The sequence below is a fragment of the Candidatus Bathyarchaeia archaeon genome, assembly GCA_038873195.1.
Lineage (GTDB): Archaea > Thermoproteota > Bathyarchaeia > Bathyarchaeales > Bathycorpusculaceae > DSLH01.
The window spans coordinates 113495-171165 of sequence record JAVZEV010000001.1 but is presented as its reverse complement, the minus strand read 5'-3'; the positions used below and the strand labels follow the sequence as shown (position 1 = coordinate 171165).

Genomic DNA, 57671 nt, shown 5'->3' with positions numbered 1-57671 from the left:
ACTCGACCCTATAAGAGTGGTGTCAATCACTGTTTCATAGGCCCAACCTGCAAAATAGCCTAGAAGATACGTCCACGTAATCATTATCGAGTAATGCAACAGATTAGGAGCCGCTAAATACGCGACGAGCAAAGGATTGTTGAGCATTATTTCTCCTTCAAACGAGAACAACACGATTAAAGTTGTCAGGAGGGCGATTATAGATATTTTTCCAACAGAAGGAATGTAAGCGTTATTAAACCACTCTTCCCCTTTCTTCTCAATAATTACTTTACGAGAAACCGCTCCAGCCGCTACCGGCAAAGCAATAAAAACAAGAACGCTTATGGCGATCAAGTCCCATGGAACTGGAATGCTACTTACACCAAGGTAAAAGGCTGCCATTGGAGCATAAAGAATAAGCATCAAAAGCGCATTAACAGCAGTGTTTATCAGCCCTTGCGCCATGTCGCCTTTTGCAAGAAACATCCACCACATGACCATTGCCGTGCAAGGCGAAAGACCGAGCAGGATTATTCCAGCCTTATGTAACGGGTCAACTAACATTAAATTTGCAAGCAACGTCATCAACGGTGGAGCTATGAGCCAATTTGCAATGATTGTGACGAGTAAGGGTTTGGGTCTTGTCGCCGCCTTTTTTACGTCGCTGAAACGGATTCCCAAAACAGTCGGATACATCATAAAAAATAGAAGAACACCTATTGGAATTGATAACTGTCGGAACTTGAGAGAATCCATAAACTCTCCAAACTGCGGCAGAAACCTTCCTACGAGTAAACCAACAACTATGCATATAGCTATCCAAAGGGTGAGATACTTCTCGAAAATTCCAAGCTCGGCTTTTCTAGCTGATGTAGGCTCTTTTGCAGACTCCAATTTTTACCCCCTCCAATTAAAGGAAATTACTTCACGATAAGCACGCTAACAGGCGAGTCGTAGCATATCTTGTTACAGACGCTTCCTATTAACCACGCATGGACAGCGCCTATTCCTCGACTTCCAACCACCACTAAGTCAAATTTTTCGTCTCTAGCCATGTCTGTGATGACTTTAGGAGTGTTGGGGTTCAAAACTGAGACAAGATTAAACTTAACACCGCTATTTTCTAGAATGTCTTTAGCCTTATCTAAGATTTTTTGGCTCACTTCTTGACCAGTAGGAGCATGATAAACATTCACTACGGTTACCTTCGCAGAAAACTTCTGTGCAACCTGAATTGCTTGTTTCAGAGCTTTTTCCGCATACTCTGAACCGTCAACACCAACCAATATCTTTTTCAAGTGATGTTTCACCGTGAGCTAAAAAAGGAACATATTAAAGTATTTAAATCTATTGTTACAATTCTCTAGAAAATAAATAATCAAACATGTGCTTATTGCATAACATGGAATCTGCGCAGATTTTGAATTAATCTCGGGTCAGCTATCATATAGTAAACCCATTTGCCTTCTTTTCTACTCCTTACTAATCCCACATTTTCCAATATTCCTAAGTGGTGAGAAGTCGTAGGCTGTGTCAAGCCCAGCGCAATCATAATTTCGCAGACACACATTTCCCTAACCTCTAAAAGCTTCAAAATTCTTAGCCTAGTCGCATCACCTAACGCTTTGAAAAATTTGCTTTGCTTTCCAGCTTCTTCTGCATTTGCAATTTCGTTCGCAAGCTCTCTAAGCTCATCAGCGTATTTCAGTGGGTCATCATAGGGACATATTCCAGTGTTTACAAGCCGCTTAAGTCTTTTATCAATTTTTATTTTAGACATTTCCACCGTGATAATTTAACAAAACAAAATATTTAAATATGTTTTAAATTCGCGGTTTTACTTCAGTTTAATAGGGCTCATCATCTGTTCAATTTGAATTCTAGTTGCGGCATTTTCTTTCAAACTCAAGGGAGAACAGTCATGTAACGATTTCTCGCCGTTCAGGAGCTTTGCCGCAAAAGCGAAGCACCCTTGCTCTCCACATTCTTTGCAGTTGGTCTTTGGAAGTTTTTCGTAAATCTTCGTGGGGTTAAGCTCCTTCTTTGACTCTATCAACTTTGGTTCAGGTTTTCCGTGGATTTTCAGATAGACAAAGGCATGGTTTATGAGGTTTTTTGCTTCTTCTATCAATTGTTCCGCTTCACTTCTGTCTTTGACATAAGTCATTCCGATTCTTCCAGTCGAAAACATTGTTATCAAATGTTGCTTGTACCTATAGCTTAAAGCGCCAAGTTTTTCAGAATATTTCGCGTTTGGAATTGCAAGGTAAAGAATAGGAAGCACATCCTCAAGAGCCTTATCAGCTTGAGCCAAAAATTTAATCCTTTCAGGGTCAGCAGTGCAAGGCGTTATCTCTTTTATCTCAATTTTCTTAACTAAAACCTCAGGAAACAAAAGTTCCATGAAATCTTTACCGCTCATCTGTTTTCTCCAGAATTGATTTTATGATTAGTTTTTTGGCTTTGTTTATGTCTTCTTGACTGATGTATTTTTCAACTCCTAAGCCTTTGCCGATGTCGGTGTGCAAAGCCACTTTTTTCATGCCGATGTCTCTGACCAGCACGATACTTCTAGCAATTTTAAAGCCAGCATTTTCTACAGTTTTCTTTGCACACTCAAAAGGACAACCATCCACCGTTATGATTTTCTTCGCAGCTTTAGCCTTTCCCAAGACTGGTTTCACACCTAACGGCACAGAAGGCAAACAGCCAATAGCCACTTTCGCCAAGCCAAGCTCCTTTACAGCCTCCAAGCACGCTAAAGCGCTTGTTATTCCGGTGTTTGATAAACCGCCAAAACAAGAGAATAGTATGGTCTCATGTGTTGGCATTCCTTCTTGCCATTCTCCCTCTTTCGACATTTTCCATTTTCGCCTCTTACTAAACTATCTGTTCAATAACACGTTTCGAAAGCGCATCCACCAAGTCTGCGGTAATAGCGTCAATTATATGAAAAACTTCTGGGTCAGTAACTGAATAAAACCTTCGGTTTCCCTTCTTTCTATGCGTTACAAGTCCGCAATTTTTCAGGATTGCCAAATGTCGGGAAACAAGAGGTTGCGCAATTCCCAAGTGTGGAATAATTTCGCACACACATCTCTCGCCATTGCGTAAGCACTCCAGAATCTCAAGCCTAATTGGGTCAGCGAGTGCATTGAAAATTTTAGCCTTGAACTTGTTTGTGTTTTTTGTTTGGGGATGCATGTTTAAAGCAAAGTCCATAGCAATATTTAAATATTGTTATGTTTCTCAATAATCAAGCAAGGTGAGAACATGAAGGAAGTAAAAGTGGAAGTTATCGGACCTGAACCGCCGTGCATGCGGTGTCAAGCGGCAAAGAAGGTAGTGGAAAAAGCTGCTGAAAAACTAAAGCAGTCGGAAATTAAAGTGGAGATTAAAAAGGCTAACATAATGTCAAAAGAAATAGTGGGCAAATATGGCGTTCTGGTTTCTCCAGCCATAGCCATAAACAACACTGTAAAAATTATGGGAAGAATTCCAAAAGAAGATGAAATTGAAAAATTGATAAGAGAAACCGCAAAGTAGAGCCGGAAAGATTATGGACGAAAAAACAGTCAGAAGTATTCGAACAGCAATACTCTTGCTTTTTGTATTTACAGTCATCGGCTTACTAATCTACAGTCGTATAATGGCTTATTCGCTTGCGCCAACGATGAAGCCAGCTGATTTTCACGGTCTAGCCATATGGGAAATCCCGATTGCATATCTTATCGACTACTTCAGCCACGGATGGATATGTCTTCTGTTCGCGTTTGTTGCAGCTGGGCTGGTTTACGAGTTTGTGCCGAAAGAGGCAATAACAAAATATATGGGCAGCGGGAAGGTCGCGGGGTATGGGCTTGCTCTTGGAATGGCGCCTTTCTTGACCGTTTGTTCATGCACGATGGTTCCGTTGTTTGCGGGTGTGCTCTTCGCTGGAGCAGGAATCGGTCCGGCCATCACCTTTCTGCTTATGGCTCCAGCTGCTAACATATTGAGTATTCTATTAACTGGAGAGTTAATATCTTGGGAACTTGCTGGAGTGCGCATAATAGCGTCGGTTGTTGTTGCTTTAACTGCAGGCATAATAATGTCGAAGACTCCGTGGGGAAAGGCAATAGAAAAGGAACATCAACTAAACGCTCCGACTGGCAAAGCATCAGTCGAAGTAGTTAAGCTGCCATTAGATGAAAGACTTTGGGCATCATTAAAATTTGCGGCGTATTTGGCAAAGCAAATTTTGCCCTTCTTTATCGCGGGCTTAATTGTGGTTGGTTACGTGGAAGCTTACCTGCCCGAAGACATAGTTGGCACTTATCTGACAGGCGTAACGGGCGTGTTTCTTGCATCCGTTATTGGCGGACCATTATATACGCCAACATTGGTCGAAATTGTTCTTGGAAGAGGAATGTACGCTTTGGGCATGTCAAAAGGTGCGTTGCTTAGTTGGCTTATGGGACAGCCATATGATGTTGCAAATGCTTTGGCTGTTTCGCGAATAGCCAAGTGGAAAGTTGTTTTAACATACATACTTATTGCTTGGGCTGGCAGTGTAATATTCGGGTTGTTATATGGCTTTTTAAGTGGGTCGCTGTAGTCTATGAAGGGCGAAAAGACAGAAAAGAAATCCTCATGTGCGTGCACGCAAGCTGCAGTAGATGTTTTGAAATCGGTTTCGCCGATAAAAGAGGGAATGCTTAAAGAAGTAAAATGCAAAGAGTGTGGAAAAACTTTTTTGGCAAATTTTGAAACGGAATACTGCTTTGATTGCCGAAGAAAATCCGAGAAGGGTGAAAAGCCTTAATGGCAAAATCTTCAATGCCGTGGTATCCAACAGTTTTTACGGAAAAATGCGACGGTTGCGCCAGTTTCGGTAAGCCCAAATGCGTAGAATTTTGTCCTAATGGCGTTTTCATTTTTGAGAATGGGAAAGCTGTTGTTGCTTATCCGTTTAAGTGCGTAAACGGTTGCACGGCATGTGAGCCATTGTGCCATAAAAAAGCGATAAGTTTTCCAAAAAGAGAATTTGCCTTTGCTATGGTTAAGTCTGGAGATAAGGGGCTGTTGCGCAAAACTACTTGCGCCAAGTGTGGCAAAACTTTCTGGACTAACAGAGAAGCCAATATTTGCATGGACTGCGAAAGCAAAAGATAACAAACTTAAAAGACACGACATACAAAGGTAAAGTGCGAGTGAAGAAACGTGAAAAAAGTTCTTTTCGTTTGTGTTGAGAATGCCGGCAGAAGCCAAATGGCTGAAGCCTTTGCGCATCATTATGGAAAAGGCAAAATTGAGGCAGTAAGTGCGGGAACAATGCCTTCTAAAGAGGTTAACCAGGTTGTTGTTCAAGCCATGCGTGAAAAGGGAATTGACATATCACGAAACAAGCCGAAACTTCTTAGCACAAAAATGGTTCAAGAAGCAGATATGATAATTGTTATGGGATGCGGTGCCGAAGGTATATGTCCAGCGCCACTGCTGAACAAGGTAACTGATTGGGAGCTTGAAGACCCGAAAGGAAAGCCTATAGAGAAAGTTCGTGAAATCAGAGACGAGATTGAAAGAAGAGTTAAAAAGCTTGTCTTGAAGCTTTCTGAAGCTTAGACCTTTGAGAACGTTTTTCCCTATTTAATGAAGCGTAACATGTAATCGTTCACTGTTTGCAGAAAAGCTTCTTCCAGTTCGATGCCGTAATGCTCAGCAAGAACAAAAATAATGTATAACAAATCAGAAAGCTCCGTGGCAAGCATTTCTTTAGTCTTCGGCTTTTCCGGCGGCTTATAACCTTCTAAACCCTTAACTACAGCGGCTACTTCGCCTGCTTCTTCCAGTAAATCAGTGACCATTACAAAGGGTGTCCAGTTTTTGCCTCGTTCTGGGTCGAGTTTATCGTTAATTTTGCGGAAGTTTTTCCAACAAAGATGCTGGGCGTCGCGTAGGGTTACAGACAAGCCGTTCACCGATTCACAATTGGGGAATGGGCAAATTAAGATTTTGGCAAGTCGCTGTGTTTCTGTGAGTGCGGACTGCTTACATACAAAACCTTACCATGTTAGCAGGCGAGTTGCTTTTTGGAATGACTGATGCAGTCTAAGCTAGGCTATCGTTTCACAGCATTCGCAGTGGTTTCAATGTTTTTTCTATTGCTTATCAGTTATGCTGCGCCTACGGCAAACTATAACTCACACAGCGACGACAGCAAATCTACCTTTACGTTCTTCGAAGATTACGAAGGCTGGATACCTAAAGGTTATGAGCGATACAGTGAATTTTCGATAAACGCATCGTTAACTGCTGAAATTGTTGTGGGAGTTGGCGAAGAATATGAAAATATCCAAGAAGCTTTGGATGCTGGTTTTTCTTGTATTTATCTCAAAAAGCAAAAGTTCTACGTCACAGAGTCTATAATTCCGTTGAAAGAAGATTTTTACATAATAAGCGACGGTGCCGAAATAGTTGCTGTTGAACCGATGCTTGCGATTTTCGACATACGTAATGTAAGATATGCACATTTAGATGGGTTGTTCATTAATGGTAATGGTTTAGCTGAAAAATGCATAGATGCCATGCGCATGCCAAGTCAAGTGCCTGTTCATCAAATTAGGAATTGCAAAATTTGGGGTGCCAAATTCGCTAATATAGACTTAACAGGTTGCGAAGACACGTTGCTTTTTAACTGTTGGATTGATGGAAGAATAACCAACGACGCTTCAGACACAGTAACAGAGTACGGCGTCAAAATTGGCGACGCTGGTGAGGGTTATAGAACGGGTGGTCAAATAAACCTAATCCATTGCTTGTTCGGTTTTCATAGAAAAGCAGACGTATACGCGAAGAATGTGGCGGAGTTGAAATTGGCTAATTGTCTTTTGGCAAGCAAAAGCGTGTGGAGTGATGAGTTGGAAGCGCACATTGTTGTTGGAGGTGGAACTGGAGAAAACGCGCTTTTGCCAGTTTTGGAGTTGACGAATTGTTGGGTGGAGAATGGTTTAGGCGATGATGCTCCAAACATACTCGTAAGGAATCGGATGATTTCAAAGCTTACTGTGGTAGGCGGCATGTTTTACACGGATAACAGTCCAAACATTTACAGTCAATTGAATCCATGTGCGGAAACTATAACGTTAATTGGAGCATTATTCGAAAACAACTTCAACTATGATGGCTTTAATGTTGTGGCACCTACACAAAAGCTGGTTTCAATAGGAAACACGTATAATTGGCATGGGATAGATAAAACAAACGTTGTAACATACTTAATTTTCGATAAAGACGACGTGCAAATAGAAACAAACATTACAAATCAAACAAATGAATCATAGGACTATTTCATATCTTTTCGAAATCATACCTTGAATTTTGCTTGTTTTTAAGCTCTCTGCGGAAGTTATACCCCCTTATAAATACGTTGAAACTGTGGTAGACTTTACGCTAGAATTTTTCTATTTGCTTAATAAGAATTAAAATCAAATTCGCCATAAGTGGAGATGTCTCCCGCATAGCCCCTCTTTTTCAAAAAATGCCTAAAAATGTGTTTCAAGTCTACATAAAACGTGAATAATCCTCTTAAAAACGAGGTAACATTAGTTCAAATTCTCAGGATTTGCCCGTACTAAATTTCTATAAAAGGTACTGCGACATTTTTCTTTCCTGAAACTGTGCTAGGAATCTCTCTCTGACTTTTATGAAGATAAAAGGTTCTGATATTCTGTATTCACTTTCTTGTATTTCTCTTGAATGATGTCGCTGATTTTTCGCCAATCTTCAGCTATTTTTGGCCAAAATTGGCTTGTCATCACCTGTTTCGTTATATAGTCTTTCATAGGCTTTTCTCGTTTTATTGTCCTTTGACGCCAATTAATACTAATGAGCCCTGCACGTCTTAGATGTTGAATGTTATGGCCTACTTGGTCCATGTCGAAAGGATAGCTTACGCCTCGTGTTAGATCAGCTAATAAGGAATCGATGGAAATCTCGTCTTCAGCACGCAAGCAGATTATGGCCACCATATCCTGAACAAGTCTTGCGGTCTTGCTGAAGTAAAGTCCAGCTCGTCTTGCCGGAATCAAAACTTGCTCCAAGCGGTAAGCATATCGTTTATAGAACCACTTTTTGACGGTTTCAGTTAACACTAAGTAAGCGCCAATCAATGCCGCTAAGACTAGGAAAAACGTGAACGGTGGTTGCACAAAATGGAATAATTCGCCTAAAGGCGTGAATGGCAGTATCAATGCAAAGCCAACGATGCTTAGGCTGCTTAAAAGTAAAAGTCTGCTTGGTTTGCTCTTGTAGAAAGGCGTTCTTCTTGTTCTTATGACAAATATGACAAAGGTTTGTGTACATAAAGACTCGAGAAACCATGCTGTTTGAAACAGAGGCTCAGTTGCGTTGAAAACAAGTAGCATTATAAAGAATGTTAGGAAGTCAAAAATGGAGCTTACCGGTCCTAAGAATATCATAAATCTCCTTATGAAGGAAATGTCCCATCGTTTGGGTTTTTCAACATATTCTGGATCTACATTGTCGGTGGTTATGGTGGACTGGGAGAAATCGTAGAGTAGATTGTTTAAGAGTATTTGTATCGGAAGCATGGGCAAGAATGGCAGAAAAAGGGATGCTCCGGCGACGCTGAACATGTTGCCGAAGTTTGAACTAACTCCCATCATGACGTATTTCATAGTGTTGCCGAAAGTTTTTCGCCCTTCTAAAACGCCTTCATCAAGAATTCTCAGGTCATTCTGCAGCAGTATAATGTCAGCAGATTCCTTGGCTACGTCCACAGCGTTATTTACTGATATGCCAATGTCTGCGGTCTTCATTGAAGGCGCGTCGTTGATTCCGTCTCCTAAAAAGCCAACCACATGTCCGTTGTTTTTTAAAGCATTAATTATTCTGTCTTTTTGGGCTGGTGTCACTCTCGCAAAAACGTTTGCTTCTTCAACAACCCTAGAAAGTGCATCATCATGCATCTGAGCAATTTCACTTCCAAGGACAACTCCTTTGATTTCAAAATCTAAGTGCGCACATGCTTTCCTTGTAACTAATTCATTGTCGCCGGTGAGGATTTTTAGTTCTACTCCCGCCTTGCTTAATAACTGCAAGGATTCCCGCGCTGTTTCTTTAGGCGGGTCAAGAAACGCCACAAAACCTAAAAACACCATATCGCTCTCATCATTCACAGAGTATACGGGTTTCTCTTCCTTGAGTTTCTTGTAGGAAACTGCTAAGACTCTGAACCCTTCAACACTCAAATCATAGTATTTCTGATCAATTTTTCTGCGAAATTCGTCTGTTAAATCAGAAATCATGCCGCCATGTTCACAGTAAGAACATACTTTGATTATCTCCTCAGGGGCTCCTTTAGCAATAAAATATCGCTGTTTTTCATACTCAACAACGACAGAAACTCGCCTTCTTATGAAATCGAATGGAACTTCATCGATTTTCTGGTAATCTTTCACATCGATGTCTTTATATCCAAGTATAGCCTCATCGAGTGGACTTTTCAATCCTGTCTGGTGATAGCTGTTCAGAAATGAGTACAACAGCACCTTTTCATCATCATTTCCTTCCATATCCACATGCAATACAAGCTTTATCTTGTTCTCTGTGAGCGTACCTGTCTTATCGGTACATAAAACATTCATGCTTCCGAAATTCTCGATAGCCGCTAGGCGCTTTACGATAACGCCTTTCTTAGACATTGCAAGAGCTCCTTTGGAAAGGTTTACGGTGATAATCATCGGTAGAAGTTCAGGCGTCAAGCCAACAGCCAAGGCCACAGCAAAAAGGAGGGACTCCAAAACGTCACGCTTGTAAAGTGCGTTTATGAAAAAAACAAACATCACCAGAAGGAAGGTGACTTGCATTATTAGAAAACCAAAACCCTTGATTCCCCTTTCAAATTCTGTTTCAGGTTCTTTTTCGACAAGTCTTTTAGCGATTTTTCCATATTCTGTGTGACTCCCAGTTTTCAGCACAACAGTTGTTGCTGTCCCACTTACAACTGAAGTCCCCATAAAAAGGCAGTTATTCCATTCTGTGGGCGCTGTTCCCTTTGCCTTTATTGGTGTAGATGTTTTTTCTACTGGAAATGATTCTCCCGTTAACGCTGACTGATTCAAGAATAGGTCTTTTGCAGCGATGACTCGTGCATCTGCAGGCACAATGTCTCCAGCCGAAAGATATATGATATCGCCTGGAACAATCTCGGAAAGTCTCACTTCTTGTTTGGCGCCGTCTCTGAGAACCGTCGCAGTTGTGGTTACTTTTTCCTTCAGCGCTTCTGCAGCTTTTTCGGCTTTTGATTCTTGGTAAAAGTCAAGTATAACGCTCACGAAAACAATAGAAAATATAATTGCAACGTTTATAATCTCTCCAAGAAAACCCGCAATTAACCCTGCAATCAATAATATAATTATCAAAGGACTACGGAAGTGAGAAAGAAAATTGATAATAGCTGTTCTCTTCTTTCTTTTGGCAAGTTCGTTGTAACCATATGTTCTTAGGCGTTCTTCCACTTCTTCTGAAGAGAGTCCAGACATGGAAGTGTTTAAACGAGCAAGAAGCTCATCAATTGGTAGACTTAGAAGCTCTTCGGTGTTTGGCAGAGCCCAGCTCGAAACTTGGCTTACACTTAACCTCTCTACGTTTTGATTCTTCATCATCTCCGTCCATTCCTCTTAAATAACTCTCGAGCTGAGCGCCCATACCGCTATAAACCAGCACATTCTTAAAATTGTTTCCGCAATTTTGCATACGACAAAAGCAGCACAATCGCACTTTAAGGAGACACAATCAAGAAAACGAAAATTTAAACCTTCTTCAAAAAGCAAAAATAACCGCCATATAAGGGATGCAATAAAAAACTATGGGATTATTTCGCATCCGTTGTATTTCATGAATTCGAAGTCTTTTAGGCTTACGCTTCCATTTTCAATAAGCCCTTTAATTCTTGGCATTTCATCAGTTATTGCGTCCACCAAATTCTTCACAGTGCCGCACACTAAACGGTAAGCTTCACTATTCCACCTTTTCGTAACATTCGCATACAAACAACGACCTCCACAAACCCCGTAAATCTCACATTTGGTGCATGGTTCACCAACAAAAACCCGCGGCAACTTCAAAGGCTCCGCACTGCTAATATGCCCTAAATAGTAGTTTTTCATTCCCCACATCGTCGGACAAGGAACAATAAACCCATCCGTCTGAACCGCATAGTTAATCCATCCTCCACCACAACGCAACAAACTCGCCTTTTCATCAAACAAAAACGAATGCGCAACGCCCAAAAAAGGATAAAGCCGCAAAACACGTCCAGCCTTCTCCATGTGATCAACCCAAAACTTAACAAGCATACGAACCCCAGGATTATAGCTTTCTTCGCTCCATTTCTGAAAGTTTCTCCGCGCAAAATCGCTGCTCCAGAAACCCGCGTTTAATTGCCAATGCACAGAAGAAAACGGAAACTCAGCATTATCCACAAGCCACCTAACCTGCTCATAAATGTCCGTCTGCTCCATAACCGTCATACGCGCAATCAACTCACCCCCAAAACCATTCCGCTTAATCAGCCGCAAATTTTCAATAACTTTCCGAAAAACGCCCTTTCCCCTGTAAAAATCCGTTAAGGCTTCGTCGCCATCTATCGAAACAAGAATAGTGTGAAAACGATTAACATAAGAAGACCCCAGCCTATCCAAAAGCAAACCGTTCGTCTGAACCATAAAATACTTAGCCTTCACACAATCCATAATCCGCTTAATATTATCAACGCATAACAGTGGTTCTCCACCATAAAAAGTCAAAACGCAATCAGGGTCCTTCTCACAAAAACTCTTCAAAACATCCACATCATAACTCATCTTTTTCGGCAAATGATAGTCAACCTCAAACCCAGAAAAATCGTCAACGACATCCTCAACCGCCTCACCAAAACAGTACCTACACTCGAGATTACACTCATTCGTTAATATCACATGAAAGAACGTAGGCTTTCCCTCAACCTAACCATACTTTTCCTTAATCTTCTTCGCCTTCTCAACGTATTCCTTAAGCTCTCTCTCCTTAATCTTCTTTTCAGGCAAAGTCTCAGGAGCATACATCAAAGGAATAACCGCCAAAAAAAGAAAGAAACTCGCAAAAGAAAAAGCCGCAGTAGGAGAAATAGCACCAGCATAAGGACTAATTAGTATAGATACAAAATTCGCAAGAAGAAAAGGAAGACCACCCAAAGCATAAAACTTCTCCTTCACATAACCTTCGCCAAGATCCCCCCAAATAGCCATAAAGAAAACAGAAACAAAAAGCCCCCATGTTATGCCATCAAGAGTCATAAACAAATACAAAGTAGCTGGAGAAGAAGAAAAAACACTCAACGCTGCATACTCAATACCTAGCATAACAAAGCCCGTAATAACCACACGTTTTCTTCCAACAACATCCGCAAGAACACCACCAACAACCGCAAAAATTCCTATAAAAACATACCCTACGATCCCCACAAAAGCAAAAGATTCCACACCAAACACCCTTTCCAAAATTGGCGTTTCTGCAAAATTTATGAGAGAAAACATTACCCAAGGAAACAAATACAACAATACCTCTCTTTTACGAATTAAGTTTAAGTAGCTCGTGGATTTTTGTTCACCTAACAGCTTTTTCTGTCTAGTTAAAAACAGAAAACTAAAACCACCAAAAAGTCGCCAGATTGTCAGCATGATAATTGCTTCCCACTGTCCAAGCATATTCATTAAAAGAGCCAGAGATAATACAATAAATCCCACACCACTCCATGTTATTCCGCCTATGAAGCCACGATTTTCAATACGTATTGACTCGGCAAAATAACTTAAACAAGAAGGCAATCCTAAACCAACCGAAATGCCCAAAAAAAGAGCAACCAAGAAATTGGCTAACATATCATTACTAAAAACTGTAATTAAAAGTGATGTCGCGACTGCTCCCATAAACAACCACAAATATAGGAATTTCACACGAGCGCGTGGAAAAAATTTCGAACCAAAAATTGCCGAAGTTGCAACTCCTAAAAAGTACAATGCGAACAAACTAAATTCTTCTGTTGCAAACAATTTCAGGTCGGTTATAACCATGTCAAAACTAAAATAAGTCAATACGTACCATACAAAACTGTTATTCACTAGAAAAATCGCTGGTGCAGCATCCCGCCAAGCAATTTCCTTTCTAATCGCGCTCATTGAAACCATAGCACAACTCACCAAAGAGTGTGGTTTTTAAAGATAAAACTCTTCTTAATCACCATTCTGTATTCTTGTTCAACAACAAACCTTAATAAGTAGATATGTTCTACAATAATACGTGAGGGGAATAAGATGAAGAAGGCAGCAGTTAAAAGAGCAAAGAAGAAAGATATGCCCGTCAGAATATACGCTTAAACTTATAAGTCTTCAAGCATAAAAGACAAAAAAGTCTGAAGCTGACTTCTTAGTTTTGGATTAGGTAAGCACTTAGCAAATTTAGACCCTTCTTCTATTAAAGCTTGCATTTTCTTCTTAAGCTTCACAACAGGCGTCGCTTCAAGAGTACACTCAACCAATTCATTAACATCGTTCTGCGATATCTTCGGTTTTGAAATAACCGTATTAACTTTTCCCTTTGCCTCCGGATCTTGCATTGCAAATAAGAGTGGCACAGGCAGATCATGTACGACGATTCGTTGGCGAAGCTCCTCGATTTCAAAAACATCTATGAACTCTTCCCGAAGCAAAACTAATATTCCAAGAATTCTTCCTAGTCTAGCTAACTGCTCAACTTCCGCATCCTTTCCACCGCCAAACAAAGCCCCAAAATGCATATCCAACTCGATTCCCGCAGCCTTCATTCCGATAACCTTCATATAATCATCTGGCGCAACCTTTTTTCTTCCTTTTAAGCCAACCTCAATGGCGTGTCCATTGCCAACTTCAAACATTAATCTCTTAAGCGTATCAAGCGCTTCTTTTCCTTTTTCTTTTGGCAACAACATCGTTGAATCAACAAAAAGTTTGAAACCTTCTATTAGGAACGCATTGCCAAGAAGAAGAGCAATTTCAGCGCCAAACTTTCCATAAACAGTTGGTATCTTATGCTTAGCTTTGGATCTGTCTATAATGTCGTCGTGTATGTCAAATGCCGCGGCCATCATAGCTATCGCCGCTTGCGCCGACACAGCATCATCAATGTTGCCTCCCACCGCTTCACATGCCATCGAGAACAAGCCTGGATGCGTAAAGTCTTTCCAATGTGTAAGGTAGTGCTCAAGCGCTTCACGTAGTATGGGATGCTCCATTCTCTCTGTTTGCATTATTTGTTTTGCAAATTCAAGTCCTTTTTTGCTTCGCTTCTCTAAGTCGGCAACTATAATTTTGCCTAATTTCTTTACCATACCCTATTCTTATTTGCCTAGTTGTTTAAAAGATTTGATTAGGTTAAAATGCGGTAATTCACTGCTCGTGTTTTATCCGGATATTTGTTCTTTCAACACGTCATTATACGCTTCTACATATCTTCTTCCGTTTTTAGCTATTGCATAGACTTTTCTTGTTCTTCCACCCTGTTGCTGTTTTTGGCTTGTTAAGAAACCCTTTTGTTCTAAAGCGTTAAGCAGTGGGTATAACGCGCCGTGTCTGAGTTTTATGCCGAATTCAGCTTCCATTTGCTTTTTTATTCTGTAGCCCCACATTGGCTCTCTATCTATTAGTTTGAGTATTTGAATATCGAGCAGGTTTTTGGTTATGCGTTGAACAATTTCTTTTCTAAAGTCTTCGGTCAATTTTTCACTCTCTGGCAGTGTCCTGTTTAGGACTTGTTCATGTTTTGGCTTATTTAGGTTATGTAAGAAATTGAATAGTTCAATATGCCGCTGTTATGCTTTTATATGTCTGCGGTAAGCATGAACCTTTATATTTTCGTTTAGGCACTATAAAGACTTGAGATATGTCCTAAAATAGACATATTGTATCCGCGTCGAACACAAATACAAGAGGAAGGAAAAATGGTAAACAACTCACGAGAAGTCCAAACCAAATTAATGAAAGGACTCCTAGACCTAATTGTACTACAATTCCTAAGCTCACAGCCCATGCACGGCTACCAAATAATCACAAAAATCCGCAGAACCTTCGGCGTATACTTCGGACCAAGCACAATATACCCCTTACTAGGAACATTAGAAAAGAAAGGATACGTAAAAAGCGAATGGAACATGGACAACGAAAGACCAAGAAAAGTGTATAAGCTAACCACAGAAGGACAGAACCTACTGAACTTCACAGAAGACTCGCTTAACTTCATATGCAGAAAAATCGGCACGCCAGGACTGCCAAAAGGCGAACTTGGCGAAGAGAGCAATATCCAACCTGCACTGCGACCATTCCTAAAGAAAATCGAACACTCAAAATCGCTAATCTAACAATTACCACCGCCAACACCTCTTAATTTTCACACGAGAAAAACAAATGAGCATACGCCTTCTTCAGTCAAATTTTAGTAGCCTTTTTATCGTTTCCTTCTCTATCTAAATTAAGGATGCAATTTGGAAAAAGCAGACATTCTAATCCGCGATTGCACCATTCTTCCAATGAACAAGAAAGAAATAATAGAAAGCGGCGCCATGGCCATAAAAGATGGAAAAATAACTTTTGTAGGCAAATCTGCAGCAGCAACTAGCATAAAAGCTGAAAAAGAGATAGACGCGAAAGAAAAAGTTGCCATGCCTGGACTAATTAACTGCCACACACACTTGCCAATGACACTTTTTCGCGGAATAGCTGAAGACCAACCGCTCGACATTTGGCTGAAAGAAACCATTTGGCCTTTAGAAGCTAAACTCAAAGCAAGCGATGTTTACGCTGGAGCTCTTCTCGGCTGCTTAGAAATGATTAAGAGCGGAACAACATGTTTCGCGGACATGTACTTTTACGAGGACATGGCTGCAAAGGCTGTGGAAAAAAGCGGACTGAGAGGCGTTTTAGCGCAAGGCATAATTGAATCTGGACATAAGCTTTTGGGCGCAATAACGTTTAGAAAAAGCGTGAGTTTTGCTAAGAAATTTCATGGATACGCCAATGGCCGCGTTAGAACTATGTTAGGTCCCCATGCGGCTTACAGTTGCAGCTTAAATTTGTTAAAAAAGATTAAGGAAAAATCTACAGAATTGAACGTAGGGGTACAAATACACTTGGCTGAGTCGAAGGCAATGTTTAAAGAGTTTGAGAAGAAGCATGGGCTAAGCGAGGTTGAGTTTCTAGATAAAATTGGCTTTTTGAATGAGAAAGTCGTGGCTGCACATTGCATAGACTTGTCAGAAAAAGACATGCACATTCTTTCTGAACGGAGTGTCAATGTAGTTAATGCTCCGGTGGCTAACATGAAACTTGGGGAAGGCGCAGCGAAAGTGAAGGACTTGATGGATTTAGGTGTGAACGTGTGTTTAGGAACCGATGGACCCGCTAGCAACAACACTCTTGACATGTTCGAAACTATGAAAATTGCAGCTTTGCTTCAGAAGCACACTTACAGAAACCCTACAGTTCTACCAGCCTACGAAGTTTTGAAAATGGCAACAATAAATGGAGCCAAAGCCTTGGGACTTACGAAAGAAGTGGGTTCTATTGAAGTTGGCAAGGGGGCAGATTTGATTTTGGTCGACCTTTCGAAGCCTCACCTTAAACCCTTACATAACATTTATGCAAGCCTCGTTTACGCTACACATGGAAGTGACGTAGACACTGTTATTGTTGATGGAAAAATTTTGATGGAAAATCGACAAGTAAAAACTTTCGACGAACATGCTGTAATAGAAAATGCTCAAAAGATAGGTTTGGGGTTAGTTTCACGATAACTCTTATCTAAAAGTATCGTTTATTGTATCTGCTTCGGAGCATGACGTAGAAAGTGCCGCCAATAATCAAGATAGATAACCTCACCAAAAAATTCGGAAACATCACCGCAGTAGACCACTTAAACCTAGAAATCGAGGAAGGAGAAATCCTTGGACTCTTGGGACCCAACGGAGCAGGCAAAACCACAACAATTCTCATGCTTGCAACGGTTATACGTCCAACAGAAGGCACGGCGACAGTAGGCGCGTATGACATAAGAAAAAACCCAGACAAAGTTCGCGGATTACTAGGAATAGTGTTTCAAGAGCCAAAAATGCTCTGGGTCAGCACACCATGGGACATAGTAAATTGGCACGCAAAAGTCTGCGGATTGTCTACTGAAGAACGCAAACGCAGAGTCAAAGAAGTTCTAGAAGCCTTAGACATGTGGGACCACCGCCACAAAAACGTTCACGCGCTCTCCGGCGGAATGCGCAAAAGAGTCGAACTTGCCAAAGTTCTCGTTCAACGCCCCAAAATTGCAATTGTTGATGAACCAACAGCCCAAATCGACGTGGTAGGCAAACACCGCATATGGAACATGCTTCGCCAGTTACGCGAAGAAGGAACAACCATAATCCTCGCCACAAATGAACTCTACGAGGCAGATGTGCTATCAGACCGTGTGGCAATAATACACAAAGGCAAATTGCTCGTGCTTGACACACCCAAAAAACTAAAAGACAACATTCCAGGCGGCGACGTTGTAGACATACAACTTGAAAAGGAAACTCCGCCAAAAATTGTTGAACAGCTCAAGAAATTTAAGGAAGTCGTAAACGTTTTACAAGTTAAGCCTTCCAACATACGCGTCTATCTGAACCAAGTTGAGGAAGTCGTCCCAAGAATAATGAACCTATTCATGAAACAAAACATGCCAATAACATCCATCCGCATGAGCGAGCCAAGCCTCGACGACGTATTCGCACACTATACAGGCTTAACAATAGAAGAAGCCCAAAAAGGCGGAGAGTGAAAAAACACGAATAAAGTCCTCTTAGTAGTAGAGAGAGACATCCGCATATTCTTCCAATACAAATTCCTAATCATAATGCGGCTAATATGGTTCGCATCACAAATCGCACTGTTCGGACTAATCGCCTCACGCATGATAAACGTTCAAGCCGTGCCAGACTACTTTCGCTATTACGTAGCCGGACTCTCTGTGATGACGCTATACTCCGCAGCCATTTTCATTGGATTTGACATCTACGAAGAAGCAGAACACGGCGTCTTCGAATACCTTCTGAGCCTTCCAGTCTCAAGAAGACAGCTGGTTCTCGGAAGATCAATAGGCGGAGGACTCAGATCATTCATTTACGTTGGACCAATGATAGCAATATCATTGTATGTCATAGGCGCCATTAACCCGCTTAATTTTCTCGTAGCCTTGTTTGCGCTTTTCCTGTTCTCTTTTGGAGTTTCTGGAATGAGCATTACAATCGCTGTGATGATAAAATCCAGTGATCGCTTCGATATTTTGATGGGTGTTTTGGATGCTTTAATTGTTCGCTTGAGCACGGCTATGTATCCCTTAGCGGTTGTGCAAGCAGCTAATCCCTTTTATGGTGGAGTTGCAAGCTTCAACCCTGTTACTTTCGCTGCAGACTTATTCCGCTGGGGCACAGGCATTGAGTCGATAACAACTCTTGATAATCCTTTGTTGCCACTTCTGGGCATAATCGCTTTTTTTGCATTTTTCACTTTCGTAGGCATAATAATCTACGACAAGCGTATTGAAGGAGGCGGTTGGCAATAATGAAGGCAATTCTATACTTGCTGGAACACGATTTCAGAAACTTCTTCCGTTACAAATGGTGGCTTGTAGGCTTAATCAGCATGAACCTAGCCGACTTATTCATAATGGCAATCGTTTACAACTACATGATAAGCGGCGCAGTAGCAAGCGAAATCAAAAGCTACTTCAACTTCTTCGCGCCAGGACTCGCGGTGACTGGATTGTTTGCTTCCGCTTTTATGATTGGACGCGAGATAAACATGGAACGCCGAAGAGAAGTGCATCATTACATGCTAAGTTTGCCAATGACTAGGCTAGAGCTTGCCATAGGACGTGTACTTTCAGGTGGTTTGCGCGGAATGCTATACATGTCTCCGCTTTTACTCACGTGCTTCATATTTTTAGGTTTTCCAAACGTGTGGCAGTTCTTCCTAATCTTGGCTGTTCTGTTCTTGTTAGCCGTGGGAATTTCAGGGTTAAGCATAGCAATTGCGGTTTCCACTTCAAGTCTTGAAAAATTCATAACTGCGAGAGGTCTAGTTTACTACACTCTCTTCTTCTGCAGTAGCGTTTTCTATCCGCTTTCGCTTATCCAACAGCTTGGACAAGACGGCAAATTCCCCATGCCGCTGGTAACACTTGCGGAAATTAATCCTCTTAGCAATGCCTCAGACATGATTCGCAATTTCCTTTTGGGCTATCCACCCTTCGCTTTTACTTCAATAATAAACGTTTTAGCTTTTTCCGCAATTTTCACGTTGGGAGCAGCATTTGCGTACATGAAAATAATAGAACGCGCTTGAATTGTAAAAGTTAAATTTATGAATGGGAACAACGTATCTTCTTTCCTTCCCTCTTAAAAGCTAAGGTTTGAAGGTTAACTCTATGGATGAAGTGGCGGCTATCTTTGAACCGCGAAAAGTCGTCCTAATAGGCTCAAGCGTACTCCAAGAAAAAGTGGGCATGACTTCTCCGCAACTTTTCAAAAGTGTAACCTATAACATGAAGAAATTTTTCAACGGAAAAATCTACATTTTGGATATGGATGGGAAAATTGGCTATAACAAACTGGAAAAACTGCCCGAAGTTCCAGAGCTTGCTGTTGTAATGCTTCCGTCGAAACAGTCAATAATCTACGTTAAAGAATGCGCCAAAAAAGGCGTCAAAGCGTTTGTCTTGATTACCGGAGGATACAAGGACGAACAGCGTCAACAGTTGCTCAAGCTCAAACAGAAATACAAAGTTAGAATTTTGGGACCGAACACTATCATGGGCGTAATAAACACAGCCAACGGTTTGAACACAACCTTCGAAAGAGACACCATGCCCAAAAAAGGAAAAATTGCAGTAATTTCACAAAGCGGTGGAGTAGGCGCTTGCATGCTTGATTGGGCATGCTTCTACAACATCGGCATAAGCAAATTTGCTTTCATGGGAGACAAAATAGACGTGGATGATGTTGACCTGCTACACTATTTAGGGAAAGACGCAAACACGAAAGTAATATGTCTATACATGGAAGGAATAAAGGATGGAAGAAAATTCATAGAAGAAGCAAGAAAAATCGTCAAGAAAAAACCAATACTAGCCTTAAAAGGCGGAATCACACAAGAATCAGCACACAGAGCCAAATCGCATACCGCTTCAATTGCGGGAAAAGACGAAATTTTTGACGCCGCCCTAAAAAAAGCGGGAATAATAAGAGTTGACGACGTTGAGGAGTTGATGAACGCCGCTATAGCGCTTTCAAAACAGCCGTCCATGCACGGAGACAACGTAGCAATCGTGAGCAACGTTGGTGGACCAGCAATTTTGGCAGCAGACGCCGTTGCGAAAAACAATCTTAAACTTGCAACATTATCAGAGAAAGTTAAAAAGAAAATTGAGACGTTATACCCGGGTGTAGATGCCTCTAACCCAATTGACATGATAGCTGACGCAAGAGCGGAAAGATACGCGAAAGTACTTGACTTAGTGCTTGCAGACAAAAACGTGGACGGTGTCCTAATAATAAACATGCTTAAATCTTGCTTCTTTGAGCCGAAAGACGCTAAGGTCATACCTAAAATAGCTGCAAAATATCCAGGCAAGCCTGTTGTGGATGTGCCAGCAGGCGGAGAGGATTTTGCACTTGTATACAAAGTTTTAGGCAATACTAGTATACCATTGTATAACTTGCCAGAAAAAGCTGCAAAAGCTCTAAAAGTTTTGAGAACCTACGGCAAGATTCTCGAGAAGCATTAAATATATCTCTCTAAGCCGAATAGATTCTATTGTTGTGGCTGCTACGTGCCTTGTGTTAGGTGAAAATTTGGCTCAACATCCAAGAAACTCAAGTGAGCAACTATCAAGAGAAATTCTAAATTTCTGTAGACATGTCGCTGGTCCATGCGAGATAACGGCAGCGTGCACTTCTGGAGATTACATATCTGGATTGACTGACGCAAGGAAACAAGTGAAAGTGCTGCTTGTAATTCGCGATTTTCAGCCGAGACTAATGAATTACGTGAACATTTTTGATGATAGAAACATCGTGGTTTCCGCAACGGACATGTGGGTTTTTGAAAGAGATGTCGACCGAGGATTTTTAGGCGAAGCCCTAGCAAGCACGTTAACATTTCCATACATGCCCTTACTAAACGAGAATTATTTGCATAAGCAAGAAGTCAAATTGAAAAAACGCTTAATTACTGAACTTTTAGAAAGCCTCGTCTTGAATTTTCCTGAACTCTCCTACGAAATCCGCATAAAACCTGAATATTTCATGTATGAAACTTTGTTAAGTCGAGCGCGGCTTTTTCCTCCAATGATTCAAGACATGTTAAGTTTTATGCAGAGAAGCGCCAGGAAAGAGAATTTAGAAAGTGTTTTGAAGGGATATTTAGAAGCGTTAGAAGAATTAAAAAAAGAAAATGTAATCAGCTTTTCGGAAGGTTACATTAAAATTTCAAGAAAATTCGCTGATTCGGTTAGAAGCAAAAAAGTTCGCTTCGTAAGTCTTCTCAAAACCGCCCAGAAAGCACAAAGGACGTTATTTACGTCTCTGCTCAACATTTTTCCAAACGTCATGAGCTTCATTTCACAGAACAAGGAAACTCTTCTCAAACTTCCGAAAATCGCAGACGTAAATTCAAAAACTGCCCATCAAATTGAAGACCCCCAGAGATACCTATATGTGCCTACAGCCAGCGGACTTGTGCCATTAGCAAACAGAATCGACATCGAAGCATTTGCAAGGAAAATGCTCTCCGCCAAAAAAGACACAACAGTTAAAATCGAAGAAATTGGCGGCGTTTTAAATGATGTCTATTTAATAAGAGCTTTAACAGACCGCCAAGAAAAAAAGATTGTTGTTAAAAGCTACAGGGATTTATCTAATTTTAAGTGGTTTCCGCTCACGTTATGGACTGTTGGAACCCGAACTTTCGCTGTTTCCGGTCTTTCAAGACTTGAAAGAGAATGCGCCATAAACCAGTTTCTACATTCTAACGGATTTGCTGTTCCAGAAATATTACATGTGAGTCCTAGCGAACGATTAATTTTCATGGAGCATATTGAAGGAGAAAGCCTTGAGAAGATAATAAGAAAAATCGTGAATTCAAAAACCAAAAGTGGAACAGAAAAAGAATTAAGCGTTATAAGCAGAGTCGCCGAAAAATTCGCTAAGGCACACGCCCTTAATGTTTCTTTAGGCGATACAAAACCAGAAAACATCATGATAGGAAAAGATGGCGAAATCTACCTCTTAGATTTTGAACAAGCTTCACGAAATGGCGACAAAACTTGGGACATTGCAGAATTTCTTTATTATGCGGGACACTACATCCCGCCTTGGGTTGGCACGCACCCAGCAGAAAATCTCACGAGAACTTTCATTGAAGGTTACTTAAGGGCTGGAGGGGACGCAAAAGTTGTTAAGAAAGTTGGAAATCCAAAATACACGAAAGTTTTTAGCATCTTCACATTTCCACACATAATATTAGCTATTTCCAACATTTGCAAAAATGTAGACAAAAAGAAGGAAATATGATGGTTAAACGCAAGACTTCTTTGACATTTTATGGCGGAGTAAACGAAATCGGCGGAAACAAAATTCTACTCCAAGATGGCGACGTGAAAGTTTTCTTTGACTTCGGCATGTCCTTCGCAATGAAAAAAAGATATTATTCGCCTCCATTTCTTTCCCCTCGAAATGAAAAAAGTTTGCAAGAACTGGATATCTTGCCAAAAATAGAAGGCATCTACAAGTTTGACGAGAAAGCTCCAGAGGTTAAAGCAGTTTTTCTCTCTCATGCACATATGGACCACTCAGCCTATTTGTCTTTCATAAAACGTGAAATCCCAGTTTACTGCGGAGAAACCACAAAAATCATTTTGCAAGCGCTGAGTGAAATGCGAAGGACAGAATTGGAGTTTAACGTTGAAGGAATAGAATTTAAGACGTTCAGAACTGGAAAAAAAGTAGCCATAGACGACGTGGAAATAGAGCCAATTCATGTGGACCATTCCGTGCCAGGCGCTTATGGATTTATAATTCACACTTCCAACGGAGCTATTGTTTATACTGGTGATTTCAGAATTCACGGAGCAAAGCCTCAAATGACACAAGATTTTGTCAACAAAGCAAAAGCTGCCAAACCAGCCGCTGTTATCACCGAAGCTACAAACATGACCGGCGCGTCCGTTTCTTCAGAAGCTGAGGTTGAGAACAAATTGAACAGTATTGTTGAGCAAGCCAATGGGATAGTGCTTGCCAATTTTGCCTCCACAGACGTGGATAGGTTAAATTCGTTTTACCGAATTGCCAAAGCGAATAAGCGTTGCCTAGCTGTTTCGCTGAAGCAAGCCTACTTGCTTGAAGCACTTCGTAAGGATAAAGGGTTAAAGATTCCGAGTTTAAGTGACGCTAACATTTTGATTTTTCGAAAATCGAAGAAAACAAAAGACAAGTGGAAAAGCCAAATAATGGAACAATATCAAGACAAAATTAAAAACGCCTCCGATGTTTCGAAGCAGCAATGCGAACTAATTTTAGCCCTATCCTTTTACGATTTGGAAGAACTTGTAGAAATTAACCCCACTGCGGGAAGTTGCTATGTTTTGTCGGCTTCTGAACCGTTCAATGAAGAAATGGAACTGGACTATGAAAAACTTGTTAACTGGCTTGGACATTACGGTTTGCCGCAGTATCACATTCACGTGTCAGGGCACATAATGCCACTACAACTAAAAGCTATACTAAAAGAAATAAACGCCAACAAAATTTTTCCAATCCACACAGAAAATGCGGAACTCCTAGCCAGATTCACAAGCGACCTAAAAAGTAAAACGGTACTGGTTGAAAAAGAGAAGAAATACGAAGTTTAACCTTTAAGCTTTGGACTCTTGCTTTCGGCGTGATAAGGCAGTTTGTTCGTTCTGAAAATAACAAGTTTATCTTTAAACGATGCAAGATAAGCTAAAATAAGTTTTTTGCCCTTTTCAGTTAAGGCATAAACTGGAATGGTAACGCCCAACTGCAAAAGCGCATTTTTGCCGATTTTCATGCGCATAAGCGTTGAAGCACTTGCGCAAGCAACATCAGCCTTAGCAACATGTTTAATGTCATTTTTGCCTACGCATGTGTTGCACACAGAAAACACCAGAACATCCAAGCCAGCAGTTCTCTCGAACTTTCTAATTTCACTAATTGCTTCGGCTTGAAAACCAGCGATGCTCACGGCGACACGTTTAAAGCCCAAGTCAGATGCTTGTTTAACACCTTCTACTTGGTTAATTCTTGCACTGGTTTTATCCAAAACAATTCCATCACTCGCCTCGATGTGCTTGATGATTTCCTTAATTGGCGACGTTTTAATTATGCCAGTTAACCGCGCACCTATGGCTTGAACGAGGCTACCATTAGCAGTTATAACAGTGCCAGCACCTTCACAAACAATGACCGCACAGTCAACAAGTCCTTTCTCCAACCAGACTTTCATCATCTCAGACGCGCCATAAGCCACTACGGACTCAGAGTCAAAAACTCTTCGTGCACAACAAAAACCATAACCCGCAATCTTCTTTTCCACACTTTTCTGCACACTTTCCAAATCAATTGTCTTAGAGCCATACAAAGCTTCATGCAAAGGGCAATATTCAACAGTAGGTTCAGTTAAAACTTCAACACCTTTCTCTGAAATCCGCACTCGAGCACCGCAACAATAGATTTCATGCTCGCCCGATACGCATGAAAAATGCTTTTTCATTTGTCCGCACTCATCAAAGAGTCTAATGAGTTAACAAATTTCAATGCTGTCATTAAATAACATTTTTCAATAAAAGAGAGAAAAGAGGATTAAAGCTCTTCATGATAGTGTTTGAGTATAATCATTGCGTCAGCTTTGTCAACGTTGCCATCATAGTTGAGGTCTGCTTGCTCATTCCAGTTCGGGTCGCCAGGGTGACTTTCATAAGCAGCATCCCATGCTACTAAATCGTTTATGTCCACTTTTCCATCGCCATTTACATCGCCTACAATTTTGAGTTTTACTGTTCCATCTTCCAACGTGTTATCTGCTGTGTTTAGTTCATTTGGTAATATACTTGCTTCAGCTCTGATGACATACAAATCAAGACTTGGTGGTACCGCAGTAGTGTTCCAGTTGAATGTTAACGTGATGTTTTCCTTAGGCAGAAGATCAACTACGTCTTGTGTAGCTATGAGTGTCGAGTTGTAGAATAGACTGACAGAGAAACTTTCAGGTATGTCTCCATCATTGAGAACTGTGACGTTTATTGAGATGACACGTCCCACGTAAGTTTCATGGTAAAGAACTACGATGTCTTGAACAGCAATGTTTCTCACGAATATCCTTACAAAGCCATCTTGTGTATCATGAGGGATAGGCGTTCCAGCATTATCCTTAAGCACTGACGATTCAAAATGTAACAGAGATGTTCCATAGCCTTTCACGAAAAATTTGATTTCCACAAGCGCAGTGTCAGTAGTTACCGTCACGGCAGTTGTATATGTTAAGTTAACCCAAACATATCCTACAACATCATCCACATCTACATTCGTATTAGGATATTGCCCTTGAACCAATTGCTTAGTCACTTGCTTAACTGAAAGCACATTCGGATTGAAAGTTAGATTAAACTCGCAATTTTTCATGTTTGCAACGGCATCAATCATTATTTTTATTACAATAGTATCGCCTGGCAAAATTGTTGGGTCTTCAATGCTTGGTGGGTCTACGTAAAGGGTTGTATCCGACGGGTTTGTTTGAGCGAACAATGTTGTGAGAGTTAATGACAACGTTGCAAAGAGCAGCGTAGCCGTTACTAGTATTGTTTTAATTTTTTCTTCCAAATTTCCACCTAACAATATTTTACTTTTAGCTTCCTAATTAAATTTCCATTATCGTATCTATTAATAATCAGAAAATTCAGATAGCGACAAAAAGAAGAGAAGAATCGAAGATTATTTCTGCTCTTCTTTATTCGTCATCTCGTTAATCTGCTGCTCCATCATGTGCCCGCGACAGTAGATTAGAGCTTTTTTGACACCGGCAACTTTTGAAGCCGCGTTTTTAATGTCCATGGCGAGTTTGAATGCGATTGGACAGAAGGGGCTTGAAGGAACAAATTCCACCTTAACAACGCCTGAATTTTCTTCTTTAACATTCGTTATCATCTGCATCTCAGCAAAAGTTAACCCAGTCTCAGGGTCAACAACTTTGCCAACGGCTTCGCGTACTTTGTCTTCTAATTCCGTCAAACCTCACACACTCATTTCTTTACGCATAAAAGACGAACGAATAATATATAAACCGTTGCATGAGCTTTACAAATTTTTTCCTTTTCTTTTTTTGTGCATACGCCAACTTAAAGTCATAGTTCTAGGATGCGAAGCTTTCACCTCATCCAACCGGGGAACAGCAGTATTATGCGGCGCTTTCAGAACTACTTCAGGGGTTGTATAGGCTTCCGCGCATATTTTTCGCATAACTTCAGCGAAATGGTCAAGTTCTTCCTTCTCAACGGTTTCTGTAGGTTCAATCATCAAGGCTTCATCTACAATCATGGGAAAATAGATTGTTGGAGCATGTATTCCATAGTCAAGCAAACGCTTAGCCACATTTAACGCGGAAACGCCTGTCTCGTTTTTTAGAGTTTTAGCGCTGAAGACACACTCATGCTTTCTTGGTTTCTCACTATCGTATGGAAGCGTTAACCCTTTAATTTCTTTAAGTTTCTTCAAGAGGTAATTAGCGTTTAAAACAGAAACTTCAGCAACTTCTTTCAACCCCTCAAAGCCTAAACTCAAAATATAAGCGTAAGCTTTCAACAAAACCGTGACATTTCCATAGAAACTCCGAATTTTTCCGATGCTATCTGGTCTATCATAATCAAAGTGATAATGTTTGCCATCAAAAACTATTCGGGGAACAGGCAAAAACCTAGCTAATTCTTTAGAAACGCCAACTGGTCCCGCTCCTGGACCGCCTCCGCCGTGAGGTGTGCTGAATGTTTTGTGAATGTTTATGTGAACGATGTCGAAGCCCATGTCGCCTGGTCTGGTTTTGCATAAGATTGGGTTTAGGTTTGCTCCGTCATAGTATAGGAGCCCCCCAGCTTCGTGAACAATCCTAGCTATTTCGTCGATGTTCTTTTCAAAAATGCCAAGCGTGTTTGGATTAGTAAGCATAAGTCCTGCTGTTCGTTCTGAAACAACCGCTTTCAATGCGCCGAGGCTAATACACCCATCATCATTTGACGGAACAACTACCACGTTGAACCCAGCCATTGCTGCGCTTGCGGGATTCGTGCCATGTGCTGAATCTGGAACTATTACTTCAGTTCGCTTTTCACTTTCGCCTTTAAACTTGTGATATGCCCGCATAAGTAGGGTTCCCACAAACTCTCCATGCGCACCCGCTGCTGGTTGTAAACAAACCTCATAAGTGCCTGTTATTTCTGCAAGCCACCGTTCAAGCCGATAAAGGATTTTGAGAATGCCTTGCACGGTGCTTTCGTCTTGATATGGATGAATCATATTTATTGCTGGCGAGCTTGCCAGATTTTCATTTATTTTTGGGTTGTATTTCATTGTGCAGCTTCCAAGTGGATAGAAGCCAGAATCAATTCCATAATTCATTTCAGACAAACGTATGAAATGCCGAGCAACTTCAACTTCTGAAAGCTCTGGAAGATTCGGATTTGTTGTTCGCTGGAGGTTCTCGGGTACAGCTGTCTTCAAATCTCCAATTGTTGCCTTGATTTCCTCTTCTACTTCTGGTAGAATATGTCCTACGCGTCCACTTTTTCCTAGAGTGAAAATCACTGATTCATTCCAACTTGCCTGCTTATACATACAATCATCACTATCCTGCCAAAATCTTCTCTAATGCTTCTGCCAAACGCTCAATTTCTTCTTTTGAATGAATTTCCGTCACGCAGTAGAGGGCAGTTTCTCCAAGTCCAGGAAACTCTTTTGAGAGGTTTTTGCCACCATGGATTTGGTGTTTAAGAAGTTTTCTATTGACTTCTTCTACGTGAGATTTGGCGCCGTCAAAATTGACTGTGAACTCTTTGAAATGGGCAGATTTGAAGATTGGCGCTTTTACACCGTCTATTTTGGAGAGTAAATGTATGGCGTAATTAGCTTTGTACATTATTGTTTCGCCAAGTTTACGAAAGCCTTGGGGCCCAAGTAGAGCCATGTAAACAGCCGATGCCACGGCGCATAATGCTTCGTTAGAACAGATGTTGGATGTTGCTTTTTCACGTCTTATGTGTTGTTCACGCGTTTGCAAGGTCATACAAAAACCTTGTTTGCTATTGTCGGTAGTCGTTGTTAACCCAATTATTCGACCTGGCATCTGCCTAATCAAGTTCATGTCGTCACGGCAAGCGAAAATTCCCAAAAGTGGACCACCAAAATTCATAGAATTGCCTAAAGGTTGAGCTTCACCGATTGCAATGTCTGCGCCATAATCACCAGGAGGTTTCAAAATGCCAAGTGATGTCGGGTCAACACCAACTATTAAAAGTGCGCCGTGCACATGCGCTTGTTTGCTGATTTCATCAACTTGTGTCTCTATGAACCCAAAATAAGATGGATTTTCGATGTAAACGGCAGCTGTTTTGTCGCATATTTTATTATTTAAATCTTCGAGGTCGACTTGTCCGGTTTCTCTGTTGTAAGCTATTTGCTGAATTTTTATTTCTGCAGGCTCAGCATAAGCTTGTAAAGTTGCGGCTCTTTCAGGATGAATAATTCTTGGAATTAAAACTTCGTTTCTTCCTGTTACGCGAACTGCCATACGAGCAGCCTCGCCTAAAGCCGAAGCCCAATCATACATCGAGCAATTAGCAACATCCATACCAGTTAACTCGCAAATCATACTTTGATATTCGAAAAGTGCTTGAAGCATGCCTTGTGAAATTTCAGGCTGATAAGGCGTATAAGCAGTTAGAAATTCGCTACGTTGAACAATTTCCTTTACAACGGCTGGCACGTAATGTGGCCAACATCCAGCGCCCAAAAAAATGGGCATATTATCGCATGTCTTGTTTTTTGAAAGTAAAGCTTCAACATGCTTTTTGATTTCAAATTCGGATAAAGCTTTGGGAAGATTTAATGACTTTCTTAAACGATATTTTTCAGGAACGTCAACATAAAGCTCATCAATACTGTCTATGCCGATTTCCTGCATCATTTCCTGTTTGATTTCTGGTTGAGAGTTAGGTATGTACGGGTGATTATGCTTATCCAATGTTTTCACCGTGGCGAATTAAACACTAAATCGCGGTGTATTCTTTAAGTTTTCTAAATTCCTCAAAGTAAACGCTACATCTTGACTATGCGATTAGGTTCAATATTGAATTCCTTTTGTTGCAACCAGCTCTTTCAAATGTTTAACATCAACTATTTCGTTTACAAAGTCTGCGCGGTCTATCAGTTCTTTCGGAGCAAATCTTCCAGTCAATACGACATCAGTTTTTTTCGGAACCTTGTCCAGTAACTTCAGAACATCATTTACATCAAGAAGTCTGCAATACAAAGCTAGATTAATTTCGTCTAAAACCAGCAGATGCGGCTTCTTTTCCTTAATAATTTTCTCAGCAAATCTTAGCGCTTTATACGCTAGTTTCTTATCTCGCTCGTCTAGATTGTCTAGTCCATGCCACCCTTTTCTGCCAAACTGATAAATCTCATAGTAAGGCGCAAGCATCTTTCGAATCTTATATTCGCCAGTGTTTTTCCACCACTTCAAAAACTGAATTATTACAACTTTGTGTTTGTGTCCAATGGAACGAAGCGCCAAGCCCAAAGCGTTTGTAGTTTTACCCGCGCCAGTCCCGGTATAGAGGTAGATGTAACCCATTAGGTTTCCTCTTTTTCACAATCTCTTTTATGTTTGAACGTTATTATAAGTTTTAAATAGGATTATGCGTCCATGTTTGCAACGGAGAAAGAACGAATGAAATATGACTATGATGCGCTACTGAAAAAGGCGCGTTCCCAAATTCCAGAAGTCGCCTCAAAACGCGAACGACTAGAACTGCCCAGATTGAACCATTCAGTAATCGGCATGCGCACAATAATCTACAACTTCAAAGAAATCGCAGACGCATTAAATCGTGACCCGCAACATTTGTTGAAGTTTTTGACGCGTGAAACCGCTACCGCAGCGACATTGCAGGAGTCGCGAGCCATTTTTAAAGGAAAATTCTCACACGAAACTATAGAAAGACTCTTGCAGAGATACTTGGAAACCTTCGTGATGTGCCCAGTCTGCAAGCGTCCAGACACAAAGATTGTAAAGGAGAAACGACTATCATTTCTAGTGTGCGAAGCATGCGGAGCAAGGTCAGCAGTGCAGCAACTTTAACATGAGCGGCTAAAAATTGGATGTCTATATTAAACTTCGAAAAATCGGCAACAACGTATTATTAGCCATGTGCGACGAGGAAGTTCTCGGAAAAACCCTCTGCGAAGGCAAAATAGTTTTTCAGGTCAAAGAAGAATTCTATAAAGGCACAAAGGTAAGCATCGAAGAAGCAATTGCAATGATAGAAAACTCAACAATAGTAAACATGGTAGGCACAAATGTCGTTAAAAAAGCCGTAGAAAAGGGATACGTGCATCCAGAAGCGATTCTTAATATAGAGGGGATACCCCACGCGCAAATCGTAAAAATGTAGGATACAATGTGCTCATTGATTTATGTTAGAGAGAATATAGTGCCCCCATAAACTCATAACATGATAATGCTATTTTTTTTACATATAACTAAATCACATTTTTAAGGACAAAACTTAACTGCAAAAAAGATAGGAAAAGATTACTGGTGACCACATTGCCGGAAGAAATTGAACTTCTCAGAAAACTATCAAACGCTTTTGGACCCTCTGGAAATGAAGGAGACGTAGCGGAGATTCTTAAAACTGAACTTGAGGAATATGCTGATGAAACACGTGTTGATAAGCTTGGCAGCATATTCTTTCATCATCATGGAAAGGAAGGATACCCCAGAATTATGCTTTCAGCTCACATGGACGAAGTAGGTTTCATAATCACTTACATAGAAGAAAATGGCTTTCTACGGTTTGAAACACTCGGAGGCATAACAAACAACATCCTACTCGGACAGAGAATACTACTTAAAGGAGAAAAAGGCTACCTAAAAGGAATAATCGGAACCAAACCACCTCACATAATGACGCCCGAAGAACAGAACAAGATAATACCCAAAGAAGACCTGTTCATTGACATAGGCGCCGACAACCTCAGCCAAGCACAAGAAAAAGGCGCAGAAGTGGGCACGCTAGGCGTTTTTGATGTTGAATTCACAGATATAGGCGACGGATATTTCAGAGGAAAAGCATTTGATGACAGAGCAGGATGCACAGTTCTCGCTGAAGTGTTCAAGTCCATGAAAGACTCGCCATACAACATCGTTGCTGTTGGCTCCGTACAAGAAGAACTAGGATTGAGAGGAGCAAGAACCGCCGCTTGGCAAGTAGACCCAGATTATGGATTAGCCCTAGAAGGAACATTCGTTGCCGACGTCCCAAATACTAGACCAGACAGAGTCTCATCAAAAATCAAGGATGGCCCCGTCATAACGATACTGGACAAAACCGTTTTCACTCATCCAACTGTTCTTAAAACTCTAGTTAAAGTTGGAAAAGAAAAGTCAATTCCGTTTCAGTTCAAGAAAGTGCCGATGGGCGGAACAGACGCGGGAGCAATTCACCTCACAAAGGCAGGTGTGCCAAGCGGAGTCGTAGCAGTGCCGTGCAGATACATTCATGGACCCGCCTCAATCATACACGCTGATGATTTAAAGAATACTATAAAGCTTGTAACTGAATTTGTGAAAACCATCTCAACAAAGTAGGAAAAACAGTTAATCGAATGAGCATAACTTTTAAGGAAGTTATATACTTCTTTTAGAAGAATACATTTGAGGTGCTTCGGTGGGTAAGAAGAAGGTCCTAACAGAAGAAGAATTAAGCGAAATGATATATCCATCCCCAAACGATGTTTTGGGAGTAGCCGTTAAACTACTTGGATTCGACCGTGTTCTAGTCAAATGCCAAGACGGACACGAACGCTTATGCCGCATACGCGGAAAAATGAAAAGACGAGTTTGGATAAGAGAAGGAGATGTTGTGTTAGTTTCCCCATGGGATTTCCAATCAGACAAGCGCGGCGACTTAATCTGGCGTTACACAAAAGCTCAAGCGGACATGCTTCGAAAAAAAGGCTATTTAACCATCTAAATTCTGTGTATACATGGGGAAATAAGTGTGCCTTTTGAAACACGCGTCGAAAAAAGACTTCGAAGAAAAGAGAAACGTTACGAAACCGAGCAGTTAATGAAGGAAAAACGAAGCGAAGAATATGAGGTTTTAGAAGAAGTTTTTGACCGTTCAACATTGATGGTAATCTACGACTTCATGAATAAAGGAACAATAAACGAAATCTACGGAGTTGTTAGAGCTGGAAAAGAATCACGCGTTTACTGGGGAAAAGACAAGCAAGGAAACGAATTGGCAATAAAAATCTACTTAACGGTTTCAGCAGAATTCCGAAAAGGCATCCTCAAATACATTGAGGGAGACCCGAGATTTACAGGCTTAAGACGTGACACGCGCTCGCTGATTTTTGCGTGGGCTCAGAAAGAATACAAAAACTTGGAGTTAGCAACCCAGGCGAAGGTTAGAGTCCCAAGGCCGATTGCCGTGAAAAACAATGTGTTAATTATGGAGTTTATAGGTAAAGAAGGTGTCACTGCTCCATCAATGAAGGAGCTTCCGCCAAAGAAACCCGAAAAAATTTATCAAACCTTACTAGGTTATTTGAAAAAACTGTATACTAAAGCCGAGCTTGTTCATGGAGATTTAAGCGAATACAACATTATGATTTGGAAAGGTCGCCCAGTATTATTTGACATGTCTCAAGCGGTTCTTACTTCGCATCCTATGGCAGAATTTCTCTTACGCAGAGACCTAACTAATTTAAACAGGTTTTTCAGCAAGTTAGGCGTGGATGTACCCTCTCTAGAAGAATGTTATAGGAAGGTTACGGGTCTTGGCGAAACCTAGTGCGTTCGTTAGAATACCAAAAGAAAGAGTAGGCGTTTTAATAGGACCAGAAGGAAAAACCAAAAAGAGCATTGAAGAAAAACTTATGGTTCAGTTACAAATAGACAGCGAAACAGGCGGCGTAACGCTTATGCTAAGCGAAAAAGCTGAAGATCCAAGCTTGCTTTTCAGAGCGAAAGATGTTGTGACCGCCATTGGAAGAGGTTTTTCTTCTGAACATGCCTTCCGCTTAATCCGCGATGAAGACGCCATTCTGGATGTTATAGACTTGCGAACCGTTTTTGGAAAGTCCGAATCAGACATCCGCCGCATTAAAGGACGAATAATAGGAATGAACGGCAAAACACGCAGAACTATAGAGGAATTGACAGACGCTAACATTTCTGTATATGGACACACGGTCTGCATAATTGGAAACATGGAACAGGCGCAAGCTGCAAGAGAAGCCATTCAAATGTTGATAGAAGGAAGCCTACACAGCACAGTCTACCGCTATCTGCATAGAAAACGCAGAGAACTCAAAAAGAAAATGTTCGAGCTCTGGGAAAAACCACCAGAAGAACCCTAATTACCATATCAGAACCACAGCTACCCAGTTTTGAAATAGGAGTTTTCAGAGATTATTTAGATATTATGGTGGCGATTGCCAAGGAACACCTATCCTGCCGAAGTTGGGAAGGACTCCTACAATGTCGCCCATGTCGATTTTCTGGTCTCGCCATCTGTATCTTGGGATGTCATCTATGTCGCAGTGAAAATTCCAACGAGAATGAACAGCGAAAGTTTTGTCTTTATAAGTGTAAGAACCAAAAGAATCCACTATTGTTACTATGTCGGTCATACTTGTCTTTCCATCGTAGTTTATATCGCCCTTCATGTAATCCCATTTCCAAATGTTGTATGCGAAGATGCCCGGGTACAGAACGTTATAGTAATATCCGTAAACTCTATCTCTCAAATAGCACCTTTTGACTGAAGAGTACAAAGGCACAGATGGAACGTCCTCGTAATATAATTCTTCTAGTTGATAATAGATTGATTGTCTCAATGGACCGTCTGGAACACGAACGCCGTTTTCTATTAAGTCATCTATTGTTTGATTTTTATAGTTTTGACAAGACGCAAAGGTCCCGTTGCTGTGAAGAATTGGATAAGCAAAATGGTGTATATCTGCAGAGTCAGATAGCCAGCCTACCATAAATGTCGGTAATTCATGTCTCTGAAGTGCTTGTGAGAACTGACCCCATGACACCATTTTGGTTTGCACATGAAACTTGCCACCGGCTATCTCATTGCCTATATTCATGATGCGCTGCGCAATATTTTGACACACTGATCCGCTAAATGTATCGGTATACGGCAATGTTATGGTGAAACCAGCGCTCAGCAGCTGTCCATTCCATGCCAGAGAAAACTCTTCTTTGGCCTTCTCAATGTCGAAAGAGTAGTAGCTTTGCGTTGGGTTAACGTAGGGTAAACCAGATGGTGCAAAAGTTATTGGTTGATAAGCCATTCCTCCAAGCAAATCATTAATCAGATATGTAAAGTTCATGCAATATGTAAAGGCTTTTCTAACATGGATATCGTTAAAAAAGTCCCGTGGTATTCCATCCTCAGAAAGCACTCCATAGTCATTGATTTTTCCATATGTTCCGCCTGCAGGTGTGATGTTAAATGTAAAGAAGAAACTTTGAATTTCTAGCTCAGGCACCTGCCAATACTGGAGCCGTATGCCGTTCAAAGTTTCTTTCCATATGTCGCCATTTACATGAAAATACGGCCACCTAGAACGTGACCCATAGTGAGCAAAGTCGCAGTCGCCATTTACAAACTCATTTACGCATGTTAATGCATCCCTTTGTCTAACAGTTAGTCTCGTAACCCAGCCTGCTGGTTTGCAGCCATACATGTTTGGCCAACCAGCTGGCCAGCCGCCCCAATAGTCATCAAACTTCACCACAGACCATTCGCTGGCAAAATCTAATCTGTCTAGTATGTATGGTCCTGTTCCGCACGTGACTCCTGGACTTGTAGCGCTCATGGGTATCATGTCTACACATGGAAGCTCTGGTTCAAGTGGGCTTGTTGGGTAGTGGTAGAGTGTCCAGTTTTCCCATGTTCCAAGCCACTCGCCTGTTGGGTGGCCAGCAGCCTCAGCTTCTGGATCTACAAAGTCCGCAAGCCACGGCTTGCTCATTATTGAGCACCATGATTGCGATATGACTTGGAAGAAAATCCTCAGCGAATAACCTATTGGCTTGTTCGCGATTTCGTCCCAGAAACTGGAACGTTGACGCTTCGTTGCTAGATCAAAGAGCGCAATTGGCGTAAATGAGACAGATCCACCTATTGTTAAGTTTTTGTTTGCGATGTTGAGCCAAACGTGGGTATCATTACGTTGGATGGCATTGTCGATTTTTTCTCCGAAAGTTGGATCTGACGGATCAGCGCTGAATGCATCTAGAAGTGGTTCGTAAATCGTCCATTGTGGTCCGCCTGGGTAGTCGTATACCATTAATCGTTCGAAACTGTGTTCGATGTCTTCGGTTGTTAAGTAGTATTGGTCCCATGTTGGCACTGGACTCAAGTCGGACCTGCACCATGTGTGGAATGGCACATTTTCGCGTATTTTGAAGTATATTGTGTAGTTTGTGTATGGGGGTGCTGCTGGGTCTGGTGGTGCAATCCATACTTGTTCAGCCAATTGTGGAATGAAATAGTCGTATCTTTCGCCGTCAAAGAAAATCAGAGTCTCGTAAATATTAAAGAGCAGTTCAGCGCTTGCCATATCATAACAGTTAGCAGGATCCAAAGTAATGGGGGTGGCACCAGTTATTGTATCCACTATTAGTTCATATGGATTAGGTGGTGCAGCACATGTCACTTGCGGTATTGAAAGCGTCAGCAAAGTGGATAACAACAAAGTAACAAGCAGAACTTTTTTCATTTCTCCTTTCCTCTCAGATATAATTAGCAGTTTAAATTGTTTAAATACTTTTTGCATGTCTTCTGAATATATAATTACGACAGTTTAAGCGGCCTTTGTCTGAAAAAACCAACAAATTAAATTGAACGTGTGAAAGCGGGCTCTCGCACTCAAGATCCCAATCATTTTGGAATCAGCGGGGCCAGAGTCGTCATCGCCCACCACGCAAAAATAAACCATGGGCTTAAATAAAAAGATATAGGAATTAAGCTTAGGGCATGTCGGAAAATGCAATGCTAGAACATATTCGCGTGGTTCCATTAGCTGCAGAAAGTCTTGGCGTAAGGTCAATGTGCACTTACGTTGAAACTTCAGACATTAAGGTTCTTTTTGACGCGGGAGTTTCGCTTTGTCCATACCGTTTCGGTTTGCTTCCGCATCCGCTGGAATTCAAAGCCATAGAACACTGTCGCAGAAAAATTGCTGAGGCCGCAAAGAAATCTGATATTGTCACATTAAGCCACTACCATTTCGACCATCACACCCCTTCCTATGAAGATTGGCTTTGCAACTGGACTCAAGCAACCGAAACTGCAAGGCAGATCTATGAAGGAAAAACCGTTTTGATAAAAAATCCAAAAGAGAAAATCAACTACAGCCAGAGACGCAGAGGATGGCTATTTCAGAAAACAAGCGGAAAACACGCGAAAAAACTTGAAATTGCCGACGGAAAAACCTTCACTTTCAATGATACAAATGTCAGATTTTCTGAGCCAGTCCCGCATGGACTGGAAAATTCAGAGTTGGGATGGGTTCTAATGACAACAATCGAATGCGACGGTGAGAAGTTCATGTTTGCGCCCGACGTTCAAGGTCCAATGTCAAACCAGACGCTTTCTATAATTTTTAAAGAAAAGCCGCAGTTGTTGATGATTGGTGGGCCCCCATTGTATTTGGCTGGTTTTAAAGTTAAAGAAAGCCAGATTGAAACTGGATTGAGAAACCTTGAAAGCGTAATCAAAACTATTCCATGCGTCATGTTGGAACATCATATTCTCAGAGATGAAAATTGGCGTGAAAAGACAGGAAATGTTTTTGAAGAGGCAAAGAAAGCGGGATGTAAAGTTGTGACGGCGGCTGAGTTTTTGGGCGAAGAAAATGCTTTCTTAGAGGCTTTTAGAAAGAAGCTTTTTGTTGAGAACCCACCTTCTAAGGAGTTTGAAAAATGGATGCGCATAAATGATAAGGAGAAGAAACGCTTTAAGCCTCCAATTTAGTCCCTAACTATTTTTTCTAATTCAGTTAGGTCCTCAAGTAATCTGTTATAACGTATTCTGCAGAAAGGCGCCGAAATTCCTCTTTCGCTCAGTGCATGGTGGAGTTCTTCCATGAAAATTCCAGAATTCTCTATGTTTTGGTTATCTGCTATATCACAGCTTGGACTCCCAGCAACGCCTATCACAAGTTTCAACTTTATCCCGCACTTTTCATGTTCTTGAATTTGCTTTGCGATGCCCTCTGCGATTTTCCTGCAATGCTTTCGAAAAGCTGCTGTATCATATTGTTCTTTGGTTTGTGGCGGCCTGGATATTCCTGCATAGGCTAGTTCTGGACACGGCAACTGAATAACGCCTAAGTCTTTGCGTATTAAAAAATTTACAATTTCTGTTATTGCACTTGATCTTTCAGCTAATCCGAAAACCCGTGAGTTTTGATTAAGGATGCAGTGTGCAACCAAAGCGATTTTTCCACTTCTACTATCCTTAAACATTTGAAACGCACTCTATAATTTATTTCAGAAACATGCTTAATAGTGCTATATCTTCGCGTTTTCCGCTTTTCTTAATCAGTTTCTTGCATATACTTTCAACTTTAAATCCCACTTTTTCTGCAATCTTTATCATGGCTTTGTTTGAGAAAAGAGTTTCCACCTCAAGTTTCATAAGTCCTTCCTCTCGAGCTTTTGCCACTCCAGCTTTCAGCAACAGCGTTCCGAAACCCATATTCCAATAGTTCGGATGGATTGTTATACCCACATTTCCAACAGGCATTGAGCATTTAGTTTCACAATGTATTCCAATAAAACCCACAACTTTTCCGTCCAATTTTCCAACAAGAAAAATCTGGTCCTTTTCCCTTGGAAGCTTATTGATAGCCTCCTTAAACAGATTATACATTTTATTCGTATCATCTGTGCCGGTGCCGATATTCCATTTCACCACGTCTGGATGCGTCTCCATCTCAGCAAGTGCCCACAAATCCGCGTCTTTAAACGCATAACTTTTTCCATCGACTACCTGAAATGACACTTCACACTTCCTCAAACACGGAGTTAAAACCTTGTGTGTGGGGCCGGGGCCGGGATTTGAACCCGGGCGCTAGGCTTTCCGCCTGCAACATACAGCCCACAGGCCTATAGGCTACCAGGCTACCTCACCCCGGCCACTATTTCGGTGATTTCGGTTACTTTTCTGCATCACTTACGCTTCCTTAGAAATATTAGGTTATCTTTTTGGCATACATACTCAAATCCGACTTCCAATAAAGCTTTAACTTCCTCAGGCGTTTCAGCTACTTTAACCGTGAACTCATCACTTCCTTGCTCAAACATGGTTCTCTCAATGTTAATGTAGATTTCCGTGTTTCTTAACTCTTTATGGCCTAAGAACTGCTTAACGTAATATGGATCTTTTGTTTGATGATAGAGCATTGTAGCCTTCCAATGTCTAAAGGTGTGAAAGCTTATGCTTAGCAGTCTTGGGTTTTGCAGTTTAGCAGCTAAACGCCTTCGTGCTTTTATAAATGTTGTCTTCATTGAATTTATTGGGCCGTCTCCAAATACTCTTACACTTTCTCTCGGCAAAGCGTTAAGCATAGCAATCAACTTTTGGCTCACCTTCCACATTCTCGGGTTAGAACCTTTCTCAGGATCGTTAAGCCTTACTATGTTCTTTTCAAAATCTACGTCTATCCATTGAAGTCTTTTCGCTTCTCCACATCTCATTGCGGTTTCTTTAAGCAATTGTAAAAACGTGCTGAGTTTTTTACCTGTTCCAGATATTAAATCATCAAGTTCTCTTTCAGTTGGTATGAAAGGTATCTTTTGGGTTCGCGCTTTGCAGAATGGCTTATCCCATGTTAAACCAGCAAATTTAAGGAAGCGGTCATAAGCGCCTATAACATTACGCTTTCTATTTTCACCCCACTTTTGTTTTGCAATGACTTCTTTAACATTTTCTGAATCAAACAAATCAGCACCTCTCTGAACTAAAGTTTTTAATGCGGTTCTGTGAAGTCGGATGGTAGCCTCTGCATAGCCTTTCTTTTGCATGTAGAAACAGTATTCAACTATTTTGCCTTTAGCGTCTTTAAGCTGCTCTGTGCCGCCCACACTCGGCCTTTCAGTTTGGGTTTCCACTTTGGCCAAGTTTTTCGCCTCGACTTCCGAGACGCATACTCGGCGTTTACTGTTATAGGAAGAAAAATTATTTAACTGTTTTCCTAATACAGTAAGTTTATGCGAAGCTACATCTTCACTAACCGCGAAAGACAAATCATTAAAGCTTTTCTGGATGGAAAAGTCCTTATTAACGATAGTTCCCTTCAGCAAATTAGAAGTAGAATTAAAAGTTTTACAAATCTTTCCTCTGATGTTGAACTTTATCTTAGACTCAGAGAAGCGATATCCACATAACTTACATAAATAACGTTGAATTCCAAAACCATCACCATCATATCTAAAACCATCCTTCCAAAACTCCTTAGAACCACATTCAGGACAACACAAAACCATTAAGGCGGCCCCACCCCTAATCCACTTAAAACACCGAAAAACACTTCAGATTTGAACAGAACAAAACAATTTTCATTCAAATTTTCAGAGTTAGCGCCATGCGCACCCGACCCTTCGTGCGGGTCACGTAACATATTAGTTATGACAGACAGCAAACTCTTAATGAATTCAAACAGTTTAGGCGCTTGGATCTTGTATAGTTCTAACACGTTTAGCAGAGCTGCTAAAGGATTCGCCTTCCTATTATTGCTTCTGTGCGCGAAGCATTGAATTTCTAAACGACCCACAGGTTCATTTTGCCATGCTTCAACAAAAGGCCGAAATCTTCTTAGAAACTCATGCCTTTTCAGATTAAACCTTCTATTGCGATCATAAAGCACAATATTACCTGAAACAAAATATCGACTATCAGAAAGCACCCTTCCATTAATACCTATGAACCCTAAACCTTTTCTATAATCATATTCGTTTTGCTCACACACCTCTTCAAACTCTTCTATCCTTTGTTTAATTTCACTAGGCGGAATATCATAAGCCACATCAAAACGGCAATACCGCGCATAAGGAATAACTTTCAATTCGATCTTTTGGTTGTAAAGCCACTTAAAGAGAATATTATCAGATTCCTCAACAACAAGTTTTAACGCTTCATTTAATTCCGCTTCAAGCAATGCTACATCATTAAAGAAACATTCAATAATTCTAATCAATGTTGAGGGCAACCATAAAGGCAATTCTCGGAAAACAAATTTTCTACGTTTAACTTGCGTCCAACTAACCGCATCCCAGCTTATGTGATACCTAACCTTATACGGAAACCTTTGAATCACATAGAACCGCCTTTGAGCAAAAGGCGATCGCTTTCTAGCTTTTCGCGGTAACTTCCAAAGCGTAGGCTCATGTTCAATTAATTCCTTCTTTTTCACATCAAGCGTATTAACCGCAAGTTTCACACCATAATTATCGCTATGGCCTAATTTGCCAATAACACGCGCTAACAACCTCATTTTCTCATTAATCTCAAGCGGAATATGCAAAAGGCCCGCTTGACTGATCTGAGCCTCTAAAAATGTTGTGTCAGGCTTACCTAACAAAGGCGCAAAAACCTTAGCTGAAATACCCTTTTCTAGACTGCTCTTTTCAAATTTAAGATTAGCAGGCGATAACGGCCACAACTTACCTGCTAAATCTTCCAAAGGCTCTTTAAGCTTAGATGCAAAATATACTCTTCCACTTTTGGTAATTTCATAAACAACATCTTCAAAGTCTTCAATTGTTTGCATCATTTCCGCGTTAGTTTGCTCTTCATGCATTGATGATAAAATCTGAGCTTCAACTACACTTAAATCGCAACCTTTCTTATTTCTTATAAGATTGAAAATTGCTTCCTTAGTTTCATATCCATAAGCGCGTAAATGCTCAAAAAATTCTAAAAACCATTGAGAAGTTGATAATTTCTTTGAAGGCTGCTTATTAAAACCACACCAAATAGCAAGCTGCTTTACAAAACGGTTAAGCCTTAAAGATTCACCCCATCCACCCGATTCTAAATCATCAACTAAGGCTTTAATTTCCAAATACCATTCGCGTTCTATTTTCTTAATACGTGCAGAAATGGAGAGAGGATAAGAAAAGTAAAAGCACCATTCGCCTGATTCCGCATTCTTCAACAATTTCCGCACAGCAGGAATATTAGGCGTGTTTTCCTGTTTTGTCACCTGCCTTATATCATGGATAGGTTGCCTCTCCGAATTTAAAAGAAAAGATTGAATGCGGTTCTTCTCTCTTCCAAATCCAGATCTTTCAGCACCTTTAATAATCCACTCTCCACTAGGCAATTTAACAGCATAACGCTTAGTGCGGAAAACCACAAGCTCAACCGCATCCGCATACTCTTTTTTAGCACCCCAAGGCGCAAGTTTGTTAAGAAGTCTCTTTAACAGCGCCTCATCCTTTGCAGAACACACATAAGAATCCGTATCATGGTAAATTAAAGAATCCTTCAACTGCGATTCTATAAGCCACGATATTGTTCTCGCGAAAGCTGTCACATGAGCAGCCAAAGCCAAATTTGAAAACGCTTGATCCACATCACACAAAAGACCTGTAACCGCGTTCAAAGCAATTTTCAAAGATGTTGCCAATTCCTGATTGGCCCTACGCATAGCATAAAATTCAGACCATTTCTTTGACCATTCCTCATCTTTTGTATATAGAAAACCACACGCATCTAAAATTTGCACGCGTTTTAGTTGATTCTTAGACTGCAAAAACAAAAAATAAAGCGGAAAATTAACAACCATTCCCGCTTTAAAATTAACTAGGGCCTCTGCTCGAGTTTGCTCTTCCCTTCGATTTCTATAAACCAGAGTATAACACAAAAGTTTTCTAGATTTCTTTTGCTTTTCCTTTAAAACTTCAATTTTCCATGTTGAATCTTCCAAAAATTGAACTAGAACCCAAGAGGAAAGCGCTAAAACAGGCATTTCTTGATTTACATATAACCGCGAAAATGCTTCCACAGGGCCGACCTTTTTAATCAACTCTAAAAGTTGATTGATAACATTTCTAGCTTCCTCTCCGTAACAAAGCCTCATAGATCTAGGTGAAAATTTGCTCATAATACTCGGATATTCAGAATTTACATCATAAAATGCAAAATTTCGAAAACGGCCAACTTGCCACGCTTTAACACGCCCACCCGCATAAAATGCTGGAAAACTCGGAAATTTCGTATATGGCGCAACCAAAATCTTAGCAATCCTAGCGCCACTTTCAAACAATTTAATAGGCGAAATATGACTTTCAATAACTTCATAACGATTCTGTTTCAAAACAAAATCAACAAAATTAGCTTTTTCAAAACCTAAAACTTCTAAAAACATTGCCGCCTTTTCCAAACATCGAGAAAGCAGCTCAAAACATGACAAAAGATCATACGCATTATATTTGCGATTCAAAAAATCTTCCGTTTCTAACTTCTTAAAAAACATGTTTGTTTCAGATTGGCTTTTCAAACTTCGCTTTTTCTCATCAAGCAAATTAGATGACAAACGCATAACATCAAGCGCATAGCTAATAACCCGCTCCTTTCGATAAATATAATAACTAACTTTTTGATCTCCGAACCGCGTAAACCTACGTAATAAAATATCTCTAGCATCCTTTGAAAACGCACGAATCAAATCAAAACCATAGTTGAAAGCCACAAAAACAACGACTGAAGCATCCTCAACTAAACTATCAAGCTCAACTTTGGTTAAAGCATGATCATAATGGTAAATTTCCAAATTCGGATAAGATAAAACCCCAACAAGACGCACATCGTCCCTGTTACTCGAATCAGTCTCCACATCAAAGAGCAACAATTTGAAATCTTGCATGCTAGAAATGAGAAAAGGTTTTAACAATTCCGAATATTTTTTTACTTTCTCAGCCAAAACCTGTAAATTTGCCTTTTCTTTATCGTTTAAAACGTAAATTTGACCAAAACTTTTATCTTGAAGTTTCAACAAATCTGACAATTGGATAGGCATCAAGCGATCCCTCACATAAAAAAGGGGAGATGAGCGGCATTACCTCAACTTTTAATAAACGTTAATCCAAGTGATCCGCGCTCTTTTGTTAGGCGCCGGAAGTTTCAAAATGATTTTATCACCTTCTTTGCGGCCAGACGCTAGAACCTTCTCAATCAACTCAGGCAAGATGCCGTAATGAACCTCTTCACCTGAAACATTAGCAGTTAAGATCAGACACTCTTTGTTTTCTAAACGACCCATGCGTGCGCTAACGATTTCTGCTTCAACCCGAGCGCCTAACAAATCTTCAAGACTAACCGGCATTTCATATCCCTCTTTATGGCTTTGTCTAAACCACTCCGCGCCTCCGACCCTGAGGCCATGCAGGTTTGTAGCCCACATCCGCATCCTAGCAGGCGTGCTAGGTTTTTTAAAGGAAAAAAAAGTAGAGATTGACATAAAGAATAGTCAAGTGGAGGGCAACCCACCGCGTATTCAGCATTTAACAACTCATTTGCGTTCATGGGCCATCTTCCACCCTTTAACCACAACGTTTGTTTTGGCTAAGCAGTTCTCGGATAGCTGCTCTTAGAAAGTCACTTAAGCTGCGAAACTTTCCTTGCTGAATAAGTGCTTCCATCATCTTTCTATCAGAGTCTTCCACCCTCACGGTTATCCTTAAGTTTTTGTTCATTTTTAACACCTTCAAGTCCGAAATTATTATAAAGGGGGACTTAAGTCCCCCTATTTTTCGGTCATAAATGAAACAGCAAGTGTGGTTTCAAACCGATTTAGGGTATGAAAATACACGGCAAAGGTTAGCTCAGCAAAGAAACATGATTGGAGACATGGAACCTTACAAGGGAAGGCTAACTTTTCACTTCAAAAATTTGAAGGATTACACAGTTCAAATAACAACAAGCGGTAAATTGGGCATAACTTACCCTAAAGGTTCAGATTTTCATATTATTTTAGAACAGTTGAAACCCTACCTCGTTAAGCCTGATGGTTCTCAAGCTAAAATAATTGGAATAATAAAGAAGCCTAACCGATCCGTTGAAGAGAAGCGTCCCGCTGAAGTTTTTATTATTCCAAATCCCAATTTGAATGAGAAGGAACGGAAACTTTACCGCTTAGACGTTGACTTTCTGAACATCGTTAAAGAGTTAGATAAGGAATGGTTTCAAAAAGAATTGGACAAGTTTAATTTGAAATATGGCGTTACACAAAAAAAGGGAAGTTTGGAGCAGTGATGCTCGTAGTGTTGTTACATTCCTCTTCTAACGTAGCCGAGGATTATCACTGCTCCAACAATTATCGGCACGATAACGAGCAGTGTCATTGCAACCCAAATGTTGCTTTGCAGCGCGGCCCAAGTGCTGTTCGCTTGAGCGCTCCAACCAGCCTGACTTTGACTGCTAATCAAGCTTTGAATCACTATGATAGCTATCAACAGCGAAACCATGATTCCAACCAGAACGCCAATTACTCCGCCGCCGCCCATAGGTGCCTCAGCCCTCTTGTCTTCGAGAAACTTCCTCAGTTTTTTAAACACTATACTCTTTCACCTCTTTCTTTTTCCATGTATAAAAGTTGAATGGTAAAGCGTATTTAAGCACGATAATAGTGAACTATAATATTATAGTGACTGGTTTATGGACTATTATTCCAGAATTTTTGCGGCTTCCCTAAGCAAAACTGCACAGGCTTTGCGATACTTTGGATAAAGCATTTCCGAAGCTTCCAGGAATTCTCGGAATAAACCGTCACCTTCACATTGAACGTTTAAACTTTGCGAATGCGCCATTCTCCGCTTCATTTTCTTAGCTATTGACGTGTGAGTCACTTGAAAGCCGATTTCCCTCATTTTAGCGGCTATTTTGCGGAGGCTTAACCCTTCTTTTTGCAGTTTCTCTATGAAAGCGTAAGTTTCCTCGTTCCACACGATAGGCTTCAACTCGGAAGGCTTAGCCGCTACATTCTCGTTGTTGCTGTCGGATTTCTTTAAGAAAAAGAATAGTTTGCCATTATATGCTTGCTGAAAAACCTTAACGCCTTCCTTACTTAACTGTTCATTCCATTCAGGCTTAAAAAGTGCATGTGGAATTAGAAGGCACGAGCCGAAAAACGTGTCTTCCAAAGGGAAGCTTTCGCTTAACTGTTCATATAAGCCCATTTTACCCGTTACCATAATGATGGCGTTTCCAAATTTAAACCTTAACATTCCTTCCTTTCTTTTCCATAAACATTCCGCGTTTCAATTAAATTCAAATTTAGTTGGTAAACGGTTCTTTTTCATGAAATAAGCTTAATTTGAGCTTTTTTCTGCTTTACTATATAAATTAAGTTATTGATGTTGGCTTGTGTGGTAAATAAATAATGTTAAGCGGTTGCGTATTGCTCTTTCATAGCTTCCATTGTTCTTTTAATGAACCTTCCGCTACGCTCCATATACTCATTAACGGTTGCAGGCGTTAAGCCTGTCCAACTGCATATATCCGCCACGCTTAATTTCGGATTACTGCACAACTCGGTTATGCGGTTGAAACGGAAATAGTGAAGATACTTTTTCTTATCTATGCGCTTCATTATTTGCCATGAATCCCATTCGCTTAACGGCCAAACTCTCTGTTTAGGCTCTGTCCGTTTCCATTGCTCAACTATTAAATCTACGAATGGAAGCTTAATCCACAATTCTAATGGAGCTTCACGTTTTCCATGTTTACGAGCTACCGCTTCAATATAAAGCACGTCACCTTTAACTTCAATGTCTTCCTTCAAAATGCCTGGAACAGCTTCAGTTTCTTTTATTATGGTTTCGCTATGTTTCTTGCATGACGGTAAAATATACCTGTGCGGTTTAGCTCCATGCACTTCAGTTTTTCTTAGGCCCGTCCAATAGAGCAATGCCAAAAACGATTTGACTGTTAAAGTATCATATTTGCCTAAATCAATCCTGTCCACTCTATCAAGCATTTCCTTAAAGTTTTGAATAGTGATAGCCCTCTTTTGTTTTCCAAATTTGTATCTGTGCTTAGGAAAATTGCGTGTAGTCATGTTATGTAGTCCCTCGAATTCCTTTTACGTTCCAACAAGAAAGCCTCCTGATTCATACGTGAATGTATAGTTTCGTTGAAAAGCTGAAGCTCATCTAACTCCAGCTCCCTCTCTAAGATTCGCGTTTCAAATGTTTTACGCTTATGCTTTTTCCTTTTCTCCTTCGCTTTTTCCACAAAAACCACCTACCATAACGATAAACACTAACAACGCAAAAATCAAAAAGAGAAAATCGCCATTATCCATTAACGTTTACCTCACAATAAAAAAAGGGGTTGTGCGGGTTAATGGAGAAATCTCCACTTTAGGCCGACTTACCTCACCCCGGCCACTATTTCGGAGGCCTTGCCTATTTTTTGATGTCGATTTTGCTTATTTTCTCTTTCGGAAGAAAAGACAAACATTCTCACTTATTAGCAACTTATAAAATGTTATACATTCTCACTTATTAGCAACTTATAAAATGTTATAATTGATTATCAACCTTGGTTTTTGACGTCTTATGAATATCAGCTTTAAATAAGGAGCTATAATTCCTTGCGCACGACAGAGAATCAGAACTCACATACAAGAATTGAAGCGAACCAGATAAAAAACAGAGGCTACAAGCATTTTCAGTGTAAATGCGAATATTATTAAGTTTGATCAGTCTAATGCGGTTTACTTTTTTCTGAAACAACATGGATGTTTTATATGGTTTTGCACATATATGTTTATTGTGAATAGCCAATGGTGGTTGGTGTGAAAAAATACGACCTAATAGTGATAGGCACAGGTTCAGCAATGGAAATCGTAAACGTTGCAATCCAAAAAAACCCTCACCTAAAAGTCGCAGTCATAGACAAAGACGAACCAGGTGGAATTTGTCTAACACGAGGTTGTATACCATCTAAAATGCTGCTATATCCAGCCGAACTGATTAGAGCAATAGAAAACACAGAAGAACTTGGCCTAACCATTGAAGTTAAGGAAATAAATTTCGGAAAAATAATGGAAAGAATGAGGACTCACATAAACGCTGAAATAGAAACCATACGAAACAGTCTCTCTCGCTCTAAAAACGTGGATTACTACCACGCCAAAGCCGAGTTCACAGCGCCCTACACGCTAAAAGTTCAAGACGATATAATATCCTCAAAAACGATTATTCTCTGCATTGGCTCCAAACCGTCTATTCCACCAATAAAGGGACTTGAAAAAACTGGCTACCACACCAGCGATACGATTCTAAAAATGAAAAAACTGCCTAAGAGCATAGCTATCATTGGAGGAGGTTACATAGCAGCGGAATATGGACACTTCTTTTCTGCAATGGGAGCAAAAGTCACAGTTATCGGTAGAAATCCGCAATTTTTGCCAGAAGAAGAACCGGAAATCTCAGCAGTCGCCCAAAAAGTGTTAGGAAAACACATGCAAATAATTGTTAACCATGAAGTGCATGAGGTAATAAAAACATCGACAAACATGAAAAAACTCATTGCCTTTGATAGAGAAAATAAACGAACAGTTGAGATAACGGCTGAAGAAATACTGGTTGCTACTGGAAGAAGCCCAAACACCGATATACTTCGTCCAGAAAAAAGCGGAATAAAAGTTGATGATGAAGGATGGATACAAGTCAACGAGTATCTGGAAACTCCACAGCTAAACATCTGGGCGTTAGGCGACGCAAATGGCAAATACCAATTCAAACACGCGGCAAACTATGAAGCCCTCATAGTATATTACAACGCCATACTAAAAGACAAGGTGAAAGTTGACTATCACGCTGTGCCACACGCCGTTTTTACGTATCCTGAAATCGCGAGCGTAGGTCTCAAAGAGAAAGAAGCAATAGAGAAACATGGCAAAGATAAAGTGTTAATAGGGTTCCACAGATTCCAAGATACCGCCAAAGGAGAAGCCATGAACATAAAAGAAGATTATTTTGTCAAGATCATCGTGGATAAAGAAAACATGAAAATATTGGGAGCCCACATTATCGGACCATACGCTTCCGTGCTCATACAAGAGATAATAAACGTAATGTACACTCACGAACAAAGCGCACTGCCCATAATGACTGCAATGCACATTCACCCTGCTTTAAGCGAAGTTGTGCAAAAGGCGCTTGGTTCACTCATGAACCCGGACATGTACCATCATATTATAGAAGAACATTACCAGTTGTCAACTAAATAGATTAAAAGAAATCTTTGAAAATGTATAGAGAAATCTGAGTAAAGTTTTTCTTATGCCAAATTCCTTATTTACTTGATAAAATCATGACTAAATACACCGTCGGCGAAGCTTTCTCCGCTGGAATCGGCTTAGCTTTAGGATTAACTATGGCGCAGTATATTTCTCAAACCATGAAACCACCAGAAAGAATCATTAAACAAGTTATTATCTGCCTACGGTGTGGCAACAAGAACCCCGTTGAAAACAAGTTCTGCGGACAATGCGGCCAATCCCTATACCCACCATCATCTACTCAATGCGTAAAATGTGGAGCAACTGTGCCTTCAAACATGAAATTCTGTGTAAAATGTGGCTCTCCGCTAAAAGAAACAAAGAAAACTAGAAAAAAGAGAAAGTAAAGCTCTTTAGCCTAATTTTTCTCCGCAATTACCGCAGAATTTTGTTCCCACTGGATTCTTCGCGTTACATTTTGGACAAGTTATTTCACTGGCAGCTGGTTGAGTAAGGGGAGTGCCACAGTTTCCGCAGAATTTCGTCCCAGCAGGATTTTCAGCCTTACATTTGGGACAAACAACTTTTGCCTGCGGAGCTAAACTTGCACCACAATTACCACAGAATTTTGTGCCCACAGGATTTTTGGCACCGCAGCTTTGGCAAATTATTAATTGCTGAGGTTGACCGGCTTGTGCTTGCTGCATCTGCTGAGCCATCATGTAAGGCATCGTTAAGCCCATTCCAGCGCCTAAACCAGCAGCCGCTGCGCCTCCACCTTCGCTTCCTTTAAGTTCTGTTGCCGTTTCTTTCATGTACTGCATCATCATAGCTTGAGCGCCCATTCCAGACGCAAACCTTCTTGCTTCTTCTGGGATTTTGACACCTTCGAAGACGCAGTCTATGACTTTTAAGCCGACTCTTGCCGCTTCATCGCTTATTTTCAATGTAACCTTATCAGTAGTAGCATCAACATTTTTCACAACAGTGAATATATCATGGTTGCCAAACTCATTTATTATGCGCTCGTTTATGAAACCACGAATGTAATTTTCAACATCTCTGGATGAACTGGCACCACGGTTGCCGAAGAACTCAACAACAAAAAGTTTAGGGTCTTCAACTTTGTAAAGCATGTAGCCAAAAAATCCCAGTTCAGCTTGATACTTTATGTCGCCGCTTGGCGCCGAGTAGGCTGTGCCACCAAAGTTTGCTCTAAACTGGCTGTTGCTTACAAAAACAACTTCGCAGTCGAAAATGTCGCCTATTATACGTAATGCCCTCAAAGCAGCAGTTAAAAGTGGAATATTATTGCTTGTAATCGTGTGTCTTCCAGGTCCAAAAACATCATAGGCTTTGCCGTCTCGAAAGAAGACAGCCCACTGATTTTCTTTAACTATGACTTGACTTCCATACTTGAGTGAAAGATTTGGGAATCTGTAGGCTATGTCTTCTGCTCCTGCATAGTCCCATGATACTTTTTCAATAACTGGCATTTAACTTACACCTCCAACGGTCTGAACTGTTTTTCTCTTTCATCCCATTTAGATTCAAACGCCAGTATTAAGGATTTAATGTTCTTAGCTTTGGCTGCCGCTTCCGTCCAATTTTCAGCTTCGCTGTCTTTGTGGAGTTCGTTCACAGCGTTCACTATTGCCTCAACATCAGCGCTTAATGCCTTGTCATAATTGAAAACCCGCGCTAACTCAGTTTCTCTTATGTGTCCCTTGCGGTCCATCAAACCAGCATATCCATAATCAGCATGGTGAACTTTTTCAGCAATCCTATCCATGATTTGTATGACCTTTTTGAAGTCGTCTGTGGCTTTTCCAGCGTTTAACGCTGCCAAGTAAAGTTCTTCCCATCTGTGGCGCAACGTTTTGAAGTCAGAGTGATATAGGTCTCGAAGTTTCTTGTCTAACTCGCGTAGGTCTTCTTTTGTTGCGTATCCTAAGCCGAATACGTTTTGGATTTTGGCAAGTATTCCCTGCTTGTCTTTCACTTTTTCTATTGTTTCTCTTTCTGCCATTTTTTTCAACCTTCTAACCGATGCTAAATAAAGGTCTTCCTCCACCTAAAACTTTTCCTTCACAACCGTCTATTGCAATAACGTAGTTTTCTCCTTTTAAAGTATAATGGACAAACCAGACGGGTGCGTGCACCAGTTCAGCTTCTCCAAGAGTCACGTTTACACTGCAAGTTTCAAGAGTATCAACTTTGCCACTTGCAATCAACCTTTCTTTGGCTTCTATTTCCGCTCGAATTTTGGCTTTGGCTTCTTCCTCGTTTAATTCTATGTTGAGAAATTCAGCGTCCTGCGGCACTTTGCCTACATCAAACGGAATTTTTCTGGCTGCTGGCACATCATAATAGTTAATCTCGCTTATCATTGTTCGCCTAGCTAATGTTGGCCAAATGTAAGTGTTTGAGAATGAGTAAGAGACATGCCTTGGCGATTTGTCCTTTTGCTGCGTCTCAGCATAAGCTTTGGCTCCGGCGAGAATGAGTTTTCCAAACTTTGCCAGCCCGCTTGAGCGTTTATCAGACACAGCTTCTTGTGCTTGATGGATTTCCCCCATGACTCCCGTGCCAGTAACACCTTTCAAAAACGTGTTTGTGGTAGCTTGGCAAACCCAGAAAGGAACATAACGCAGTTTCACGCTGGTGATTTGGGCGTCTTTTGAAACACCAACTCTGAAAATGCCCTTGTCCATGTATTTCCGTGCGGCATCAACTGCTTGCTGAGAAAGAAGACGGTTTTCTAACATACTGTGAGCTTTTAGTTCTTCTCTTGAAGCCACAGTCATCGTGAAACCACAATATCTACACGTAAATATCAAATCTTCCTGCGTCACAGTAATTGGAGCGCCGCATCGGCTGCAGTTTGTAGGGAGCGGTTGTGCCGGTTTTGGAGCTGGAGGCGGTGGAACAGCTTGAGGCGGCATTGCAGGTGCTGTTGGTTGTGGAGGTGCAGGTGGCGCGAGTTGTTCTGTGTGGCTTTTGAAGGCTTGAGGATTCCGTGCAGAAGCCAAGATAACGTCTTCAACTATGAACCATAATTCTTGGTTATCCTCCCTAATTCCTGAAACAACAAAATCGTCCGGAACGCCTTTCACGCTTAAGGTTTCTTTTGCTGCAAGCATGCCTCCCTTTTTATACTCGATTAGAAAACTGGTCTCGCCGGTTAGCACACGTTCTATTTTGTAGCCTTGTTTTTCCATAGAAAACTTCAGTTTTTCTAACAGAGCTTTAATGTCTACGCCCAATCCTTGATAGCGCGCCATAAACTGTTCATCCTCCCCCAGAATTTTCATGGTTCTTTTGTAGTTTATTAACACGGCATGTTAATCTGTTGAATTTTAGTTGCATCTCAGCTTTTGAGGAAGAAAATTTTTCAGATATGCTCATTATTTCGCTTCCATTAAACCATTTATTAATTGTTTTTTCGGAGCTTTAAAACTTATGAATTAATGATTTGTTAGTCTTAAGCTGCAACATCTATGTTGTTATCAGCTGATAAATTTCTTTAGCGACATACTCCAAGTACTTTTCTTTATCTGTTAAATTGAAGATTGTTACTGAGGCGTCTCTGGTTACGCCTACAACGTAGCCGTATTCTCTTGCTCTTGCAACAACATACCATAAATCACCATGTTTGCAGTAATCTTCAAAAAGCGAAGTATTAATCAAATCTGGACCATAAAGCGAGAGTTTATTCACGTTTGGAATGTCAACATTGTCAAAGAAGGTGATTTTTGTGTCTTCTGGGTTTTTCAAGTGGAAATCCTTGAGGGTTTCTGGGGGAATTCTGGCTTCTAATACATTGCCTATTTTTTCGAAGAGTATTTCGCTCAGCTTATTTGCGATGAAGTTTGCTATGCGTTTCTTTTCAACAACAGTCAAGAAAGTATTGTCTTCATGTTGTGAGAAGCTGAAGAGAGCTTCGACAGTACGCGGCAAAGGTGCTACTTTGCCTCTGTGAAAAATGTGGAGAACATAATCGTGTGAATAAATACCTTTAAGCATGCCTTCCTTTGGCAGAAGCCCAACAACTTCGGTTACGAGTGTAAACTTGTAGTCGCCTTCCTCATAGGGCTCTTCTGTGTGGTAGCCTTCGAGGCGCGATGCGATTTCAGTAGTAGAAAGTGGTTCAGAAAGTCTGAAGACTTTGCCTGCAACAACCATTGTCTAATCCAACCTTTAAACTCGCTAGTTAGTCTGTAAATTTATATGTAAAACTTTTGTGTTTTGCCGATTTGCTTTGAGTTAAAGTTTGCCTAATTGCTTTAATAAGAGACTTTTTACCTCTATTACTACTGCTAGAGAGGCAACTTTCCTAATGCTGATTCAGGAGGTCATCCTAGAAAACTTCATGAGCTACGAATATGCTAGGGTACCGTTTAAACATGGAGTAAACGTCATTTGCGGACCAAACGGTTCTGGAAAGTCCTCTCTGTTGTTGGCTATCTCCGTGGCATTGGGACAATCTTATACGGAACGGTCCAAAAAACTGAGCAACCTAATCCGATGGGGAAAAGACCAAGCTCGCGTGACACTTATTCTAGATAACACTCGAAGGGGAAAGAACCGCCCAGTTCAGAAATTTAACAAAGACCAAATTTTTCTCACACGTGTTCTTCGTAGAGATGGACAGTACTGGTTTGAACTTGAAAATAGAGCGGTTACAAAGCAGGATGTTGAAAGACTCTTGGACAAGTTGGGCGTAGACCCAGACAATATGCTCATCATCATGCATCAGAACATGGTTGAACAATTCACTATACTTTCCACGCAAGAAAAACTTCGCATGATGGAAGCAGCTGTTGGATTGGAGCCTTACCGCGAAAATGTTTTGCAAGCTCAGAAAAAGCTCACACGCATACTAAGCCAAGAAGAATCAGTAAGTAAGCTCTTGGAATCAGCAGAGCAGACGCTTAACTATTGGCGGGAGCAATACGACAGATTCCAAGAGAAAAAACAGTTGCAAACGAAAAGAAGATTTTTGGAAAGAGAGCTTGCATGGGCAGAAGTTGCCAGAAAAGAGGAAGCAGTCAAAAATTTAGAGGAAGGAATGAAAAGAGAAAAGGATGTTGTTAACCAGATTGAAGAAGAAACACGAAAAGTAGAAGAAGAATTACAAGTTCAGCGGAACACATTTGAAGAACTTAAAAAAGAATGGAAAACACTTTTTGATAAGCGCTTGAATCTTGAATGCGAAAAGGCTCGAAACGAATCGACAATCACGTTGTGCGAACAGCTATTAAAAGAAATAACTATGCTTGAGAATCCGCATCTCCAAGCGATAATGAAAGAACCTTTGCCCATGCAACCTAAACTTCTGAAAAGTGAAAATTTAAAGGAGCTCATGCAAAACTCCACAAGCCAACTGTCAAAGTTAAACACAGAAATAAAAGAAATTCAGTTAAAAACAAAAAGCTTAGAAGAAGAGACTGAAAAAGTCAGCAATCAGATTTTGGATAGTCGCATTAAATTGGCACTGCTTCAATATCGAAGAGAAAACGCAATCAATAACTTGAAGCAAATCGAAAGCGAGTTGAAAACTGCACGAATTCACTTAAACGATGCAATAGCGAAAGCAGAGCAGACCGGTTCCAGAATTGCAGTGATAAAAGGCATCAGCGAAATCTTAGATGAAATCCGCATCACAGACGGACATTTGGCCGCTCTAGCGGATGTTTCAGAAGACATAGAACGCATGTACGAATCCTACTCAAAACTTTACTTAGAACTGAAAGAAAAGGCGCAGTTAGTTGCCGAAAACCGAGAAAAGGCGTTAGAAGAAGTTAAAACACGAATGCAAGCTTGGCGAACAGTCATCCAAAACCTTCTAGACCGCGTGAATCTCGAGTACCAAAAAATTCTTGCCCAAGCTCAAGCTGTTGGTGAAGTTAGACTCGCTAATGGACATGACATGGAAGTTGCTGGATTAGAAATTTTAGTGGGCTTTAAAGGCGGAAAACCTGTTCCGTTGGATGCTTACACGCAAAGCGGAGGAGAAAGAACCACTGCAACAATGAGTTTCCTATTAGCCTTGCAACAGCACGTTCGCTCGCCATTCCGCGCTGTTGACGAATATGATATTCACATGGATCCTAAAAACCGCGAGTTAATCGCGAAAATGCTCATTTCAACAGTCAAGGATGCTGATGCCCAATATATTGTGATTACGCCAAGCCAGATAACGTTCGCAGAGGAAGAAGCAAACATAATCACTGTCCAGAACATCGAAGGCAAATCGATAATCAGAGAGGTTGCCTAATGCAGCCGAAAAGAGAGCGAATTCGCATCGGTAAAGAAAAGCTTCAACGCATAATCGAAATGTGTAAGTCTGTCGAGGAACGCTCGCTAGACCCATTTTTAATAGATGTCAATGAAGTTATAAGCGTAATTAAAGAGTATTTTCCAGAATGGGAAGTTCCAGAAGACCTTTGCTTAGACGCTGAAACTGTTCATCGTTTAGCCTCGGTTATAAAACTTCAAAGCGAATGGGTGAAACATCGCTCAACTTCGCTTTACACGGACCCGTTCCTATTAGAGGAAAAACTCACCCGAATAGATAAAGAAGATATGGTTGAAGTCTTCTTCAAGGCTTGGCATCCTATTGTCGAATTAGAACAAATTTCGCTTCATAGCATTGCAGAAGCTATGAAATACTGGGAGAACCTTTTGCCACTCAAGGAAAGATGGAAAGAATTTCCAACAGCAGAGTTTGAAGCGGGCACCACGACAAGAGATGAGCTTGTTAAACAAAGAATTCTACGTGATAAAGCCTTCTCTGAAGAATTAGAGAATTTCTGGCAGGAAATGAAAAGTAAAGTTAAGGAGAAAGGCGACGATGGAAGAATTCGTTACTGGGATTTTGTTGGCGCAGAAACCTACGAGGAAACAGTGCATAGGGCGTTCATGACGAGTTTTCTAATAACCTATGGTTATGCAACGTTAGAGGTTTATCCGTTAGAAGAAGAAATCTTAATCAAGCCATACGATAAACCAGTAACAAAAATCGGCAAGAAACAGTTGGTTTCCATACCAATAGCCGTCACAACTGACAATTGGATGAAATGGAAACGAGGAGAGCTAAAGTGAGCAAACGAAAAGGCTACTATGCAAGCAAACTCAAACGTGCAACACACATGCTTTTCTACCGCAGACATGCCAAACCGGGAGTGAAAGGTTGGGAACTTCGAAAAGCCTTAGGTGCAGATTACCCAAAAGTTTTGAACATTCTAGATAACTATTTGAAAGCGCTTGATTTGCAAGTCAAAACGGTTTTTGAAGAAGAGAAAACTGTTGAGAAGCCAACGCTGGAGCTGCTGGACAAAGCTAGATTTTACATAACACTACGAGGCGAATTAACGCCAAAAGAAGCTAAGATGATAGGGTGGCGAATAGACGACTTGGCTGGACTGGCAATAGCGATAGCTTACATAATTTCTAAGAAGGGAAAAGCTCCACGAAAAGAGGTAGAGGAACTTTTACGCGATAAACTTCCTGGGTGGAAAGTGGACATTAACATTGACCGTTACATTCGTTACGGATACTTAACGCAAGACGAGAATGAACAATTATATTTGGACTGGAGAACACGCGCCGAAATAGACCAGAAAGCACTAATAGATTTACTTTTGGGAACAGAAACGAAAGCGTAGATACAGTCGCTATTTTCGTATCTTGTGGTAAATGAAGGCGATAGCGTCAATAATCAATATGATTGTTAGAATCAGTAACGGATTACCAAGAAACTGATTTACAAAGTCATTCATTTATGAAACACCAAATCAGGTAATGCTGACATTTTGTATTTGGAAGTATCTCTTGGCGAGAAAACGCAAACGCTCGGCGTTTTTACCATTTTTACCTATTGCCACGCCCTTGTCTCTTGGGTTAACGGCGACAACTGCTATTTTCTTTCCATCCGACCTTTCAGTTAAACGAACTTCCTTAACAAGAGCAGGCTTAAGTGCATTCTTTATGAACTGCGCAGGATCTTCAGAATACTCAATTATTTCGTGTTTTTTCCCAGTCATTCTTTCCAAAGTGCGAATGTTTCTTCCGCCTCTTCCGATAGCTACGCCTACTTGTCCTTCGTTGACAACAAAAATCACACGTCCTTGCTCTTCGTCTATAATGCAGTCTTTGACGCTTGCGCCTGTTATGCTTTCAAACAAAGCGATATAGCGCATTTCTGTGCTTGTAAATTTTATTCCGCTTGTCATTCGCTTCCTCCGCGAGGCTCCTCTGGCTCAGTGCCCTCTACTAGTTTGAGAATTTCTGACTCACCCGGCTCTCTTATACTTAACGCTGAAACAGCAAAGGGTTTGCCGCAGACAGCAGCTAAATCAAATGATGAGCCTTTGTAGGTTATTAATGGGATATTTGAAAGTTTACAGTAGTATGCTATATCTTCACGTGTGATAGGGGGACAGTTTGAAGCCAAAATTATCATTTTAACCTTGCCAGTTTTCGCGTTTTGTATGGCAGAGTTTGTCCCGAAAGCTACTTTGCCAGTCTTGACAGCCGCTGCAATTGCCTTGTCTATGTCTATCATTCCTCTTTCTCTCCCTTAGATTCGGATGTTGACATGTATAACTCTACAAGTCCAGTACCAATGGGTATTGACTGCCCCACTATTACGTTTTCGGTTACACCTTCTAATGGGTCGCTTTCGCCTTTTATGGCTGCTTCAACAATGTTTGGAACAGTTATTTCGAATGCTGCTCTTGCCAAGACGCTTGATTTCTTGCCGCTTATGCCGTGCCTACCGATTTGTTGCACTTCGCCAGTTGACGTCATCATATCTGCGACAAGCATAACATGACGTATATCAACGTCCAAGCCTTGCTCTTCGAGAACACCCTTAGACTCATTCATCAACGCGTTTCTAGCCGCTTCAATTCCAAGAGTCTTAGCTATTTCGTGAACGTTATTTGTCGTTGTCCTCGAAGTATCCACGCCA

62 protein-coding genes, 1 tRNA gene and 1 pseudogene (2 of these 64 running past the window's edge) are annotated in these 57671 nt (G+C 40.8%); 27 read left to right on the top strand and 37 right to left on the bottom strand.

Going from position 1 to position 57671, the window contains the following annotated elements; genetic code table 11:
* The 6 genes from arsB to QXW63_00855 all read right to left on the bottom strand — a co-directional run.
* A protein-coding gene (arsB, locus tag QXW63_00880; GenBank protein MEM3460454.1) for an ACR3 family arsenite efflux transporter crosses the window boundary here: on the bottom strand, positions 1–876 show its 5' portion. Its footprint begins 177 nt before the window's first position; 876 of the gene's 1053 nt are visible here — the first part of the coding sequence; it begins with the start codon at positions 874–876; the stop codon falls past the left edge of the window.
* Between the two features lie 26 nt (positions 877–902).
* On the bottom strand, positions 903–1280 hold the full coding sequence (locus QXW63_00875; protein MEM3460453.1) for a universal stress protein: 378 nt from the start codon (positions 1278–1280) through the stop codon (positions 903–905).
* Between the two features lie 92 nt (positions 1281–1372).
* On the bottom strand, positions 1373–1762 hold the full coding sequence (locus QXW63_00870) for a metalloregulator ArsR/SmtB family transcription factor (protein ID MEM3460452.1): 390 nt from the start codon (positions 1760–1762) through the stop codon (positions 1373–1375).
* Positions 1763–1819: 57 nt separating this feature from the next.
* On the bottom strand, positions 1820–2404 hold the full coding sequence (locus tag QXW63_00865) for a (Fe-S)-binding protein (GenBank protein MEM3460451.1): 585 nt from the start codon (positions 2402–2404) through the stop codon (positions 1820–1822).
* On the bottom strand, positions 2394–2843 hold the full coding sequence (locus QXW63_00860; GenBank protein MEM3460450.1) for a putative zinc-binding protein: 450 nt from the start codon (positions 2841–2843) through the stop codon (positions 2394–2396). The genes QXW63_00865 and QXW63_00860 overlap by 11 nt, the downstream gene beginning before the upstream one ends.
* A 19-nt stretch (positions 2844–2862) precedes the next feature.
* Positions 2863–3204, bottom strand: coding sequence for a metalloregulator ArsR/SmtB family transcription factor (locus QXW63_00855; GenBank protein ID MEM3460449.1), 342 nt, complete (start codon positions 3202–3204; stop codon positions 2863–2865).
* A gap of 51 nt (positions 3205–3255) precedes the next feature.
* Between QXW63_00855 and QXW63_00850 the strand changes: the two genes are divergently transcribed.
* From QXW63_00850 to QXW63_00830, 5 genes are read left to right on the top strand one after another with little or no spacing between them, the layout of a single operon-like run.
* The gene (locus QXW63_00850; GenBank protein ID MEM3460448.1) at positions 3256–3528 is read left to right on the top strand and encodes a thioredoxin family protein; all 273 of its coding nucleotides are present in this window, start codon (positions 3256–3258) and stop codon (positions 3526–3528) included.
* A 13-nt stretch (positions 3529–3541) separates the two neighbouring features.
* Entirely contained in the window at positions 3542–4579 is a 1038-nt protein-coding gene (locus QXW63_00845; GenBank protein ID MEM3460447.1) for a permease, read from the top strand.
* Positions 4580–4582: 3 nt separating this feature from the next.
* The gene (locus QXW63_00840; protein ID MEM3460446.1) at positions 4583–4786 is read left to right on the top strand and encodes a hypothetical protein; all 204 of its coding nucleotides are present in this window, start codon (positions 4583–4585) and stop codon (positions 4784–4786) included.
* Positions 4786–5136 carry a hypothetical protein gene (locus QXW63_00835; protein ID MEM3460445.1) on the top strand — a complete coding sequence of 117 codons (351 nt, stop codon included), beginning with the start codon at positions 4786–4788 and terminating at the stop codon, positions 5134–5136. The genes QXW63_00840 and QXW63_00835 overlap by 1 nt, the downstream gene beginning before the upstream one ends.
* Positions 5137–5184: 48 nt before the next feature.
* Positions 5185–5586 (top strand): arsenate reductase ArsC, encoded by a 402-nt coding sequence (locus QXW63_00830; GenBank protein ID MEM3460444.1) that lies wholly within the window; start codon positions 5185–5187, stop codon positions 5584–5586.
* A 20-nt stretch (positions 5587–5606) separates the two neighbouring features.
* Here QXW63_00830 and QXW63_00825 read toward each other — a convergent pair whose 3' ends face one another.
* On the bottom strand, positions 5607–5942 hold the full coding sequence (locus tag QXW63_00825) for a MazG nucleotide pyrophosphohydrolase domain-containing protein (protein ID MEM3460443.1): 336 nt from the start codon (positions 5940–5942) through the stop codon (positions 5607–5609).
* 123 nt (positions 5943–6065) lie between these two features.
* Here QXW63_00825 and QXW63_00820 point away from each other — a divergent pair, with 123 nt between their 5' ends.
* On the top strand, positions 6066–7304 hold the full coding sequence (locus QXW63_00820) for a hypothetical protein (GenBank protein ID MEM3460442.1): 1239 nt from the start codon (positions 6066–6068) through the stop codon (positions 7302–7304).
* 360 nt (positions 7305–7664) lie between these two features.
* On the opposite strand, the gene mgtA is transcribed toward QXW63_00820, so the two are convergent.
* The 5 genes from mgtA to QXW63_00795 all read right to left on the bottom strand — a co-directional run bounded on the left by mgtA (position 7665) and on the right by QXW63_00795 (position 14776).
* Positions 7665–10649, bottom strand: coding sequence for a magnesium-translocating P-type ATPase (gene mgtA, locus QXW63_00815; GenBank protein ID MEM3460441.1), 2985 nt, complete (start codon positions 10647–10649; stop codon positions 7665–7667).
* A gap of 201 nt (positions 10650–10850) precedes the next feature.
* Positions 10851–11963, bottom strand: coding sequence for a TIGR04084 family radical SAM/SPASM domain-containing protein (locus tag QXW63_00810; GenBank protein ID MEM3460440.1), 1113 nt, complete (start codon positions 11961–11963; stop codon positions 10851–10853).
* A gap of 27 nt (positions 11964–11990) precedes the next feature.
* A complete protein-coding gene (locus tag QXW63_00805) occupies positions 11991–13076 on the bottom strand; it encodes a hypothetical protein (GenBank protein MEM3460439.1) in 1086 nt (361 codons plus the stop codon).
* Between the two features lie 326 nt (positions 13077–13402).
* Positions 13403–14389, bottom strand: a complete 987-nt coding sequence (locus tag QXW63_00800; protein MEM3460438.1) for a polyprenyl synthetase family protein — start codon at positions 14387–14389, stop codon at positions 13403–13405.
* A 72-nt stretch (positions 14390–14461) separates the two neighbouring features.
* Positions 14462–14776 (bottom strand): PadR family transcriptional regulator, encoded by a 315-nt coding sequence (locus tag QXW63_00795; GenBank protein ID MEM3460437.1) that lies wholly within the window; start codon positions 14774–14776, stop codon positions 14462–14464.
* Positions 14777–14998: 222 nt separating this feature from the next.
* Between QXW63_00795 and QXW63_00790 the strand changes: the two genes are divergently transcribed.
* The 8 genes and pseudogenes from QXW63_00790 (at position 14999) to QXW63_00755 (ending at position 23991) form a co-directional block, all read left to right on the top strand.
* The gene (locus QXW63_00790; protein ID MEM3460436.1) at positions 14999–15415 is read left to right on the top strand and encodes a PadR family transcriptional regulator; all 417 of its coding nucleotides are present in this window, start codon (positions 14999–15001) and stop codon (positions 15413–15415) included.
* A 123-nt stretch (positions 15416–15538) separates the two neighbouring features.
* Positions 15539–16846 (top strand): amidohydrolase, encoded by a 1308-nt coding sequence (locus QXW63_00785; GenBank protein ID MEM3460435.1) that lies wholly within the window; start codon positions 15539–15541, stop codon positions 16844–16846.
* A gap of 53 nt (positions 16847–16899) precedes the next feature.
* Positions 16900–17862: an ATP-binding cassette domain-containing protein gene (locus QXW63_00780; GenBank protein ID MEM3460434.1), complete on the top strand. Its 963-nt coding sequence runs from the start codon at positions 16900–16902 to the stop codon at positions 17860–17862.
* A gap of 27 nt (positions 17863–17889) precedes the next feature.
* Positions 17890–18645, top strand: a pseudogene (locus QXW63_00775) (ABC transporter permease).
* Positions 18645–19427: an ABC transporter permease gene (locus tag QXW63_00770; protein ID MEM3460433.1), complete on the top strand. Its 783-nt coding sequence runs from the start codon at positions 18645–18647 to the stop codon at positions 19425–19427. The pseudogene QXW63_00775 and the gene QXW63_00770 overlap by 1 nt, the downstream one beginning before the upstream one ends.
* A gap of 82 nt (positions 19428–19509) precedes the next feature.
* Positions 19510–20868, top strand: a complete 1359-nt coding sequence (locus tag QXW63_00765) for a CoA-binding protein (GenBank protein MEM3460432.1) — start codon at positions 19510–19512, stop codon at positions 20866–20868.
* A gap of 67 nt (positions 20869–20935) precedes the next feature.
* Entirely contained in the window at positions 20936–22654 is a 1719-nt protein-coding gene (locus tag QXW63_00760; GenBank protein MEM3460431.1) for a hypothetical protein, read from the top strand.
* Entirely contained in the window at positions 22654–23991 is a 1338-nt protein-coding gene (locus QXW63_00755; protein ID MEM3460430.1) for an MBL fold metallo-hydrolase, read from the top strand. Before QXW63_00760 ends, QXW63_00755 begins: the two co-directional genes overlap by 1 nt.
* On the opposite strand, the gene QXW63_00750 is transcribed toward QXW63_00755, so the two are convergent.
* The 6 genes from QXW63_00750 to QXW63_00725 all read right to left on the bottom strand — a co-directional run bounded on the left by QXW63_00750 (position 23988) and on the right by QXW63_00725 (position 29999).
* Positions 23988–24872 (bottom strand): DUF2099 family protein, encoded by an 885-nt coding sequence (locus QXW63_00750; GenBank protein MEM3460429.1) that lies wholly within the window; start codon positions 24870–24872, stop codon positions 23988–23990. The genes QXW63_00755 and QXW63_00750 overlap by 4 nt on opposite strands.
* A gap of 89 nt (positions 24873–24961) precedes the next feature.
* Positions 24962–25978, bottom strand: coding sequence for a dockerin type I domain-containing protein (locus QXW63_00745; GenBank protein MEM3460428.1), 1017 nt, complete (start codon positions 25976–25978; stop codon positions 24962–24964).
* A gap of 111 nt (positions 25979–26089) precedes the next feature.
* On the bottom strand, positions 26090–26386 hold the full coding sequence (locus tag QXW63_00740) for an iron-sulfur cluster assembly protein (protein ID MEM3460427.1): 297 nt from the start codon (positions 26384–26386) through the stop codon (positions 26090–26092).
* 66 nt (positions 26387–26452) lie between these two features.
* Positions 26453–27982: an aminomethyl-transferring glycine dehydrogenase subunit GcvPB gene (gene gcvPB, locus QXW63_00735; GenBank protein ID MEM3460426.1), complete on the bottom strand. Its 1530-nt coding sequence runs from the start codon at positions 27980–27982 to the stop codon at positions 26453–26455.
* A 10-nt stretch (positions 27983–27992) separates the two neighbouring features.
* Complete coding sequence (gcvPA, locus tag QXW63_00730) at positions 27993–29387, bottom strand: aminomethyl-transferring glycine dehydrogenase subunit GcvPA (GenBank protein MEM3460425.1); 1395 nt, start codon at positions 29385–29387, stop codon at positions 27993–27995.
* A gap of 99 nt (positions 29388–29486) precedes the next feature.
* Positions 29487–29999 carry a cob(I)yrinic acid a,c-diamide adenosyltransferase gene (locus QXW63_00725; GenBank protein ID MEM3460424.1) on the bottom strand — a complete coding sequence of 171 codons (513 nt, stop codon included), beginning with the start codon at positions 29997–29999 and terminating at the stop codon, positions 29487–29489.
* A 96-nt stretch (positions 30000–30095) separates the two neighbouring features.
* Here QXW63_00725 and QXW63_00720 point away from each other — a divergent pair, with 96 nt between their 5' ends.
* The 6 genes from QXW63_00720 (at position 30096) to QXW63_00695 (ending at position 33796) form a co-directional block, all read left to right on the top strand.
* Positions 30096–30506, top strand: a complete 411-nt coding sequence (locus tag QXW63_00720) for a translation initiation factor IF-2 subunit beta (GenBank protein ID MEM3460423.1) — start codon at positions 30096–30098, stop codon at positions 30504–30506.
* A gap of 16 nt (positions 30507–30522) precedes the next feature.
* Positions 30523–30819: a DUF424 family protein gene (locus QXW63_00715; GenBank protein ID MEM3460422.1), complete on the top strand. Its 297-nt coding sequence runs from the start codon at positions 30523–30525 to the stop codon at positions 30817–30819.
* Between the two features lie 155 nt (positions 30820–30974).
* Positions 30975–32018, top strand: coding sequence for a M42 family metallopeptidase (locus QXW63_00710; protein ID MEM3460421.1), 1044 nt, complete (start codon positions 30975–30977; stop codon positions 32016–32018).
* A 79-nt stretch (positions 32019–32097) separates the two neighbouring features.
* Positions 32098–32403, top strand: a complete 306-nt coding sequence (gene eif1A / locus QXW63_00705; GenBank protein ID MEM3460420.1) for a translation initiation factor eIF-1A — start codon at positions 32098–32100, stop codon at positions 32401–32403.
* A 27-nt stretch (positions 32404–32430) separates the two neighbouring features.
* Positions 32431–33228 carry a serine protein kinase RIO gene (locus QXW63_00700; protein MEM3460419.1) on the top strand — a complete coding sequence of 266 codons (798 nt, stop codon included), beginning with the start codon at positions 32431–32433 and terminating at the stop codon, positions 33226–33228.
* Positions 33215–33796, top strand: a complete 582-nt coding sequence (locus tag QXW63_00695; GenBank protein MEM3460418.1) for a KH domain-containing protein — start codon at positions 33215–33217, stop codon at positions 33794–33796. Before QXW63_00700 ends, QXW63_00695 begins: the two co-directional genes overlap by 14 nt.
* A gap of 63 nt (positions 33797–33859) precedes the next feature.
* Here the strand turns inward: QXW63_00695 and QXW63_00690 are convergent, their stop codons facing one another.
* Positions 33860–36175 carry an ABC transporter substrate-binding protein gene (locus QXW63_00690; protein MEM3460417.1) on the bottom strand — a complete coding sequence of 772 codons (2316 nt, stop codon included), beginning with the start codon at positions 36173–36175 and terminating at the stop codon, positions 33860–33862.
* Positions 36176–36432: 257 nt separating this feature from the next.
* On the opposite strand from QXW63_00690, the gene QXW63_00685 reads away from it, so the two are divergent.
* A complete protein-coding gene (locus QXW63_00685; protein ID MEM3460416.1) occupies positions 36433–37431 on the top strand; it encodes a hypothetical protein in 999 nt (332 codons plus the stop codon).
* Here QXW63_00685 and QXW63_00680 read toward each other — a convergent pair.
* From QXW63_00680 to QXW63_00650, 7 genes are all read right to left on the bottom strand, one after another.
* On the bottom strand, positions 37428–37925 hold the full coding sequence (locus tag QXW63_00680; protein ID MEM3460415.1) for a 2-thiouracil desulfurase family protein: 498 nt from the start codon (positions 37923–37925) through the stop codon (positions 37428–37430). The genes QXW63_00685 and QXW63_00680 overlap by 4 nt on opposite strands.
* 19 nt (positions 37926–37944) lie before the next feature.
* Complete coding sequence (locus QXW63_00675; protein ID MEM3460414.1) at positions 37945–38463, bottom strand: GNAT family N-acetyltransferase; 519 nt, start codon at positions 38461–38463, stop codon at positions 37945–37947.
* Positions 38464–38501: 38 nt separating this feature from the next.
* Positions 38502–38597 (bottom strand) — tRNA-His (locus tag QXW63_00670).
* A 33-nt stretch (positions 38598–38630) separates the two neighbouring features.
* Positions 38631–39572 (bottom strand): tyrosine-type recombinase/integrase, encoded by a 942-nt coding sequence (locus tag QXW63_00665; GenBank protein MEM3460413.1) that lies wholly within the window; start codon positions 39570–39572, stop codon positions 38631–38633.
* Positions 39573–39946: 374 nt separating this feature from the next.
* Positions 39947–43483 (bottom strand): hypothetical protein, encoded by a 3537-nt coding sequence (locus tag QXW63_00660; protein MEM3460412.1) that lies wholly within the window; start codon positions 43481–43483, stop codon positions 39947–39949.
* Between the two features lie 51 nt (positions 43484–43534).
* Entirely contained in the window at positions 43535–43789 is a 255-nt protein-coding gene (locus QXW63_00655) for a hypothetical protein (GenBank protein ID MEM3460411.1), read from the bottom strand.
* 217 nt (positions 43790–44006) lie between these two features.
* A complete protein-coding gene (locus QXW63_00650; GenBank protein ID MEM3460410.1) occupies positions 44007–44159 on the bottom strand; it encodes a ribbon-helix-helix domain-containing protein in 153 nt (50 codons plus the stop codon).
* Between the two features lie 79 nt (positions 44160–44238).
* Here QXW63_00650 and QXW63_00645 point away from each other — a divergent pair, with 79 nt between their 5' ends.
* Complete coding sequence (locus QXW63_00645) at positions 44239–44718, top strand: hypothetical protein (protein ID MEM3460409.1); 480 nt, start codon at positions 44239–44241, stop codon at positions 44716–44718.
* A 14-nt stretch (positions 44719–44732) separates the two neighbouring features.
* Here QXW63_00645 and QXW63_00640 read toward each other — a convergent pair whose 3' ends face one another.
* The 4 genes from QXW63_00640 to QXW63_00625 form a co-directional block, all read right to left on the bottom strand.
* Positions 44733–45020 (bottom strand): hypothetical protein, encoded by a 288-nt coding sequence (locus tag QXW63_00640; protein MEM3460408.1) that lies wholly within the window; start codon positions 45018–45020, stop codon positions 44733–44735.
* A gap of 108 nt (positions 45021–45128) precedes the next feature.
* Complete coding sequence (locus QXW63_00635; GenBank protein ID MEM3460407.1) at positions 45129–45689, bottom strand: hypothetical protein; 561 nt, start codon at positions 45687–45689, stop codon at positions 45129–45131.
* A gap of 158 nt (positions 45690–45847) precedes the next feature.
* Positions 45848–46522, bottom strand: a complete 675-nt coding sequence (locus tag QXW63_00630) for a hypothetical protein (protein MEM3460406.1) — start codon at positions 46520–46522, stop codon at positions 45848–45850.
* Positions 46519–46698, bottom strand: a complete 180-nt coding sequence (locus tag QXW63_00625) for a hypothetical protein (protein ID MEM3460405.1) — start codon at positions 46696–46698, stop codon at positions 46519–46521. Before QXW63_00625 ends, QXW63_00630 begins: the two co-directional genes overlap by 4 nt.
* A 565-nt stretch (positions 46699–47263) precedes the next feature.
* Between QXW63_00625 and QXW63_00620 the strand changes: the two genes are divergently transcribed.
* Both QXW63_00620 and QXW63_00615 read left to right on the top strand, forming a co-directional pair.
* Positions 47264–48703: a dihydrolipoyl dehydrogenase gene (locus QXW63_00620; protein MEM3460404.1), complete on the top strand. Its 1440-nt coding sequence runs from the start codon at positions 47264–47266 to the stop codon at positions 48701–48703.
* A gap of 83 nt (positions 48704–48786) precedes the next feature.
* Positions 48787–49101: a zinc-ribbon domain-containing protein gene (locus QXW63_00615; GenBank protein MEM3460403.1), complete on the top strand. Its 315-nt coding sequence runs from the start codon at positions 48787–48789 to the stop codon at positions 49099–49101.
* A gap of 6 nt (positions 49102–49107) precedes the next feature.
* On the opposite strand, the gene QXW63_00610 is transcribed toward QXW63_00615, so the two are convergent.
* The 4 genes from QXW63_00610 to QXW63_00595 form a co-directional block, all read right to left on the bottom strand.
* Positions 49108–50190 (bottom strand): SPFH domain-containing protein, encoded by a 1083-nt coding sequence (locus tag QXW63_00610; protein ID MEM3460402.1) that lies wholly within the window; start codon positions 50188–50190, stop codon positions 49108–49110.
* 5 nt (positions 50191–50195) lie between these two features.
* Positions 50196–50723 carry a hypothetical protein gene (locus tag QXW63_00605; protein ID MEM3460401.1) on the bottom strand — a complete coding sequence of 176 codons (528 nt, stop codon included), beginning with the start codon at positions 50721–50723 and terminating at the stop codon, positions 50196–50198.
* A 13-nt stretch (positions 50724–50736) separates the two neighbouring features.
* Positions 50737–51978 carry a hypothetical protein gene (locus QXW63_00600; GenBank protein MEM3460400.1) on the bottom strand — a complete coding sequence of 414 codons (1242 nt, stop codon included), beginning with the start codon at positions 51976–51978 and terminating at the stop codon, positions 50737–50739.
* A gap of 214 nt (positions 51979–52192) precedes the next feature.
* Positions 52193–52879, bottom strand: coding sequence for a hypothetical protein (locus QXW63_00595; GenBank protein MEM3460399.1), 687 nt, complete (start codon positions 52877–52879; stop codon positions 52193–52195).
* Positions 52880–53033: 154 nt separating this feature from the next.
* On the opposite strand from QXW63_00595, the gene QXW63_00590 reads away from it, so the two are divergent.
* From QXW63_00590 to QXW63_00580, 3 genes are read left to right on the top strand one after another with little or no spacing between them, the layout of a single operon-like run.
* Complete coding sequence (locus tag QXW63_00590; protein MEM3460398.1) at positions 53034–54974, top strand: AAA family ATPase; 1941 nt, start codon at positions 53034–53036, stop codon at positions 54972–54974.
* Complete coding sequence (locus tag QXW63_00585) at positions 54974–55801, top strand: hypothetical protein (protein MEM3460397.1); 828 nt, start codon at positions 54974–54976, stop codon at positions 55799–55801. Before QXW63_00590 ends, QXW63_00585 begins: the two co-directional genes overlap by 1 nt.
* Positions 55798–56364: a hypothetical protein gene (locus tag QXW63_00580; GenBank protein ID MEM3460396.1), complete on the top strand. Its 567-nt coding sequence runs from the start codon at positions 55798–55800 to the stop codon at positions 56362–56364. Before QXW63_00585 ends, QXW63_00580 begins: the two co-directional genes overlap by 4 nt.
* 129 nt (positions 56365–56493) lie before the next feature.
* On the opposite strand, the gene QXW63_00575 is transcribed toward QXW63_00580, so the two are convergent.
* The 3 genes in view from QXW63_00575 to QXW63_00565 are tightly spaced (each overlapping or abutting the next) and all read right to left on the bottom strand, a layout consistent with a single transcriptional unit that may run on beyond the window.
* Positions 56494–56931, bottom strand: a complete 438-nt coding sequence (locus QXW63_00575) for a NusA-like transcription termination signal-binding factor (protein MEM3460395.1) — start codon at positions 56929–56931, stop codon at positions 56494–56496.
* On the bottom strand, positions 56928–57263 hold the full coding sequence (locus QXW63_00570) for a 50S ribosomal protein L30e (protein MEM3460394.1): 336 nt from the start codon (positions 57261–57263) through the stop codon (positions 56928–56930). Before QXW63_00570 ends, QXW63_00575 begins: the two co-directional genes overlap by 4 nt.
* Positions 57260–57671: the 3' portion of a DNA-directed RNA polymerase subunit A' gene (locus QXW63_00565; GenBank protein MEM3460393.1), read on the bottom strand. Its footprint extends 3413 nt past the window's final position; 412 of the gene's 3825 nt are visible here — the last part of the coding sequence; the start codon falls outside the window, past its right edge — the gene reads right to left on this strand; the stop codon is at positions 57260–57262. The genes QXW63_00570 and QXW63_00565 overlap by 4 nt, the downstream gene beginning before the upstream one ends.

Bases quoted from the DNA above. Each gene is read 5' to 3' on its own strand.
- QXW63_00635 (MEM3460407.1), bottom strand. From the start codon at position 45,689: ATGTTAAGGTTTAAATTTGGAAACGCCATCATTATGGTAACGGGTAAA.
- mgtA (MEM3460441.1), bottom strand. From the start codon at position 10,649: ATGATGAAGAATCAAAACGTAGAGAGGTTAAGTGTAAGCCAAGTTTCG.
- QXW63_00590 (MEM3460398.1), top strand. From the start codon at position 53,034: ATGCTGATTCAGGAGGTCATCCTAGAAAACTTCATGAGCTACGAATAT.
- QXW63_00850 (MEM3460448.1), top strand. From the start codon at position 3,256: ATGAAGGAAGTAAAAGTGGAAGTTATCGGACCTGAACCGCCGTGCATG.
- QXW63_00725 (MEM3460424.1), bottom strand. From the start codon at position 29,999: ATGGGTTACATCTACCTCTATACCGGGACTGGCGCGGGTAAAACTACA.
- QXW63_00615 (MEM3460403.1), top strand. From the start codon at position 48,787: ATGACTAAATACACCGTCGGCGAAGCTTTCTCCGCTGGAATCGGCTTA.
- QXW63_00865 (MEM3460451.1), bottom strand. From the start codon at position 2,404: ATGAGCGGTAAAGATTTCATGGAACTTTTGTTTCCTGAGGTTTTAGTT.
- QXW63_00870 (MEM3460452.1), bottom strand. From the start codon at position 1,762: ATGTCTAAAATAAAAATTGATAAAAGACTTAAGCGGCTTGTAAACACT.
- QXW63_00610 (MEM3460402.1), bottom strand. From the start codon at position 50,190: ATGCCAGTTATTGAAAAAGTATCATGGGACTATGCAGGAGCAGAAGAC.
- QXW63_00605 (MEM3460401.1), bottom strand. From the start codon at position 50,723: ATGGCAGAAAGAGAAACAATAGAAAAAGTGAAAGACAAGCAGGGAATA.
- QXW63_00840 (MEM3460446.1), top strand. From the start codon at position 4,583: ATGAAGGGCGAAAAGACAGAAAAGAAATCCTCATGTGCGTGCACGCAA.
- QXW63_00750 (MEM3460429.1), bottom strand. From the start codon at position 24,872: ATGAAAAAGCATTTTTCATGCGTATCGGGCGAGCATGAAATCTATTGT.
- QXW63_00790 (MEM3460436.1), top strand. From the start codon at position 14,999: ATGGTAAACAACTCACGAGAAGTCCAAACCAAATTAATGAAAGGACTC.
- QXW63_00685 (MEM3460416.1), top strand. From the start codon at position 36,433: ATGTCGGAAAATGCAATGCTAGAACATATTCGCGTGGTTCCATTAGCT.
- QXW63_00680 (MEM3460415.1), bottom strand. From the start codon at position 37,925: ATGTTTAAGGATAGTAGAAGTGGAAAAATCGCTTTGGTTGCACACTGC.
- QXW63_00595 (MEM3460399.1), bottom strand. From the start codon at position 52,879: ATGGTTGTTGCAGGCAAAGTCTTCAGACTTTCTGAACCACTTTCTACT.
- QXW63_00820 (MEM3460442.1), top strand. From the start codon at position 6,066: ATGCAGTCTAAGCTAGGCTATCGTTTCACAGCATTCGCAGTGGTTTCA.
- QXW63_00835 (MEM3460445.1), top strand. From the start codon at position 4,786: ATGGCAAAATCTTCAATGCCGTGGTATCCAACAGTTTTTACGGAAAAA.
- QXW63_00800 (MEM3460438.1), bottom strand. From the start codon at position 14,389: ATGGTAAAGAAATTAGGCAAAATTATAGTTGCCGACTTAGAGAAGCGA.
- QXW63_00765 (MEM3460432.1), top strand. From the start codon at position 19,510: ATGGATGAAGTGGCGGCTATCTTTGAACCGCGAAAAGTCGTCCTAATA.
- QXW63_00770 (MEM3460433.1), top strand. From the start codon at position 18,645: ATGAAGGCAATTCTATACTTGCTGGAACACGATTTCAGAAACTTCTTC.
- QXW63_00570 (MEM3460394.1), bottom strand. From the start codon at position 57,263: ATGATAGACATAGACAAGGCAATTGCAGCGGCTGTCAAGACTGGCAAA.
- QXW63_00575 (MEM3460395.1), bottom strand. From the start codon at position 56,931: ATGACAAGCGGAATAAAATTTACAAGCACAGAAATGCGCTATATCGCT.
- QXW63_00720 (MEM3460423.1), top strand. From the start codon at position 30,096: ATGAAATATGACTATGATGCGCTACTGAAAAAGGCGCGTTCCCAAATT.
- QXW63_00585 (MEM3460397.1), top strand. From the start codon at position 54,974: ATGCAGCCGAAAAGAGAGCGAATTCGCATCGGTAAAGAAAAGCTTCAA.
- QXW63_00655 (MEM3460411.1), bottom strand. From the start codon at position 43,789: ATGCCGGTTAGTCTTGAAGATTTGTTAGGCGCTCGGGTTGAAGCAGAA.
- QXW63_00755 (MEM3460430.1), top strand. From the start codon at position 22,654: ATGGTTAAACGCAAGACTTCTTTGACATTTTATGGCGGAGTAAACGAA.
- QXW63_00660 (MEM3460412.1), bottom strand. From the start codon at position 43,483: ATGCCTATCCAATTGTCAGATTTGTTGAAACTTCAAGATAAAAGTTTT.
- gcvPB (MEM3460426.1), bottom strand. From the start codon at position 27,982: ATGTATAAGCAGGCAAGTTGGAATGAATCAGTGATTTTCACTCTAGGA.
- QXW63_00845 (MEM3460447.1), top strand. From the start codon at position 3,542: ATGGACGAAAAAACAGTCAGAAGTATTCGAACAGCAATACTCTTGCTT.
- QXW63_00630 (MEM3460406.1), bottom strand. From the start codon at position 46,522: ATGACTACACGCAATTTTCCTAAGCACAGATACAAATTTGGAAAACAA.
- QXW63_00855 (MEM3460449.1), bottom strand. From the start codon at position 3,204: ATGGACTTTGCTTTAAACATGCATCCCCAAACAAAAAACACAAACAAG.
- QXW63_00860 (MEM3460450.1), bottom strand. From the start codon at position 2,843: ATGTCGAAAGAGGGAGAATGGCAAGAAGGAATGCCAACACATGAGACC.
- QXW63_00650 (MEM3460410.1), bottom strand. From the start codon at position 44,159: ATGAACAAAAACTTAAGGATAACCGTGAGGGTGGAAGACTCTGATAGA.
- QXW63_00600 (MEM3460400.1), bottom strand. From the start codon at position 51,978: ATGGCGCGCTATCAAGGATTGGGCGTAGACATTAAAGCTCTGTTAGAA.
- QXW63_00690 (MEM3460417.1), bottom strand. From the start codon at position 36,175: ATGAAAAAAGTTCTGCTTGTTACTTTGTTGTTATCCACTTTGCTGACG.